Source organism: Pseudoruegeria sp. HB172150 (assembly GCF_013184805.1).
GTDB lineage: Bacteria > Pseudomonadota > Alphaproteobacteria > Rhodobacterales > Rhodobacteraceae > Psychromarinibacter.
This window is the reverse complement of record NZ_JAATNG010000001.1, coordinates 2,149,969-2,206,415: the sequence shown is the minus strand read 5'-3', so window position 1 is coordinate 2,206,415 and position 56,447 is coordinate 2,149,969. Positions and strand designations below refer to the sequence as shown.

General features: G+C 62.1%; 56 protein-coding genes (2 of these 56 only partly in view). 36 read left to right on the top strand and 20 right to left on the bottom strand.

The window, feature by feature from the left end; genetic code table 11:
- The 8 genes from HCO70_RS10555 to HCO70_RS10520 all read left to right on the top strand — a co-directional run.
- A protein-coding gene (locus HCO70_RS10555) for an ATP-binding protein (RefSeq protein ID WP_172295663.1) crosses the window boundary here: on the top strand, positions 1-1,746 show its 3' portion. The gene continues 9 nt to the left of window position 1, outside the view; 1,746 of the gene's 1,755 nt are visible here — the last part of the coding sequence; the start codon falls outside the window, past its left edge; its stop codon occupies positions 1,744-1,746.
- Positions 1,743-2,966 carry a sigma-54 dependent transcriptional regulator gene (locus HCO70_RS10550; RefSeq protein WP_172295662.1) on the top strand — a complete coding sequence of 408 codons (1,224 nt, stop codon included), beginning with the start codon at positions 1,743-1,745 and terminating at the stop codon, positions 2,964-2,966. The genes HCO70_RS10555 and HCO70_RS10550 overlap by 4 nt, the downstream gene beginning before the upstream one ends.
- Before the next feature lie 222 nt (positions 2,967-3,188).
- On the top strand, positions 3,189-3,347 hold the full coding sequence (locus HCO70_RS10545; protein WP_172295660.1) for a DUF1328 domain-containing protein: 159 nt from the start codon (positions 3,189-3,191) through the stop codon (positions 3,345-3,347).
- Positions 3,348-3,533: 186 nt separating this feature from the next.
- Complete coding sequence (locus tag HCO70_RS10540; protein ID WP_172295658.1) at positions 3,534-3,860, top strand: hypothetical protein; 327 nt, start codon at positions 3,534-3,536, stop codon at positions 3,858-3,860.
- Positions 3,861-4,106: 246 nt separating this feature from the next.
- Positions 4,107-5,009: a LysR substrate-binding domain-containing protein gene (locus HCO70_RS10535; protein ID WP_172295656.1), complete on the top strand. Its 903-nt coding sequence runs from the start codon at positions 4,107-4,109 to the stop codon at positions 5,007-5,009.
- A 261-nt stretch (positions 5,010-5,270) separates the two neighbouring features.
- Positions 5,271-6,278, top strand: coding sequence for a DctP family TRAP transporter solute-binding subunit (locus HCO70_RS10530; protein ID WP_172295654.1), 1,008 nt, complete (start codon positions 5,271-5,273; stop codon positions 6,276-6,278).
- A gap of 73 nt (positions 6,279-6,351) precedes the next feature.
- A complete protein-coding gene (locus HCO70_RS10525) occupies positions 6,352-7,041 on the top strand; it encodes a TRAP transporter small permease (RefSeq protein WP_172295652.1) in 690 nt (229 codons plus the stop codon).
- A 3-nt stretch (positions 7,042-7,044) separates the two neighbouring features.
- A complete protein-coding gene (locus HCO70_RS10520; protein WP_172295650.1) occupies positions 7,045-8,514 on the top strand; it encodes a TRAP transporter large permease in 1,470 nt (489 codons plus the stop codon).
- 42 nt (positions 8,515-8,556) lie between these two features.
- Here the strand turns inward: HCO70_RS10520 and HCO70_RS10515 are convergent, their stop codons facing one another.
- From HCO70_RS10515 to HCO70_RS10505, 3 genes are all read right to left on the bottom strand, one after another.
- The gene (locus tag HCO70_RS10515; RefSeq protein WP_172295648.1) at positions 8,557-8,757 is read right to left on the bottom strand and encodes a DUF2892 domain-containing protein; all 201 of its coding nucleotides are present in this window, start codon (positions 8,755-8,757) and stop codon (positions 8,557-8,559) included.
- A 66-nt stretch (positions 8,758-8,823) separates the two neighbouring features.
- On the bottom strand, positions 8,824-9,477 hold the full coding sequence (locus HCO70_RS10510; RefSeq protein WP_172295646.1) for a helix-turn-helix domain-containing protein: 654 nt from the start codon (positions 9,475-9,477) through the stop codon (positions 8,824-8,826).
- 16 nt (positions 9,478-9,493) lie between these two features.
- Positions 9,494-10,639 carry an acyl-CoA dehydrogenase family protein gene (locus HCO70_RS10505; RefSeq protein WP_172295644.1) on the bottom strand — a complete coding sequence of 382 codons (1,146 nt, stop codon included), beginning with the start codon at positions 10,637-10,639 and terminating at the stop codon, positions 9,494-9,496.
- 131 nt (positions 10,640-10,770) lie between these two features.
- Between HCO70_RS10505 and HCO70_RS10500 the strand changes: the two genes are divergently transcribed.
- Complete coding sequence (locus tag HCO70_RS10500) at positions 10,771-11,655, top strand: hypothetical protein (RefSeq protein ID WP_172295642.1); 885 nt, start codon at positions 10,771-10,773, stop codon at positions 11,653-11,655.
- 35 nt (positions 11,656-11,690) lie between these two features.
- On the opposite strand, the gene HCO70_RS10495 is transcribed toward HCO70_RS10500, so the two are convergent.
- Positions 11,691-12,818: a carboxylate-amine ligase gene (locus tag HCO70_RS10495; protein WP_172295640.1), complete on the bottom strand. Its 1,128-nt coding sequence runs from the start codon at positions 12,816-12,818 to the stop codon at positions 11,691-11,693.
- A 284-nt stretch (positions 12,819-13,102) separates the two neighbouring features.
- Here HCO70_RS10495 and HCO70_RS10490 point away from each other — a divergent pair, with 284 nt between their 5' ends.
- Positions 13,103-14,014: a hypothetical protein gene (locus HCO70_RS10490; protein ID WP_172295638.1), complete on the top strand. Its 912-nt coding sequence runs from the start codon at positions 13,103-13,105 to the stop codon at positions 14,012-14,014.
- A 2-nt stretch (positions 14,015-14,016) separates the two neighbouring features.
- On the opposite strand, the gene HCO70_RS10485 is transcribed toward HCO70_RS10490, so the two are convergent.
- Together HCO70_RS10485 and HCO70_RS10480 are read right to left on the bottom strand one after the other, a co-directional pair.
- Positions 14,017-14,433, bottom strand: coding sequence for a hypothetical protein (locus HCO70_RS10485; RefSeq protein WP_172295636.1), 417 nt, complete (start codon positions 14,431-14,433; stop codon positions 14,017-14,019).
- Positions 14,434-14,512: 79 nt separating this feature from the next.
- A complete protein-coding gene (locus tag HCO70_RS10480) occupies positions 14,513-16,012 on the bottom strand; it encodes a CoA-acylating methylmalonate-semialdehyde dehydrogenase (protein WP_172295634.1) in 1,500 nt (499 codons plus the stop codon).
- 127 nt (positions 16,013-16,139) lie between these two features.
- Here HCO70_RS10480 and HCO70_RS10475 point away from each other — a divergent pair, with 127 nt between their 5' ends.
- From HCO70_RS10475 to coaD, 3 genes are all read left to right on the top strand, one after another.
- Complete coding sequence (locus HCO70_RS10475; protein ID WP_172295632.1) at positions 16,140-17,039, top strand: LysR family transcriptional regulator; 900 nt, start codon at positions 16,140-16,142, stop codon at positions 17,037-17,039.
- Positions 17,040-17,107: 68 nt separating this feature from the next.
- Positions 17,108-17,542, top strand: coding sequence for a CBS domain-containing protein (locus HCO70_RS10470; RefSeq protein ID WP_172295630.1), 435 nt, complete (start codon positions 17,108-17,110; stop codon positions 17,540-17,542).
- A gap of 69 nt (positions 17,543-17,611) precedes the next feature.
- Positions 17,612-18,100, top strand: coding sequence for a pantetheine-phosphate adenylyltransferase (coaD, locus tag HCO70_RS10465; protein ID WP_172295628.1), 489 nt, complete (start codon positions 17,612-17,614; stop codon positions 18,098-18,100).
- Between the two features lie 102 nt (positions 18,101-18,202).
- Here the strand turns inward: coaD and HCO70_RS10460 are convergent, their stop codons facing one another.
- Entirely contained in the window at positions 18,203-18,634 is a 432-nt protein-coding gene (locus tag HCO70_RS10460; protein WP_172295626.1) for a VOC family protein, read from the bottom strand.
- A gap of 126 nt (positions 18,635-18,760) precedes the next feature.
- On the opposite strand from HCO70_RS10460, the gene HCO70_RS10455 reads away from it, so the two are divergent.
- A complete protein-coding gene (locus HCO70_RS10455; RefSeq protein ID WP_172295624.1) occupies positions 18,761-19,219 on the top strand; it encodes a MarR family winged helix-turn-helix transcriptional regulator in 459 nt (152 codons plus the stop codon).
- Positions 19,220-19,307: 88 nt separating this feature from the next.
- Here the strand turns inward: HCO70_RS10455 and HCO70_RS10450 are convergent, their stop codons facing one another.
- From HCO70_RS10450 to tkt, 4 genes are all read right to left on the bottom strand, one after another.
- Positions 19,308-19,466, bottom strand: a complete 159-nt coding sequence (locus HCO70_RS10450; protein WP_172295622.1) for a hypothetical protein — start codon at positions 19,464-19,466, stop codon at positions 19,308-19,310.
- Between the two features lie 212 nt (positions 19,467-19,678).
- Positions 19,679-20,680: a type I glyceraldehyde-3-phosphate dehydrogenase gene (gene gap / locus HCO70_RS10445; RefSeq protein WP_172295620.1), complete on the bottom strand. Its 1,002-nt coding sequence runs from the start codon at positions 20,678-20,680 to the stop codon at positions 19,679-19,681.
- Positions 20,681-20,759: 79 nt separating this feature from the next.
- A complete protein-coding gene (locus HCO70_RS10440) occupies positions 20,760-20,903 on the bottom strand; it encodes a hypothetical protein (protein ID WP_172295618.1) in 144 nt (47 codons plus the stop codon).
- Positions 20,904-21,041: 138 nt separating this feature from the next.
- Positions 21,042-23,057 (bottom strand): transketolase, encoded by a 2,016-nt coding sequence (gene tkt, locus HCO70_RS10435; RefSeq protein ID WP_172295616.1) that lies wholly within the window; start codon positions 23,055-23,057, stop codon positions 21,042-21,044.
- 221 nt (positions 23,058-23,278) lie between these two features.
- Between tkt and HCO70_RS10430 the strand changes: the two genes are divergently transcribed.
- Both HCO70_RS10430 and HCO70_RS10425 read left to right on the top strand, forming a co-directional pair.
- Positions 23,279-23,767: a hypothetical protein gene (locus HCO70_RS10430; RefSeq protein WP_172295614.1), complete on the top strand. Its 489-nt coding sequence runs from the start codon at positions 23,279-23,281 to the stop codon at positions 23,765-23,767.
- On the top strand, positions 23,760-24,188 hold the full coding sequence (locus HCO70_RS10425) for a cell division protein ZapA (protein ID WP_172295612.1): 429 nt from the start codon (positions 23,760-23,762) through the stop codon (positions 24,186-24,188). Before HCO70_RS10430 ends, HCO70_RS10425 begins: the two co-directional genes overlap by 8 nt.
- Positions 24,189-24,310: 122 nt before the next feature.
- Here the strand turns inward: HCO70_RS10425 and HCO70_RS10420 are convergent, their stop codons facing one another.
- The 8 genes from HCO70_RS10420 to HCO70_RS10385 all read right to left on the bottom strand — a co-directional run bounded on the left by HCO70_RS10420 (position 24,311) and on the right by HCO70_RS10385 (position 32,130).
- On the bottom strand, positions 24,311-25,963 hold the full coding sequence (locus tag HCO70_RS10420) for a calcium-binding protein (RefSeq protein ID WP_172295610.1): 1,653 nt from the start codon (positions 25,961-25,963) through the stop codon (positions 24,311-24,313).
- 269 nt (positions 25,964-26,232) lie between these two features.
- Positions 26,233-26,595 (bottom strand): Grx4 family monothiol glutaredoxin, encoded by a 363-nt coding sequence (grxD, locus tag HCO70_RS10415; protein WP_172296252.1) that lies wholly within the window; start codon positions 26,593-26,595, stop codon positions 26,233-26,235.
- 9 nt (positions 26,596-26,604) lie between these two features.
- Complete coding sequence (locus tag HCO70_RS10410; RefSeq protein ID WP_172295608.1) at positions 26,605-26,889, bottom strand: hypothetical protein; 285 nt, start codon at positions 26,887-26,889, stop codon at positions 26,605-26,607.
- A complete protein-coding gene (locus HCO70_RS10405; protein ID WP_172295606.1) occupies positions 26,886-27,128 on the bottom strand; it encodes a BolA/IbaG family iron-sulfur metabolism protein in 243 nt (80 codons plus the stop codon). Before HCO70_RS10405 ends, HCO70_RS10410 begins: the two co-directional genes overlap by 4 nt.
- Positions 27,129-27,188: 60 nt before the next feature.
- Positions 27,189-27,692 carry a hypothetical protein gene (locus tag HCO70_RS10400; protein ID WP_172295604.1) on the bottom strand — a complete coding sequence of 168 codons (504 nt, stop codon included), beginning with the start codon at positions 27,690-27,692 and terminating at the stop codon, positions 27,189-27,191.
- Positions 27,693-27,840: 148 nt separating this feature from the next.
- On the bottom strand, positions 27,841-30,000 hold the full coding sequence (purL, locus tag HCO70_RS10395) for a phosphoribosylformylglycinamidine synthase subunit PurL (RefSeq protein ID WP_172295602.1): 2,160 nt from the start codon (positions 29,998-30,000) through the stop codon (positions 27,841-27,843).
- A 195-nt stretch (positions 30,001-30,195) separates the two neighbouring features.
- The gene (locus tag HCO70_RS10390; protein ID WP_216665322.1) at positions 30,196-30,696 is read right to left on the bottom strand and encodes a hypothetical protein; all 501 of its coding nucleotides are present in this window, start codon (positions 30,694-30,696) and stop codon (positions 30,196-30,198) included.
- Between the two features lie 528 nt (positions 30,697-31,224).
- Complete coding sequence (locus tag HCO70_RS10385; RefSeq protein ID WP_172295598.1) at positions 31,225-32,130, bottom strand: LysR family transcriptional regulator; 906 nt, start codon at positions 32,128-32,130, stop codon at positions 31,225-31,227.
- Positions 32,131-32,291: 161 nt separating this feature from the next.
- Here HCO70_RS10385 and HCO70_RS10380 point away from each other — a divergent pair, with 161 nt between their 5' ends.
- The 12 genes from HCO70_RS10380 to HCO70_RS10325 all read left to right on the top strand — a co-directional run bounded on the left by HCO70_RS10380 (position 32,292) and on the right by HCO70_RS10325 (position 44,679).
- Entirely contained in the window at positions 32,292-35,708 is a 3,417-nt protein-coding gene (locus tag HCO70_RS10380) for an indolepyruvate ferredoxin oxidoreductase family protein (RefSeq protein ID WP_172295596.1), read from the top strand.
- A 102-nt stretch (positions 35,709-35,810) separates the two neighbouring features.
- Positions 35,811-36,689 carry a lysophospholipid acyltransferase family protein gene (locus tag HCO70_RS10375; protein WP_172295594.1) on the top strand — a complete coding sequence of 293 codons (879 nt, stop codon included), beginning with the start codon at positions 35,811-35,813 and terminating at the stop codon, positions 36,687-36,689.
- Positions 36,690-36,693: 4 nt separating this feature from the next.
- The gene (locus tag HCO70_RS10370; protein WP_172295592.1) at positions 36,694-37,506 is read left to right on the top strand and encodes a glutamate racemase; all 813 of its coding nucleotides are present in this window, start codon (positions 36,694-36,696) and stop codon (positions 37,504-37,506) included.
- Between the two features lie 119 nt (positions 37,507-37,625).
- The gene (locus tag HCO70_RS10365; RefSeq protein WP_172295590.1) at positions 37,626-38,228 is read left to right on the top strand and encodes a hypothetical protein; all 603 of its coding nucleotides are present in this window, start codon (positions 37,626-37,628) and stop codon (positions 38,226-38,228) included.
- 112 nt (positions 38,229-38,340) lie between these two features.
- Complete coding sequence (gene argC, locus HCO70_RS10360) at positions 38,341-39,369, top strand: N-acetyl-gamma-glutamyl-phosphate reductase (RefSeq protein ID WP_172295588.1); 1,029 nt, start codon at positions 38,341-38,343, stop codon at positions 39,367-39,369.
- Between the two features lie 68 nt (positions 39,370-39,437).
- Positions 39,438-39,890, top strand: coding sequence for a cytochrome c maturation protein CcmE (gene ccmE / locus HCO70_RS10355; RefSeq protein ID WP_172295586.1), 453 nt, complete (start codon positions 39,438-39,440; stop codon positions 39,888-39,890).
- A gap of 68 nt (positions 39,891-39,958) precedes the next feature.
- On the top strand, positions 39,959-40,570 hold the full coding sequence (locus HCO70_RS10350; RefSeq protein ID WP_172295584.1) for a holin-associated N-acetylmuramidase: 612 nt from the start codon (positions 39,959-39,961) through the stop codon (positions 40,568-40,570).
- A complete protein-coding gene (locus HCO70_RS10345; RefSeq protein WP_172295582.1) occupies positions 40,561-41,115 on the top strand; it encodes a holin family protein in 555 nt (184 codons plus the stop codon). Before HCO70_RS10350 ends, HCO70_RS10345 begins: the two co-directional genes overlap by 10 nt.
- Entirely contained in the window at positions 41,112-41,321 is a 210-nt protein-coding gene (locus HCO70_RS10340) for a hemolysin XhlA family protein (protein WP_172295580.1), read from the top strand. The genes HCO70_RS10345 and HCO70_RS10340 overlap by 4 nt, the downstream gene beginning before the upstream one ends.
- A 92-nt stretch (positions 41,322-41,413) precedes the next feature.
- A complete protein-coding gene (locus HCO70_RS10335) occupies positions 41,414-43,387 on the top strand; it encodes a heme lyase CcmF/NrfE family subunit (protein WP_172295578.1) in 1,974 nt (657 codons plus the stop codon).
- Positions 43,384-43,833 (top strand): cytochrome c-type biogenesis protein, encoded by a 450-nt coding sequence (locus HCO70_RS10330; RefSeq protein ID WP_172295576.1) that lies wholly within the window; start codon positions 43,384-43,386, stop codon positions 43,831-43,833. The genes HCO70_RS10335 and HCO70_RS10330 overlap by 4 nt, the downstream gene beginning before the upstream one ends.
- 69 nt (positions 43,834-43,902) lie before the next feature.
- Positions 43,903-44,679 (top strand): enoyl-CoA hydratase-related protein, encoded by a 777-nt coding sequence (locus HCO70_RS10325; protein WP_172295574.1) that lies wholly within the window; start codon positions 43,903-43,905, stop codon positions 44,677-44,679.
- Between the two features lie 3 nt (positions 44,680-44,682).
- On the opposite strand, the gene HCO70_RS10320 is transcribed toward HCO70_RS10325, so the two are convergent.
- The gene (locus HCO70_RS10320; protein WP_172295572.1) at positions 44,683-45,183 is read right to left on the bottom strand and encodes a flavin reductase family protein; all 501 of its coding nucleotides are present in this window, start codon (positions 45,181-45,183) and stop codon (positions 44,683-44,685) included.
- A gap of 612 nt (positions 45,184-45,795) precedes the next feature.
- Between HCO70_RS10320 and HCO70_RS10315 the strand changes: the two genes are divergently transcribed.
- The 8 genes from HCO70_RS10315 to glgC form a co-directional block, all read left to right on the top strand.
- Positions 45,796-46,956: an aromatic ring-hydroxylating dioxygenase subunit alpha gene (locus HCO70_RS10315; protein ID WP_172295570.1), complete on the top strand. Its 1,161-nt coding sequence runs from the start codon at positions 45,796-45,798 to the stop codon at positions 46,954-46,956.
- Positions 46,956-47,207, top strand: a complete 252-nt coding sequence (locus tag HCO70_RS10310; protein WP_371742180.1) for a hypothetical protein — start codon at positions 46,956-46,958, stop codon at positions 47,205-47,207. The genes HCO70_RS10315 and HCO70_RS10310 overlap by 1 nt, the downstream gene beginning before the upstream one ends.
- A 136-nt stretch (positions 47,208-47,343) precedes the next feature.
- A complete protein-coding gene (locus HCO70_RS10305; protein ID WP_172295568.1) occupies positions 47,344-48,111 on the top strand; it encodes an SDR family NAD(P)-dependent oxidoreductase in 768 nt (255 codons plus the stop codon).
- Positions 48,112-48,167: 56 nt separating this feature from the next.
- Positions 48,168-49,607: a xylulokinase gene (gene xylB / locus HCO70_RS10300; protein ID WP_172295566.1), complete on the top strand. Its 1,440-nt coding sequence runs from the start codon at positions 48,168-48,170 to the stop codon at positions 49,605-49,607.
- Positions 49,604-50,908, top strand: coding sequence for a xylose isomerase (gene xylA / locus HCO70_RS10295; RefSeq protein WP_172295564.1), 1,305 nt, complete (start codon positions 49,604-49,606; stop codon positions 50,906-50,908). Before xylB ends, xylA begins: the two co-directional genes overlap by 4 nt.
- 225 nt (positions 50,909-51,133) lie before the next feature.
- Entirely contained in the window at positions 51,134-53,509 is a 2,376-nt protein-coding gene (locus HCO70_RS10290; RefSeq protein ID WP_172295562.1) for a glycogen/starch/alpha-glucan phosphorylase, read from the top strand.
- Between the two features lie 20 nt (positions 53,510-53,529).
- The gene (gene glgB / locus HCO70_RS10285; RefSeq protein WP_172295560.1) at positions 53,530-55,719 is read left to right on the top strand and encodes a 1,4-alpha-glucan branching protein GlgB; all 2,190 of its coding nucleotides are present in this window, start codon (positions 53,530-53,532) and stop codon (positions 55,717-55,719) included.
- A 24-nt stretch (positions 55,720-55,743) separates the two neighbouring features.
- On the top strand, positions 55,744-56,447 hold the 5' portion of the coding sequence (gene glgC, locus HCO70_RS10280; RefSeq protein WP_172295558.1) for a glucose-1-phosphate adenylyltransferase. 565 nt of this gene lie beyond the right edge of the window; only the first 704 of its 1,269 coding nucleotides appear in the window; the start codon lies at positions 55,744-55,746; the stop codon falls past the right edge of the window.

Here is a 56,447-nt window from a genome sequence, read left to right as displayed (position 1 = left end):
ACCATCGGACGGCGCGGTTTCATTTTCGGAGGATTCCTGCTGGCGGTGACCGGGTTTGCCGCCGCGGTCTGGTGGCTGACCTTCAACGCCGCGCTCGACCAGCTGGAGGAACGCGGCCAGGCCGATCTGTCCCTTGCTGCCGACCGGCTGACCGGCCAGTTGCAGCGCGTGCGCGATCTGGCGGTGCTGCTCTCCGATCATCCCGGCTTGATGCCGCTGGCGCTGGCGCAGGGTGGCGATACGAATGGCGCGGACCAGCTGTTGCAGCATTATGCCGACCGCACCGGCGCGGAACGGCTCTGGTTCTCAGATGCACAGGGCAAGGTGATCGCCGCCTCCGATGGCGAGATAGGGCAGAACATCTCCGGCAGTCCCGCCTTCGAACGCGCGCTGGACGGCGCGCTTGGGTCCGATCACGGCATCGACCCGGTCAACGGCCTGCGCCTCTACCGCTTCGCCGCCCCGGTCTTCACACCCTACGGGCCCGTCGCCGGTGCCGTCGTGACCGTCGTTGCGATGGAAGCGCTGGAATGGAACTGGCCTTCCGACCCGTCGCCGGTCTTCTTTACGGATATGGGCGGCAATGTTTTCGTCACCAACCGGTCCGACCTGATTCTTACCCGCCTTGGCCCGCAGGGCGACTTTCCGGTCCGCGAGGCATGGCAGGTCGGCGGCCACGATCTCTGGGCAATGTCCGGCAGCCCCTACCTGCCGCGCCGCGCGCTGCATCTGACCAAGGAGCTTCCGGTCATCGGCCTCAATGCCGAGATCCTCGTCAATCTCACGCCGGCCCTGCGTCTTGCCACCCTGCAGGCCGTCGTCGCGGCGGCGCTCTGCCTCGCCTTCGGGGCCGTGCTTTTCTATTTCTCCGAACGCCGCCGTGCGCTGGCGGAACAGCTCGATGCCGAAGAACGCGTCAATGCCGAGCTTGAAGCGCGCGTCGAGGAGCGGACAGAGGAATTGTCGGCCCTCAATGAGGACCTCCGCCGCGAAATCGGCGAGCGCCTGGAGGCGGAAGCGGCGCTCAAACAGGCGCAGGCGGACCTTGTTCAGGCGGGCAAGCTCTCGGCCCTCGGTCAGATGTCCGCCGGTATCAGCCACGAACTGAACCAGCCGCTGATGGCGATCCGGTCTTTCGCGGAAAACGGCGCCATCCTGATCGAACGCGGGCAGGTCGAGAAGGCGGGCGAAAGCCTGTCCCGTATCTCCGAGATGGCGCAGCGCATGGGGCGCATCATTCGAAACCTCCGCGCCTTCGCCCGGCAGGAAAGCGAACCCGCCGGCCGCGTCGGCCTCGCCTCCGTGGTCGAAAACGCCATAGAGATGCTGGGCCCCCGCATCGCGCAGACCGGAACGCAGATCGACTGGATGCGGCCCGAGACCACCACCGTCGTCAAGGGCGGCGAGGTGCGGCTGGTGCAGGTCATCGTCAACCTGATGTCCAACGCCATGGATGCGATGGCCGGTTCCGAGGACAAGCGCATCACGCTGCGCGTCGACCGCGATCCTTCGCGCGGTGTCGTCAGCCTTTCGGTCCGCGACACCGGCCCCGGCATCGTCGAACCCGACCGCATCTTCGACCCGTTCTACACCACCAAGGAGGTCGGCGGCGAAGGCATGGGCCTTGGCCTCTCTATCTCCTACGGCCTCGTTCAGGGCTTCGGCGGAAAACTGACCGGCGCCAACGCGGATGACGGCGGCGCGGTCTTTACCCTCGAACTCGAAGAGGCGAGAGAGGTCGCATGACGAACCGCGTGCTCCTCGTCGATGATGATGCCGCCGTGCGCGAGGCGCTCGGCCAGACGCTGGAGCTTGCCGACCTGCGCCCTGTCACCGCCGGTTCCTTCGTCGCCGCCAAGGATCACATAACCGCCGAGTTCGACGGCGTCATCGTCTCCGACATCCGCATGCCGGGCCGCGACGGCTTTCACCTGCTCGACTACGCCCACCAGCAGGACCCGAACCTGCCGGTGATCCTGCTGACGGGCGAGGGCGACATCCCGATGGCCGTCAAGGGCATGACCTCCGGCGCCTTCGACTTCCTCGAAAAACCCTGCGCGCCCTCCGACCTGCTTGCCGTGGTCGAAAAGGCCCTGAAGACCCGCGCACTCGTCCTCGAAAACCGCCGCCTCAAGGCCCAGCTTACCACCGGCGACGCCGCCGCGCGCCTGCTTTACGGCCAGTCCCAGCAGGCCGAGGCGCTACGCAGCCGCGTCCGCGCCGTCGCCGGAACCTCCGCCGAGGTGCTGATCACCGGCGAGCCCGGCACCGGCACTTCCAAAGTGGCCGAGGTCATCCATCTGCTCTCCGGCGCCGCGCAGCGTCCCTTCCAGAAACTCGCCGCCGCCTCGCAGACCCCCGAAAACCTCGCCGGGGCCTTCGAAAAGGCCAAGGGCGGCACCCTGTTTCTCGACGAAGTCGCCGCCCTGCCGCCCGCCGCGCAATTCGCCGCCCTGCAACTGCTCGAGGATAACCCAGGCGCGCGCGTCATCGCGGGCACATACCGCGACCTCGAAGCCGAAACGCGCGAGGGCCGCTTCAACCCCGATCTCTACTACAAACTCGACGTCATGCGCGTCCGCATCCCCAGCCTGCGCGAGCGGACCGAGGACATCCCCGTCCTCTTCCGCCACTACGTCCAGATCGCCTGCGAACAGGCCGCGCTGCCGCAGCCGGAGATCACCCCGGACGTCATCGCCCGCCTGATGGCGCAGGACTGGCCCGGCAACGCCCGCGCCCTGATGAACGCCGCCATGCGCTTCGCCATGGGGCTGGGCGAGGCCGAACGGCAGGAGGAGCTTGGCCTCAACGAACAGCTCGCCCAGGTCGAGCGCTCCCTTCTGGTCGAGGCGCTGCGCCGCGCCGGCGGCAACGCCACCGAAGCCGCCCGCGCCCTCAAGCTCCCGCGCAAGACCTTTTACGACAAGCTCGCCCGCCACGGCCTGCGGGCCGAGGAATACCGCTGACCGGCATCGCCCGTCGCTGCACCCGACTGCAATTTCCCGTGGCATTTTTCGACCGTTGGCGGCAATATTCACCCGTTTGGTGAAGGGTTTGTGGAAACGCTGGAAGGCCGGCGCGTAACCAGTACCCCAAGGCCGTCCCGCAACAGCTGGGGAGCTGGGGACACCGCCGCGGGAACGGCTGCCGCAACAGGTCTGCCAGCCATTTGGTGAGGGATCTGTGCCATGCTCTACTGGGCCATCGTCTTCTTTGTCATCGCCGTCGTCGCCGGCATCTTCGGCTTCGGCCGTGTGTCCTCCGCATTCGGAGGCATCGCGCGCATTCTCTTTTTCATTTTCGTTGCGCTCTTCATTATCTCGCTTCTCTACAATCTCTTCGCCTGACGGCTGAGCGCGCCGGCCGCGCTTCGGGAACTGCCGTTCAGCGGGCGGGCATACTCCGCCCGCGGCGCCCTCCTGCGCGGGGCGCCACCATTCCTGAGCGGCCTTCAGATTATTTTAGAACCGCCATCTCCGGTCACCCGACCCATGGCCACGATTGCATCAAGTGATCATGTGACGGAGAAAAGCATGTTTAAGAAACTCATTTCCGCGGCCCTCGTCGCCGCAACCCTGATGCCGGCGCTTGCCGCCCCTTCGATGGCCGAACGCGGTATCGGCGGCCTGTCCGCCGACACTGGCGGCGGTGGCGGTGGCGGCCATGGCGGTGGCCACGGCGGTGGCAAAGACTACACCGAGAACGACGACCGCGACAGCAACGGCCTCGACCACGACAGCGACGCTCAGCTCGACGTCTGGGTTCAGCGCTGCAACGATGCGGGTGGTGGCATGTCGACGGGCTCGGACGGCAACTATGATTGCACCGGCGCCGACGGCCAGCCGATCGACGACTACTAGTCCTCGCAGACTCGCTTCGGGTCGAATGGCAGATCTGCCCTTTCGCGTTCCGACATCTTCAGGATGTCGGGATGCGACAGCGGATCGCGGAACCATCCGCGACAGCCGGTATTCTCGACCGCGTAACGCGGCGGCCGTCTCAGGAATGAAAAAATGTCTGTTATTGAGTTTTGCATGGCCTCCATCTAGGAGCGCCGGCGCCGGAACGGAATCGACATTCGAAGCACCGGTCTTTAGAAAATCTAAATGCAGAATCTCAACGCCATTCCCCTTTCAGCGCTTCGCGTGATAGAGGCCGTCGCCCGAACCGGCACGCTCGCCCGCGCGGCAGAGGAGCTTGGCGTCACTCCCGGCGCGGTCAGCCAGCGCCTCGCCAAGGCAGAGGCCGCGCTGGGCCAGCCGCTCTTCATCCGCAACTCCACCGGCCTCACCCCGACAGAAACCTGCGCTCGTATCGCGCCGCGCGTGACCCGCGCGATGACGGAACTTTCCGGCGCCGTCGCCGACATGCAGGCCGCGCAGAACACCATCCTGACCGTCTCCGTCGCCCCGATCTTCGCCAGCCGCTGGCTGATCTGGCGGATCCGCCGGTTCAACGAGGCGCATCCGGAGATCAGCGTTCGCCTGATACCGACGGTTGAAGTGGTGGATATGGATCACTCCGATGTCGATATCGGCATCCGCGTCGGCCGCGAAGAGTCCGTCGGACTGGGCGCTTGCAAGCTTCTCTATCAGCGGGTGTTCCCCGTCTGCTCGCCGGAAATCGCCGCGACGATCCAGAAACCGGCCGACTTGCTGAAGCACCCGGTGATCCGAGAAAACGACAGGCTCGTCGGCTGGGACGCGTGGCTCGCCCAGCACGGGATCGCAGTGCGCGAACTGCGCAACGGCCCCACCTATGCCGATGCATCGCTGTGTCTCGACGCCGCGATGACGGGGCAGGGCTTGTTTATGGCATGGGAAACGTTGGCCTGCGACGCACTCGAACGGCGGCAGGTCGCGGCGCCGTTCCGTCAGCGCACGGAAACCGGCCTTTCCTACTGGTTCGCCACCAGCCGGTTCTCGGAACGCCGCCCCTGCGTCCGCAAGTTCCGCACCTGGCTGGAGGCAGAGCTTGAATGCTCGATCCGGCACTGGGAAACCCTTTGACCGGAAGAGTTAAGAGCTGGGACTGTGCGATTTTCCGCACAGATGACTGGTTCTACTGTGTGGCGTTTCACTCAACTGCAATTGTCGTGGCGGACAATTTTGTAGTGCGCCCCGATCTAAATCGCTGTTAAGAAACGCAATTCATCCGGGATCACGAATCCGTCAAGTTTTGCTTGCCCGGCGATCCTCCGCCGATTTCACTCGCCGCGAGGCCCCGACACGGGCCCTCGGAGGAACAACATACCAATCGGGAGGATACCGATGAAATTCTTCACCCAGGCCGCAACCGCGGTCGCTCTTGTGCTGTCCGCGCAGGCTGCCCTGGCTCAGGATGCGTGCGGCGACGGCGAAATCGTCGTCAAGTTCGCCCACGTCACAAACGAAGCCACCCATCCCAAGGGCATCGCGGCGAACCTGCTTCGCGACCGCGTGAACGAAGAGATGGACGGCACGATGTGCATGGAGGTCTACCCGAACTCCACGCTCTACAACGATGACCAGGTGCTCGAGGCCATGCTGCAGGGCGACGTGCAGCTCGCCGCGCCGTCACTGTCCAAGTTCGAAGCCTTCACCAAGGTCTTCCGCATCTTCGACCTTCCGTTCATGTTCAAGAATATCGAAGCGGTCGATGTCTTCCAGGCGTCCGAGACCGGCCAGGCGATGAAGGAATCCATGGTTCGCCGCGGTCTGCTCGGCCTCGATTTCTGGCATAACGGTATGAAGCAGTTCTCGGCCAACAAGCCGCTGCTCGCACCCGAGGATGCCGCCGGGCTGAAATTCCGCGTGCAGCCCTCCGACGTGCTGGTCGCCCAGATGGAAGCTCTCGATGCATCGCCGCAGCCGATGGCCTTCTCCGAAGTTTACGGCGCACTGCAGACCGGCGTTGTCGATGGTCAGGAAAACACCTGGTCCAACATCTACGGCCAGAAATTCTTCGAAGTGCAGGACGGCTCCACCGAGACCAACCACGGTGTTCTCGACTACCTCGTCGTGACCTCGGTCGACTGGCTCGACAGCCTCGACGCGGACGTCCGCGACCAGTTCCTGACCATCCTTCACGAAGTCACGGCCGAGCGGAACGCTGCCGTGGGAGAGGTCGATGCAGAAGCACGCCAGGCGATCCTGGATGCGGGCGGCGAGATCCGCGAACTGTCGCCGGAACAGCGTCAGGCCTGGGTCGACGCGATGAAGCCGGTCTGGACTCAGTTCGAAGGCGATGTCGGCACCGACAACATCGAAGCGGCGCAGAACATCAACGCCTCGATGTGATATAACGACAGCGGGCGGACCCGGACTGGGAGGCCGGGTCCGTTCGTGATTTGCACAGGGGAGGGGGCACGCCATGAGCGGCCATTCCGGGTATCACGCCAGAACGGCGTTTGGACGTGTCATCAATACAATCGAAGAAACCCTGATCGCGGTCCTGCTCGGGCTGATGACGCTGGTCACCTTCGTCAACGTGGTTCTGCGCTACGGCTTCAACACTTCGCTGATCTGGGGGCTCGAGGTCACGCTGATCCTCTTCGCCTGGCTCGTGCTCTTCGGCATAAGCTACGGCTTCAAGGTCACCGCTCACCTCGGCGTCGATGCCCTGACCAATGTTTTTCCGCCGGCGGGCCGCAGGGTGCTCGCGCTGATCGCCGCCGCATGCTGCATTGTCTACGCGCTGTTGCTCCTTAAGGGCGCATGGGACTACTGGGCTCCGTTCGCCGCCTTGCAGCCGACCGAGGGACGCTGGTTTCCCACGGGGTTCACCGAAGGGGTTCGCGACCGCGCCTTCTACGTCACCGACCAGGTGCCGATGCTGGGCATGTTCCGCTGGCTGGAGGATGCCATCAACTATGGCGAAGAGTATGAAAAGCTCCCCCGCGTAATACCCTACACGATCCTGCCCGTTGGCGCCGCACTGATCCTGTTCCGCATTATTGAGGCAACGGTGGACCTGTTCCTCGGACGCAGGGATTCGCTGATCGCCAGTCACGAAGCCGAAGACGCGGTCGAAGAAGCCGCAGCCCGGGCAAAGGAGGCCTGATCCATGGACGTCGTCCTTCTCTTCGTCATGGTCATCGGCTTCCTGCTGATCGGCGTGCCGATCGCAGTGTCGTTGGGCCTCAGCTCGATGATCTTCCTGCTGGTCTTCTCCGATACCTCGCTCGCCTCGATCGCGCAGTCGATGTACCAGGCGATGGCCGGTCACTACACGCTGCTCGCCATCCCGTTCTTCGTGCTGGCCTCGTCCTTCATGTCGACGGGCGGCGTGGCGCAGCGGATCATCCGCTTCTCCATCGCCTGCGTCGGCCACCTCCGCGGCGGCCTCGCCATCGCCGGCGTCTTCGCCTGCATGCTCTTCGCCGCGCTTTCCGGCTCGTCTCCCGCCACCGTGGTCGCTATCGGCTCCATCGTCATCGCCGCGATGAAACAGGCCGGCTACTCCAAGGAATTCGCCGCCGGCGTCATCTGTAACGCCGGCACCCTCGGCATCCTGATCCCGCCCTCCATCGTGATGGTCGTCTACGCCTCCGCCACCGACGTTTCCGTCGGCCGCATGTTCCTCGCGGGCGTGATCCCCGGCATCCTCGCCGGCGTCATGCTGATGGTCGCCATCTACATCATGGCCATCGTCCGCAACATGCCCAAAGGCGAATGGCTGGGCTGGAGCGAAGTCGGAAGCTCCTTCCGCGACGCCTTCTGGGGCCTGATGCTCATCGCCATCATCATGATCGGCATCTACGGCATCCCCGGCATCACCGGCGCGATCTTCACCCCGACCGAAGCCGCCGCCGTCGCCTCCGTCTACGCCTTCATCATCGCCATGTTCGTCTACCGCGACATCGGCCCGCTGGCGGCAAAGCACCACACGATGGCCACCTCCGACTACATCGAGGTCGGCAGCCACTCGCTGAACGCCGCCGCCACGCCCGAAATGGCCATCCCGCGCAAGTCCAACCTGCTGCAGAAGCCCTGGGCGCTGATCACGGCCTTCTTCCACAAGGACACCAGGGACACCCTGTTCGAGGCCGGCAAGCTGACCATCATGCTGATGTTCATCATCGCCAACGCGCTGATCCTCAAGCACGTCCTGACCGACGAGCAGATCCCGCAGCAGATCGCGGGCGCCATGCTCGACGCCGGCTTCGGCCCGGTCATGTTCCTGATCGTGGTCAACGTGATCCTGCTCATCGGCGGCCAGTTCATGGAGCCGTCGGGCCTTATCGTCATCGTCGCGCCGCTGGTCTTCCCGATCGCCATCCAGCTCGGCATCGACCCGATTCACCTCGGCATCATCATGGTGGTGAACATGGAAATCGGCATGATCACCCCGCCGGTCGGTCTGAACCTCTTCGTGACCTCCGGCGTCGCGGGAATGCCGATGATGCGGGTGGTGAAGGCGGCGCTGCCGTTCCTCGGCATCCTCTTCATCTTCCTGATCATGGTGACCTACATCCCGTGGCTCTCCACCTGGCTGCCGACCAGCCTGATGGGGCCGGAGATCATCACTAACTGACGCGTCCGTGCCCGCGCATATCGATGCGCGGGTACGTCCGGCCTATTTCATCGGGCAGGTGCTGAGCCCGAAGATTGAGTACAGCGGGCAGGTGGAAAACAGCCCTGTCGCCAGCGGTATGATCCCGATCAGGAACGCCCAGCGATAGCCTGCGTCCGGGAAAATGAAATAGCAGGCAAGCAGGACGATCCCCACCGCGATCCGCAGCCCGCGGTCGACGGCGCCGACGTTTTTCTTGAGCATGGCTTGTTCCTTCCGTGTCTCTCGGACAGAAGGTATCGCGGCTGCACAAGCCGGTCTGTGACTTGGTCACATCCCTTCGGACAGGCGCCGCAGCCCCGCCGGATCGGTCACCTCGATCCGTCCGCGCTCGTTCCGGATCAGCCCCTGCCGCGCCATCGCGTCCAGCCGGCGAGAAATCACCTCGCGCGCCGAACCGATCCCGCGCGCCAGCTCCGCCTGAGTCGCGGCGACCGCGCCGGACCCGTCGGCGTGATCCAGCAGATACCGCGCCAGCCGTGCCTCGATCTTCAGGAAGGCGACGTTCTCGAGGATATGCATAACGTTCTGCAGCCGCTGCGCCAGCGCGCCAAAGACGATACGCCGGAACCCCGGCGCGCTGTCGATCAGCTCAAGGAACAGCACGCGCGGCAGCAGGACCACCCGCGCATCCGCCTCGACCACCGCCTCGGCGCTGTATTTCTCCTCGCCCAGCAGGCCCAGCGTCGACTGGATGCAGCTTTCGCCCGGGGCCACGTCGTATAGCAGGATCTCCCGCCCGGTCGGCCCGACGAGGTAGACGCCGACGCGCCCCTCCAGAACCACGACATAGCCTTTCACGGCGTCGCCCGGACGGAACAGCACCGCGCCCTTGGAGGCCTGCGCAGGCGTCAGGCGGTCCAGCCGGCGCAGAGTGTCCGGGTCCAGCCCGCGCAGGGCAGGGGCTTCGGCGGTCCAGCTCACCGGTGCCGCCCTGCCGTCATCCGCGCTCCGCCAGCAGCGCCCGTGCCACGATCAGCCGCATGATCTCGTTTGTCCCTTCAAGGATCTGATGCACCCGCAGGTCGCGCACGATCTTCTCGATCCCGTAATCCGCCAGATAGCCATAGCCACCATGCAGCTGCAGGCACTGATCCGCCACGCGGCTTCCTGCCTCGGTCACGAATTTCTTCGCCATCGCGCAGAACTTGGTGGCGTCAGGCGATCCCTGATCCAGCTTCCACGCCGCCTGCCGCAGGAACACCCGCGCCGCCTGCAACTCGATTTCCATCTCCGCCAGCCGGAACTGCAGCGCCTGGAACTGGTCGATGCTCTTTCCGAACGCCTTGCGCTCGGCCATGTAATCCAGCGTCGCCTCCAGCGCCGCCTGCGCCGCTCCCAGTGAGCATGCAGAGATATTCAGCCGCCCGCCATCCAGCCCCGCCATCGCATAGGAAAACCCCTTGCCCTCTTCGCCCAGCAGGGCGTCGGCGCCAATGTCGCAACCGTCGAACTGGACCTGCGCGGTGGGCTGAGACCGCCAGCCCATCTTCTCTTCCAGCGCGCCAAAGCTCAGCCCGGCCGCGCCCGCCTCGACGATCACCGCCGATATTCCCTTCGCCCCGTCCTCGCCGGTCCGAACCATGCAGAGATAGGCATCGGAATAGCCGCCGCCCGAGATGAAGGCCTTGGTCCCGCTCAGCCGCCAGCCCTCGTTCGTCCGCTCCGCCCGCGTCCGCAGCGCCGCCGGGTCCGAACCGGAACCGGGCTCTGTCAGGCAATAGGAAAACACCGTCTCCAGCGCGACCGCGCCGGGCAGGTAACGCGCCTTCAGCGCGTCGGAGCCGAACTTGTCCAGCATGCCGAGGCACATGTTGTGGATCGACAGAAAGGCCGCGACCGAGGCGCAGGAGCGGCTCAGAGCTTCGAAGACCAGCGTGGAATCCAGCCGGGTCAGCCCGGTGCCGCCGCTCTCCTCGGACACATAGATCCCGCCGAACCCCAACTCGCCCAGCTTGGGCCAAAGCTCCTTCGGTATGGTCCCGTCGCGTTCCCAGTCACGGGCGAAGGGCACGATATGCTCTTCGCCAAAGCCGCACGCCATGTCGAAGATGGCGGTTTGCTCTTCGCTCAGCGCGAAATCCATACGCTCCTCCCAAAGCCGTTTGCCCAGCATTCCGACAGGCCCTGCCGGTTTGCAAGGGCAGGGCGCATCCGGGGCTTCCGCTCCCCCGACAGGGTTGTTTATGGTGCGCCCGCAACCACAGGGGCAGGGCGGTGACGCGGAAACTCGCAATCGCGGTCGTTCACGGCATGGGCCGGCAGCGCAAGCAGCACCCGGACGAAACCGGCCAGCTGACCTATTCCGCACGCCTGCACGAGCGGCTGCGGGCCGCAGTCGGTACCCACCGCTTCGATGCCGAGATCGCTTGGAGAGAGGTGTTCTGGGCCGACATCGTGCAGAAGCGGCAGGACGAATTCGAACAGGCGATGCGCAAGGTTTCCAGCTTCGGCATGCTGCGCAGCTACGCGATGCACCGGCTGGCCGATGCCGCGAACTACTTTCCGCCGCGGGAAAAGCGGCGCTCGGCCTACGAGGCGGTGCATCAGCGCATCGACCTGACGCTTGCCGACCTCGACCGGGACGTGCCCGAAGGAACACCGCTTCTGATCCTGGCGCATTCGCTCGGCTGCCACATGATGTCGAACTACATCTGGGACGTGACCCACGGCTACCGGGAGCGGCCGACGCCGTTCCAGCGGTTCGAGACGCTGTCGGGCATGCTGACCTTCGGCTGCAATATCCCGATCTTCACCTTCTCTCTGGAAGAGGTGCAGCCAATCGCCTTTCCCGGCAACCCGGCGCGTCGGTCCGATCCGTGGTGGCGGAACTACTACGACCGACACGATCCGCTCGGCTTCCCGCTGGCACCGCTCAGCGGCGGTTATGAAGAGCTGTGCTCACGGGGCGAACTGGCCGACTATCAGGTCAATGTCGGCTGGCGGCTGCTGCAAAGCTGGAATCCGTGGTGTCACAACGGCTATTGGCACGACCGGGGCTTCGCGCAAAAGGCGGCCTGGTTCGTCGAGGAACTTCTGGATCTACCGATTGCCGAAGCCATGGAGCGTCCCCAGTCGGACGTTAGCGCAAACATGCCTTGAATCAATAACTTAGATGGCGTCCCCATGGGGACGCTCTACAGATCGGCCGTAAACTCGGCCATCATCGCCTCCAGAACGGCCCGCATCGCCTCCTCATCTGACCCGGTTTCGGCCAGCGCCCGCGCCCAGACAGCCCGCTGCCTGTCGGCCCCGTTCCCCCCGTCCACGATGTCCCTCGCGCCCGCCACTTCATCCAGACACTCGAGCGCCTCGGCATCCTCCGCCACCAGCCCGATCCACTCCTCCAGCAGCTCCGGATAGGGCACCACCTCGCCACGCCCGAAATCGATCAGCCCCTCGCTCATCCCATATCTCTGCGCCCGCCACCGGTTCTCTCCCACCAGGAAGGCATCATAAGTCCGCCACCGCTGGTTCCGCAGCCGCAGCCGCCAAAGCATCCGCATCGTCGCCTGCGTCAGCGCTGCGATCGTCAGCGCATGCTCCATCCTCGGAGAGTTGTCGCAAATCCGGCTCTCCAACGTCGGGAACCGGCACGACGGCCGCATGTCCCACCAGACCTTCGTCGCGTCCTCGATCGCCCCCGTCGCCACGATCGCCTTCACCGACCGGTCATACTCGCCATAGCTCGCCATCTGCGGCGGCAGCCCGGTTCGTGGCAGGTTGTCGAAGATCGTCAGCCGATAGCTCGACAGCCCGGTGTCCTGCCCCTGCCAGTAAGGCGACGAACAGCTCAAAGCCAGCAGATGCGGCAGGAAGTAGGAGAACTGGTTCATCAGGTCGATCCGCAGATCGTCCTCCTCGATCCCGACATGCACATGCATCCCAGAGATCAGCATCCGTCGCGACACCCCGGCCAGATCATGCGCCAGCACATTGTAGCGCTCCTTGTCGGTGTGATGCTGGTTCTTCCAATCCGCCGTCGGGTGGCAGGAGATCGCCAGCGGTGCCAGCCCATGCCGCTCCGCCACCTCGGCCACGGTGCCGCGCAGATGCCTGAGGTCCTCGCGCGCCTCACCAATCGTACGGCAGACGGAGGTGCCGATTTCCACCTGGCACCGCAGGAACTCCGGCGAGACCTTTCCCCCCAGAGCCTCGGTGCATTCGTCCATCAGCGCCTGCGGCGCGTCTGCCAGTTCCAGCGTCTTTCGGTCGATGAGGAGATACTCCTCTTCGATCCCTATGGTGAAGCTCGGTTCCGTCAACTCTCTCCCCTTCGCTTCGCTCGAACAAAGCAGAGCGATGACGTCACAGCAAGAATTGGGTGATGAAGGCCCCTCCGGATTCGCCAGAATACTAGCCAGGCAGAAATCCGCATTCGGATTCCGAGATATGTTAGCGGTAGCATGGGTCGCTTAATCTGGGCAGAATTATGACGACCGAACGCGCTTTCGGCTGGAAATGAAATGCTGGATCTGCAACGAATCACTTCATTTGAAACAAGTGACGCTTGCGGCCTTTGGCGACTGGCATCAGGTATGCGGCCCAAATGAAATCAGATACTTGCATCCATATTACCTTACGTCAGCGTGAGATTGAGATTGCATACAATCATGTACCCGCAAACGCTTCGAATAGGGTCATTCAGAAGTTAACAATTTTTTTACAAACCGAAGAATCGCGCTATTCCCGACGCAATCTGGTCATGATTCGCTGTGAAAAGTGCCGCTACGTAAAGACGGGACAACGGAACAAGGTCATGCAGCAAGAAATCAAAGCGGGGCGGCAAGCCTCCATCCACTGGCGGAGCCTGAAAATCGAACCGGCTAAGGCCGGATACCGCGTCAGCGAGGATGCTCGCATATGCAAAGGTAGGAGCTGTGCCGAATGTGCGGCGCGCTTCCTGGCGATGGCGATGCTGTTCGCCGGCTGGTTCGTATGGTTTATCTTCCCTTCGCTCGGCGAGCTGAGCCCTATCTGGTCCAGCCTTATGCTTTCGACCGCTTTCGCGGGCACCGGTTTCGGTCTCCTCGTGTTCTCGGGACGAGGCTTCCGCAAGGCTGTCGAACTGGACCGGAAAAAGCGGGAACTGCAACTCATGACGCTGAATTCAGGTGACAAGCAGACGGTCAAAGGGCGGATCCCAATGCGGAACATAGAAAGCATCTACGTCAGGCGTGTGGAAGGGAAGGACAGCGGTGCCTCGCTCTACATTCGGATCCAGGGACAGGACGATGCGCCCTGCGCCATCCGGGGAAGCGCACGCGAACTGGAAGAGTTGCACAGCCGGTTTTCGCGAGACATTTCCGAAGCGCTCGGCCGTCGCGTTACTCCGTCTCGCCCGATCCTGCCGCCGAAGTCGATCGCCTGGGCGAACGGCCAACCGGTGAAGATGCGTCCGCCGCGTCCGGCCAATCTGATACGCCCGGCCCGACGCCAGGCGGCGAACCGCAGGGCATAAGATCAGACGGGGCGCTTCGTCAGTTCTTCGATGCTTGTCTCGGACAACCCGACGACTGCAAGCGCCTCGGCTTCGTTATCTATCACGCGGGCTATGACCGATGCCGTCTCGTCCCATGCCCGTGCGGCGAGGCGGGCGATGGTGTTGGATGTCTCTGTCGGGGCGTAATACACGATTAGGCATTGCAGTCCCTTCAGGAACGCATCCGCCTTCTTTGCCTGAAGCGCAAAGAGCTTGGCATAGTCGTTTTCGTAACCGGTGGCCGCGGACAAATCGACAAACTGCTTCTGCCCCGGACGGTAGTCGGGATCCTGGATGTACCGGCCCACTGCGTCAGAAGTGGCGTCGAACTCGACGAACCCTTCATAGCGGACATAGACAAGGCCAAGCTCGCGATAGATGCGATAGGTGACAGACATCGGAAACGGTCGTGTGCTGGAATTCGGGAACGCCCGGCCGGCAGACCGCGCGTCCCGTTAGCTAGCACTTAACCGGCCGTTAATCCATGGCTTTGAAGTTGAATTCGCCGCCTTCCTTAATGCCGGAGAACCAGCGCGCGGTGACCGTTTTCGTTTTGGTGTAGAAGCGGAAGGCATCAGGACCGTATTGGTTGAGGTCCCCGAAGGCCGACTTTTTCCAGCCGCCGAAGGTGTGATAGCTCAGCGGTACCGGAATCGGGAAGTTGATACCCACCATCCCGACATTCACCCGGTTGGCGAAGTCGCGCGCCGTGTCGCCGTCGGCCGTATAGATAGCGGTGCCGTTGCCATAGGGGTTGTCCATTGTCAGCTTCAGCGCCTCCTCGTAACTGTCGGTGCGCACCTGGCTGAGGACGGGGCCGAAGATCTCTTCCTTGTAGATGTCCATTTCCGGCGTGACCTTGTCAAACAGCGATGGGCCGACGAAGTAACCGTCTTCGTAGCCCTGCAGGGCAAAGCCGCGGCCATCGATCACAAGATCGGCGCCCTGATCGACGCCGCTGTCGATCAGCCCGAGGATACGGTTCTTTGCCTGCGCCGTAATGACAGGACCGTAGTCCACGTCCTCGCCGGCCGTGTACGGACCTACCTTCAGTTTCTCGATTCGCGGCACCAGCTTTTCGATCAGCGTATCGGCGGTCTTCTGACCGACCGGCACTGCGACGGAGATTGCCATGCAGCGCTCGCCAGCGGCGCCGAAACCGGCGCCTACAAGCGCATCCGCCGCTTTGTCCATGTCGGCGTCAGGCATGATGATCATGTGGTTCTTGGCACCGCCGAAGCACTGCGCGCGCTTGCCGTTTGTCGCGGCGCGGCCATAGATGTACTGCGCGATCGGGGTGGAGCCGACAAAGCCGACCGCCTGGATCGTCTCATTGTCGAGGATCGCGTCGACCACTTCCTTGTCGCCGTTCACCACCTGCAGCACGCCGTCCGGCAGCCCGGCTTCCTTCAGCAGCTCCGCAAGGCGCAGAGACGTCGACGGGCAGCGCTCGGACGGCTTCAGGATCATCGCGTTGCCGCAGGACAGGGCAGGGGCCATCTTCCACAGCGGGATCATCGCCGGGAAGTTGAACGGGGTGATGCCCGCAACCACGCCCAAGGGCTGACGCATCGAGTAAAGATCGATGCCAGGCCCTCCGGAATCGGTGAATTCGCCCTTCAGCAGCGAAGGGGCGCCCATGCAAACCTCGACCACTTCAAGCCCGCGCTGCACGTCACCGCGGCCGTCGGGCAGGGTCTTGCCGTGCTCGCGGCTGACCAGCTCGGCCAGCTCGTCCATGTGCTCGTTGATCAGCGCGCCGAATTTCATCATCACCCGCGCGCGGCGCTGCGGGTTGGTTGCGCCCCAGCCCCTCTGCGCCTCGGCTGCCTTGGCGACCGCCTCGTTCAGCTCCTCGACGGTGGCAAGCGGCACCTTGGCCTGCACTTCGCCGGTTGCGGGATTGTAGACGTCGGCAAAGCGGCCCGACGTACCCTTGACGTGCTCGCCGTTGATGTAGTGGCTGAGTTCTTCCATTGGGGCTCCTCCTGCTTACCCGGTGCCGGCCGTGGGGCCCGGCGCTTGCGCGTGACCATAGGCTTGCAAATATCCCGGAAAAAGAGCGAGTTTCTCAAAAGGGTTTTGCAGAAATGTGGGTACACAGATGGAAGTCAACTGGGATGACCTGAAAGTTTTCCTTTCCGTGGCCAGGTCGGAGAGCCTCTCCGGGGCCGGTCGGCAGTTGCGGCTCGACCCGGCAACTGTTGGACGGAGGATGCAGCGGCTGGAGGAAGCGATGGGCGCGCCGCTATTCGCCAAGTCGCCGCAGGGATACGCGCTGACCGTGGACGGCCAGCGTCTGTTGGATCACGCCGAACGCGCCGAACAGGCCGTTACTGGCGCTGCGGAAGAAATCGGCGGGCAGGCGGGCCGTCTGACCGGTCAGGTACGCATCGGTGCGCCCGACGGCTGCGCCAACTACCTACTGCCTCAGATCTGCGCCCGCATCTCTGCCGACAACCCGGAACTGGAGATCCAGATCGTTTCGCTTCCCCGCGTCGTCAATTTGTCCAAGCGCGAGGCCGATATGGCGATCACCGTAAGCGCGCCGGCCACGGGCCGGTTGACCGTGCAGAAGGTGACCGACTACCACCTGCACCTTGCCGCACATAACAGCTACCTCCGCCGGGCCGCCCCGATTGAGAGCCTGGCCGACCTTCGGCATCACCCGGTGATCGGGTACATCCCCGACATGATCTATGACAAGGAACTCGACTATCTGGCCGAGGCTGGCATCGACCGTGTCGCTCTCGCCTCCAACTCGGTCATGGTACAGGTCCACCTCATGCGTCAGGGCGCTGGCATTGGCATCCTGCACGACTTCGCGCTGCCGTTCTCGCCTCGAATCCGGCGGATCCTGCCCAAGGCTTTCTCACTTAAACGCAGTTTCTATCTGATACGGCATCCGGATGACCGCAGGGTCGAACGGCTGAGTCGCGTGGCCGAAGCATTGGCTGCAGGGCTGAAAGGCGAAGTCTCGCAGCTTGAGCAATCGCTGGCTTGACAGGTCGCACCGCAGGCGTGACGCTGCGATAAGGTAACGAGCAGGAATTGTGGCGGGAGGAAAGATTAATGCTTGTCCATCAGATACTACAGTCGAAACCCAGTGGTGATGTCATCACCATTCCACCAGGTATGCTGGTATCCGCCGCCGCTGAAATGATGTCCCAGAAAAAGATCGGCGCCGTGGTCGTTTCCACTGATGGAAAGGTTCCGCTCGGCATCCTGTCCGAGCGCGACATTGTCCGCGAGCTAGGCCGGCGCGGTTCCGGTTGTCTGGCCGATACGGTCGAAGACCTGATGACAAGGGATCTCGTCACCTGCACGGCGGACGAGACCGGCGAAAGCGTCCTGACCAAGATGACCGAGGGTCGGTTTCGGCACATGCCAGTAATGGCGGGCACGGAAATGACCGGCCTGATCTCCATAGGAGACGTGGTCAAGGCCCGCTTGTCCGAACTGTCGATGGAGAAGGAAGCCCTCGAAGGGATGATCATGGGGCACTGACGCCCCTAATCGACTTGCAATTCTCCGCGCAATATTGTTGCGTGCGCCCACCAAAGGGGGGGATGGAACATGCGCGTCGGACTTTATGCAGGCACATTCGACCCGCTGACGCTTGGACATATCGACATCATCCAGCGCGCATCCAAACTGGTCGACCGGCTGGTCATTGGTGTCGCAATCAACCGCGACAAGGGTCCGCTGTTCACGCTCGACGAACGGGTGGAGATGATCCAGCCGGAAGTCGAGGCAGTGCGTTTCAACGGGGCCGAGATCGTCGTGCACCCGTTCGAGAACCTCCTGATCGACTGCGCCCGCGATGTTGGCGCCTCGGTCATCATCCGCGGCCTGCGCGCGGTGTCGGATTTCGAATACGAATATCAGATGGTCGGCATGAACCGCGCGCTGGACGACGGGATCGAGACCATGTTCCTGATGGCGGAGGCCAAGTATCAGGCCATCGCATCCAAACTCGTGAAGGAAATCGCTCGCCTGGGCGGCGATGTCTCGAAATTTGTCACACCTGCCGTCTGCGAGCGGCTTAACGCGAAATTCGCGTGATTTCGTCGGAAAGCTGCAGTTCAACCGGGCGAGACCGAGACCAAGATTTTTTCCTAACCGCAGGTTTACTCAAGCCGCGAAACGCCAGGCGGGTCTGACTCGTCACTCCGCGGCTTGTGCCCTGTGCTCCTCCCCGGGCTCCAGTATGGCCCATTCCAATCCGAACGGATCCCGTATCCGCCCGTAATAGTCGCCCCAGAATTCCAGCTTGTACTCCTGGGAAACCTCGCAGCCGGCTTCCAGCGCCCGGTTCCACCAGGCAGTGCCGTCATCGACAACGAGTTGCAGGGTCATGCTTCGGTCGCCTTTTGCCGACGCAATGCCATACGCTTCGTTGTTGTCCATCAGCATTATGGTGCCATCGTTGATCGCGAGACTGGCATTCATAATCTTGCCCTGCTCGTCCGCGTATGGTTCGCCGATCATTTCGGCGCCGAAGGCCACCTTGTAGAAACTGATGGCATCTGCGGCATCCTTGATCGCAAGATAGGGCAGAACGCCCCGCATCAGTTCCGACTTGCTCAGGCTAGCCATTATTCTCAACTCCCTGTTTGTTTCGGGCGGCGCCCTGTGGCAAATGCGCCCGAAGCCCCGTGAAACACCATTTTCGGGGAGAGGCTGCTTGATAGTAAGGTTGATGTCAACGTATATATGGCAAACATGAGAGAAGACCTGCCAATCGAGGTGACGCATGATGTGCGCGACCGCTGCCTGTGCCTGCATGTACAGCGCGCGGCACGTGCGTTGGCGCGTCGTTTCGATGAAGCGCTGCGTCCCTTCGGCCTGACGAATGGGCAATTCTCACTTCTCACTTCGCTGAATCGACCGGATCCGCCCCGTATCTCCGACCTAGTTTCGATTCTGGCAATGGACCGCACGACCCTAACCGCGGCCCTGAAGCCGCTGACGCGGCGTGGGCTGGTCCAGACAAATGTGGACGAATCCGATGCGCGCAGCAGAAGGCTGACGTTGACGGATGCGGGCAGGGATCTGCTCGTTCAGGCGATGCCAGTATGGCGCGCGGAACATGACGCGCTGGACGAACAGCTGGGAGATCTTGAACGGCCGGAGCGTCTGCGCAGCGACCTGCGAGTTCTCAATGGATTGGCGGACGACTAGGAATCGAAAAGGCCGGACGCGGGTCCGGCCTTTCAGCGGCTGTTTCTGCTCTTGTTCTGACTTCGATGCTCCCCCCGCGTCATAAACCTTAGCCGTAAACGGCTTCGCGGGCGATGCGGCGGGCGTCTTCCGGAAAGATGCCGAGGTCGAGGGCAACGTCGCGCGGCAGGGATTCGATTTCAGCGACGGTGCGGTTGTAGAGCTTGCGCTTCTCGCGCGTGGCGCGAACTTTTTCAAAGAAGGTCATTTCAGTTCTCTCTCTGTGGGCGTGTTGAATTTCACCACCCACATCTGGACCCGATGTTAGCGTCGAACAAGCCGAGTTTCTGCAGTGCCGTCATGCAGTTTCTGCAATGCAGCGAAAAAACCGGTAAGTAACTGTGACTTATGCGCAGCCAACGAAAATGGGCGCCGCTTTCGCAGGCGCCCGGATAGCTGTTTTTAATGGAGTAATTGCCTTCAGAGCAGCTTACCCATTGCCACGGCCGTATCGCTCATCCGGTTGGAGAAGCCCCATTCGTTGTCATACCAGGTCAGGATGCGGCAGAAATTGCCGTCCATGACCTTTGTCTCCGGCATGGCGAAGGTCGACGAATGCGGATCGTGATTGAAGTCCATCGATACCAGTTTGTCGTCGGTATAACCCAGAATACCCTTCAGCTCTCCATCACCCGCGGCGCGGATGGCGTCGTTGATTTCCTCGACAGTGGTGTCACGGTTGGATTCGAAGGTCAGGTCCACGACAGAAACGTTCGGCGTCGGCACCCGGATCGAAACGCCGTCGAGCTTGCCGTTCAATTCCGGCAGCACCAGGCCAACGGCCTTGGCGGCACCGGTAGACGTGGGTATCTGGTTCATTGCCGCGGCGCGCGCGCGATACAAGTCCTTGTGCAGCGTATCCAGCGTCGGTTGGTCGCCGGTATAGGAGTGGATTGTCGTCATGAAGCCGCGCTTGATGCCGATGGCGTTGTTCAGGACATAGGCAACCGGGGCGAGGCAGTTAGTGGTGCAGGATGCATTCGACACGACTATATCGTCGCTGGTCAGAACGTCATGGTTGACGCCGTAGACGATGGTCTTGTCGGCACCCGCGCCGGGGGCGGAGATCAGCACACGCTTGGAACCGTTTTCCAAGTGTGGCGCGCATTTTTCTTTCGATGTGAAAATGCCGGTGCATTCCATCACGATGTCGACGTCGCTCCACGGCAGGTCGGCAGGGTTGCGGATCGCAGTGACCCGCATCGGGCCGCGACCGGCGTCGATGGTGTCTTCGGTGGTGGTTACGGTGCCGGGAAAACGGCCGTGCACGCTGTCATAGCGCAGGAGGTGTGCATTGGTCTCGACTGGGCCGAGGTCGTTGATGGCGACGACCTCTATATCGGTGCGGCCCGACTCGATGACGGCACGCAGTACGTTGCGTCCAATTCGACCAAACCCGTTGATTGCGACTTTCACGGCCATGAAGACCTCCTCTCGGTTGCAATGCGTTGAGATGGTTGAATGGCTTTTTCCGGCAAAGGTCAACCGGGGCGAGGAACCGTTAGCGCCAGAAGGCCAGGTATTCGATGAAATCCATTCCCTTGCGCCCCAGATAGAGGCTCATCTCCCAGTCCCTCATCGTCGCGTCGTAGACCAGGAAGGCAATGATACAGAGGCCGAGGCCGATGGCGACGCGATTGGACATGACAGGTTCTGATCTCTTCGAGCTGATGACGAGATAGGCGATTGCGGCAACCGGGAGCAAGCCGGTAACCTAAAGGGCCGGACCACTTGCGTGACCCGGCCCTTTTATCTGGTCTTTCTGAGCGCGCAGGTGCGGCCGTCAGAGAAGCGCCTTGACCTTTTCGACGGTCGCTTCGGGCGTGATGCCGAAATGCTCGAACAGCTCGCCCGCAGGTGCTGACGCGCCGAAGCTGGACATGCCCACGAAATCTGCCTTGGCTTCACGGCCGCGCTCGCCCAGCAGCCAGCGGTCCCATCCCTGGCGGACCCCTGCCTCTATGCCGACGCGGACCGCTCCGCCGGGCAGGATGCGCCGACGGTAGGCGTCGTCCTGTTCAGCGAACAACTCGAAGCTGGGCATTGACACGATGCGGGTGCCGATCCCTTCAGCCTGAAGCGTGTCGCGGGCTTTCAGCGCGACAGAAATCTCGGATCCGGTCGCGAGCAGGATCACCTGACGTTTGCCCTCCGCCTCCGCCAGCACATAGGCCCCCTGCGAGACCAAGTTCTTTGTCTTGTGCTGGGTGCGTACGGTCGGCAGGCCCTGTCGGGTCAGTACCAGTACCGTCGGGCGATTCTTCTGCATCATCGCGATTTCCCAGGCCTCGGCTGTCTCGATGATATCGGCAGGACGGATCACCAGCGTGTTGGGCGTTGCGCGCACGATGGCAAGATGCTCGACGGGCTGGTGGGTCGGGCCGTCCTCGCCCAGGCCGATGGAGTCATGGGTCATCACGTAAGTGACGCCGATATGCGACAATGCCGAAAGCCGCATCGACGGCCGCGCATAGTCGGTGAAGCAGAAGAACGTGCCGCCGTACGGCTTCACCCCGCCATGCAGCGCCATGCCATTCATGGCTGCGGCCATGCCGTGTTCACGTACGCCGTAGTGGATGTAGCGGCCCTTGCGATTATCTGGTCCGAAGACGCCGAGATCCGGTGTGTCGGTGTTGTTCGATCCGGTCAGGTCGGCCGAGCCGCCGATGGTTTCCTGCAGGATCGGGTTGATGACTTCCAGCGCCTTCTGGGAAGCGGCGCGGGTCGCCAGTTTAGGCGCTTCTTCCGACATCTCCTTCTTGAATTTGCGCAGGGCAGAAGACAGCTTGGGCGGCACGACGCCGGACAATTCACGCTCGAATTGCGCCTGTTTTCCGGTGGAGAGTGTTCCAAAGCGTTCAATCCAGGCTTTCCGCTCGGATGCGCCACGCGCGCCGAATTCTTCCCAGGCGGATTTGATGTCGGCAGGTACGTCGAACGGGCCGTAATCCCAGCCATAGGCGGATTTCGTGTCCGCAATCAACTTTGCATCCGTCAACGCGCCGTGCCCCTTCGCGGTGTCCTGCGCAGAAGACCCCAGCGCGATATGGGTTTTGCAGGCAATCATCGACGGTTTCGGCGATTTTTTCGCCTCAATCAGCGCCGTGTCGATTGCGTCAGGATCATGCCCGTCAATTGCTTGTACATGCCATCCGGCTGCTTCGAACCGCTTCACCTGGTCGGTGGTGTCGGCAAGATCGACGTTGCCGTCGATGGTGATCGAGTTGTCATCGAAGCAGACGATCAGCCTGCCTAGCTGGTTGCGCCCGGCCAGAGCGATTGCTTCGTGACTTATGCCTTCCATTAGGCAGCCGTCGCCAGCGAATACATAGGTATAGTGATCGACCACCTTTTTGCCATAGCGCGCGCGCTGCACTTCCTCGGCGATGGCGAAACCAACCGAATTGGAGATGCCCTGGCCAAGCGGGCCAGTTGTCACCTCGATGCCCTGGGCAAGGAAGTTCTCCGGATGGCCGGCGGTTTTGGCGCCGAGTTGGCGGAAGTTCTTGATCTCTTCCAGCGTGATCTCGGGGTTCCCGGTCAGGTAGAGAAGGGCGTAAAGCAGCATCGAGCCGTGGCCGTTCGACACGATGAACCGGTCGCGATCTGGCCATTCGGGGTTCGCGGCGTCGAATTTCAGGTGCTTGCCGAACAGGACCGTCGCAATGTCTGCCATGCCCATTGGCATGCCGGAATGGCCGGAATTGGCGGCGGCAACGGCATCCATGGCCAGGGCACGGATGGCGCAGGCCATTTTCCAGTGATCGGGGTGCTGTTCCTTGAGCGCGGCGATGTCCATCTGCGGAGGGTCCTTTCCGTCTCGGCGTGGTTTCGGCGGGTCATAGCAGCGTTGCGGCGGAGTTCAAGCACGCCCCGTAAAGCATTGGCTGGAAATGAGGGGCAGCAATTCGGGATACGCTTGGCTAGAATTGCCGGAAAACGCGCTGGCGCGCGATTCGCCGGGCCGAATTTTGGTCTTGGCGGAATGCGTTACAAGGCGAAGCGAAAGCGGGAGATTAAATGACGGAAATCGCGGAACTGCAGCGTCGGCTGCGTGAAGCGCTGGAGCGGATCGCCGGCGGTGTCGAGGAACTGGAGGCCCCTTCGAGCGGCGCCCAGATAGACCCCGAGGAATTCGCGCGGCTTCAGGAAGGACTGCAGGCCGAACGCGAGGCGAGCGCACAACTGGAAGAGCGGTTGAAGTCGCAGCGCGAGAAACTGGAAAAGATCGAACGTCAGAGCAAGCTTGAAATCGACCAGCTGAAACGCGAGCTGGGCGACGCGGAAATCCAGGCGCAAAGAATGCGGCGCACGAATACCCAGCTGCGTCAGTCGATCCAGGCGCTGCGTGAGGCGGCAGAAGCCGGCGTCACTGAGCCCCACCTCATCAATCAGGCGATGATGTCCGAGTTGGAAGGTTTGCGGGTTGCACGAGACGGCGACCGGGCAGAGATGGACACGATCCTCGGCCAACTGAAGCCGATGCTGGAGGAGGCCCGCGATGCCTGAGGTCAAGATCACGATCGGCGGGCGCGATTACGCGGTTGCCTGCCAGGAAGGCGAAGAGCAGTACCTGCACTCTGCTGCAGGTCTCTTGGATACAGAGGCGGCAGCGTTGTCAGGCCAGGTCTCGCGACTGCCGGAGAGCCGGATGCTCCTAATGGCGGGGCTGATGCTGGCAGACAAGACGGCCGGAATGGAAGAACAGCTGCGCGAAGCCGAGGCCAGGGTGGCGGCCCTGTCCGCGGAACTCGAACGCGCTCGGAATGGGGCAGAGGCCGCGCCGGCGGCGGTTCCGGAGCCCGAGCGGATCGAGGTCGAAGTGCTTCCCGATGGTCTGGAAGATGCCCTTGCGCAACTCGCTGCCCGCGCCGAGCGCATCGCCTCGCGCGTCGACGAGAAAAAAGTCGGAGCCGTCGTCGGGCAGTAAAGACGCTGGGCAACCGCAGTGTACAGAACGCCCGCGATTGACACTCTGAGAGCCTAATACCCGGCGCAACCGAGGCGGCACAGGGCCGCCCCGTGCCTGTGTCGGCGATTACTGGCTAGCTCTCAGGTCATCATCAGCGGATCGCTCGCACCCAACAATTGAGCCATGGGATCGTCGACAAGATCCGCAAAGCTGTCGACAGTTCCGGTTCCCAGCCCGACAAAGGTCAGTACGGTTCCAGAGTTGAGCGTCACTTCGACATTGCCGCCCGGTCCACTGTCTGCGAAACTCGCAATAAGATCGAGGTCATCGACAAGCCCCTGCATCCCGAAATCGTCGACGTCCAGAAAACGCAGCCGATCCTGGGTCCTGTTGAAGTCCTGCAGTGTCTCGATACCCTGATCCTCGGCGGCCGTGAAAACAAAAGTGTCGGCATCGGCACCGCCGCAGTATTCGTCGTCGCCCAGTCCGCCCTCGAGCGCGTCTTCGCCTTTCCCACCGATCAGCAAGTCCTGGTAGTCGCCACCGGTAACTGTGTCGTCGCCCACCCCGCCGTCCAGGATATTTCCGTCCCCGCCCACGACGCTCAGGCTGTCATTGCCGTTCCCGCCATATAGCTCGCTTCTGCCATTGGAGCCGGGGGCAATCGTCGCCTCGAGCGTGTCATTGTCACGCCCCCCCTCCAAAAGGTTCAGCGCAAAGGCCGTACTCGATGTGCCAAAGGAATTCAGTGCCGAAGCCCAGGCGGTCAGGACGTCATTGCCCTTGCCGCCGCTGAGCGTGTTCGTTGCCTCGGCGGTACCATCTGCGACGGCCTCGATCCAGGCCGCCATCACGTCGTCGGCATGCCCTCCGTAAAGCTTGTTGGCTGCGAAGGCATCTTCCTCGGCGAGTGCCAGGATGTATGCCGTGACTTCGTCGCCTCCGGTTCCGCCGTAAACTTCATTGGTCACGTCGGTGATGAAGTTCTCTCCATCAGTCGAATGCTCGGCATGGATGATGTCATTGCCGCTTCCACCGTTGATCCAGTTCAATCCGATCGGCGTGGCGCCGTTTGAGTCGGTATGAACGAAGGCGCTGATCCGATCGTTGCCTCCCTGCCCGAAGAGGTAGTTGGCTGCCAGGTTGGGAGAATTTGACTCGACGATCGCAGTTGCGTCGATCACGTCATCTCCGAAACCGCCCCAGACCTTGTTGATCGCTGTGCTGTCGGAGCCGTCGAAGTCGCCATCGGCGATGACGGTAATCGTATCGTTCCCGTGTCCGCCATTCACCTCGTTGTAGAGAAAGCTCGACCCGGGTGGGCCGTCGCTTAGGGCGAGGACATCGATGATATCATTCCCAAATCCGCCGCATATCTTGTTGATGATGCTGACCTCGTCACCGTAGCTATCCACGATACTAGACGCGTTGATGACATCGTCGCCGGGGCCGCCGTCCTGCACAATCCAGGTCGAAACGCTCTCATCGGCTGTAACGTCCAGATATGCCGACAGGCTGTCGCGGCCCCATCCGCCACTTTGAACGGCGACGACTTCCAGCGGTTCGACGCCAAAATCGTCGATGGTCAGCTCCGTGGTCAGGCTGTCGTTTCCCTTATCGCCCAATAGGAATGTACGGTTGAAAAAGCTGGTCAGGGTGTCGTCGCCGCCGAGGCCGAGAACGCGGTAATCCGGTCCGGGTGCGGCAAGAACATCAGCGAAGCGCGTCCCCCGATATGTAGAAAGGTTATACAGAAACAGTGGGTTGAGATTTGTTTTTGACACAACGCTCATGGTGATTCTCCTAGCGTCTGATCCAAATAGGGGTACCCGAAATAGTTGATTCTTAACTCAATAACATTCGCTAGAATAGCACAGCTGAGCGCCAAGCGCGGCACAATTACCGGGGAACGACCGATAGGCTGGAGTTCTGATTTTTGTGGTTCCGCCGTGGCCGTGTAAGAGCGTTGCACAGGTATCGTTTGTTTGAAAAGCGAGCCAACACATACAAAAAACACGGCGCGCTTAACGCACCGTGCCGGGATGTCTGGACCGGAAGTGTCCTAGCCGTTCGCTTCGCGGATCTTTTCCGCGGCCGCCTTATCGTAGCTTACAGCCTTGTCGTCGAATAGCTGATCAAGTTCGCCGGACAAGGTCATCTCGGTAACGATATCGCAGCCGCCGACAAACTCGCCTTTGACGTAAAGCTGTGGAATTGTCGGCCAGTCGGAATAATCCTTTATGCCTTGGCGAACATCGTCATCGGCCAGCACGTTCACGTCCGCATAGTCGACGCCCATGAAGTTCAGCACGCCAGCGACACGGCTGGAAAAGCCGCATTGCGGCATTGTCTTTGTGCCCTTCATGAACAGGACGACATCGTTCGTTTTCACGATTTCGTCGATCTGGTTCTTGGTGTCGGTCATGGTCATTCGTCAGTCCTTTCGCGCCTTGCTGGGCATCAACTCTATCGCCTGAACCTGCGGGTCTTTCGACACCATGTAGGTGCGGCCATCGTTCATTTCATGGTCTTTGCGGACCCATGTTCCACCGGTGACTGAGACCGGACTGCGGTCGCTCGCCGGATCATCCCAGCGCCGCTGGTTCACGGCATAGGTCGAAAGCGGGCGATACCGGCCGCGCTTCATGCTGTATTCGATCAGAATCGCAAGCGCTACAAGCACACCGATGACGGCCAGGATCCAGAATGCGAGAGTCATCCGGGTGCCTTCGTAGTCAGTGCCAGAGCGTGCAACTCACCCTGTGCCCCGTCCATCTTTCCCTTCAGAGCGGCATAAACTGCGCGCTGCTGCTGAACCCGGTTCTGGCCGCGGAAACTCTCGTCGATTACCTCGGCCGCGTAGTGGTTCCCATCGCCGGCCAGGTCGGTGATCGTGATCGCCGCGTTCGGAAACGCCGCGCGGATCAGTTCTTCGATTTCCTGTGCCTGCATTGCCATGTGGGTTGCTCCGATCCTTGTATTATAGATGTATGTGGCGTTCAGGAAAGCCGCAAGATTTCACACGTGATGGGCGAGCGAACGAAGGAAATCGCGTGCCTCCGCGAGAATTGTCCCCGAAGCGATTTCGGCGGCGACGTCTGGCGTCATCTCGTCAGGGCAGAGGCTTTCCATCAGGTGTTCCCAGCGGTCTTCCTCTTCTTCCTCCAGCGGCAGTCGGCGTGCGGTATCGAGCAGCGTAAGCAGGCTGTGAATGGTGCGCAGGTGCCTAAAGGTCTCCAGCATCGGCGCCAGCAGTTCCAGGTCGTCTCGCCAGCTTTCGCCGCCATGAAGGGTAATAGCACGCTGGCCGGCCCCCTCGCACTCGTAGCGTACACAACCGGGAAAGCCTTCCTCCTCGAGATACTCGTAGATCGTACAGTCGTGCCGGGTGCCCAGATGCGGACAGGGTAGGCCGGCGGGCTTATCGATCGCGAAATCATCCCCTTCGTCGAAGGCTAGGCCGACGCAGCACAGCGCGGCGCAGGCGTTACAGTCAGATGCGAGGTCAGGAAGCGTTGTCATGGTTCAGATCGTCCATGCAAACCGTACAGCCGGAGTGTGGGGCACCCATCATCAGGGTTCGCTTTTCTGCGCTTACAGAAGCGGCCAGCCCGGGGATTTCCAAACACGACAATTGCTCTCGGTTCGCTCGGGCTGAACATTTTGGCCTTTAGCCCAGGGCGGCTTCGAACGCGGAACGATAGAGAGCCGACAATTCTTCGAGCGGCGCAGAGGATGACCCGAAAGTGACGTCCGTACCGGTGAATCGCCCGACGGAAACGATAGGAACACCAACCTGCCCGGCGGCGACCATCAGAGCCTCCGCCATGTCGAAGTTGCAGGCGACGAGATAACGTGCCTGATCCTCGCCGAATAGCTCTGCCGTGTCGCCACTGTCCAGATGGACGCCGACGCCGGTGGCATCTGCAAGTTCAAAGGCGGCGAGCGCCAGGCCGCCGTCTGAAAGGTCGGTGCAGGCGGTAATCCACTCGCGGTTATCCCGGATAAATTCGCCGTTTCGCTTTTCTGCGTCGAGGTCGACATGCGGCGCGTCGCCGTCTTCGCGGTTGAAGACTTCTGCCAGGATGGCGGACTGGCCAAGATGGCCGTGGCTTTCGCCGATCAGAAGAGCGACATGGCCTTCACGCACCTGGTCGGCGATCAGGTGGCTCTCGTCAGGGATTAAGCCCACCGCGCCGATGGTGGGTGTCGGCAGGATCGCGGCGCCGTCGGTCTCGTTATAGAGCGAGACATTGCCGGACACGATCGGCATACCGAGCGCGGCGCAGGCGGCGCCGATGCCTTTAATCGCGCCGACGAACTGGCCCATGATCTCGGGCTTTTCGGGGTTACCGAAATTGAGGTTGTCGGTCGTGGCCAGTGGTACGGCGCCCACAGCCGTAAGGTTTCTATAGGCCTCGGCCACGGCCTGCTTGCCGCCTTCCTCCGGATTGGCCTTCACGTAGCGGGGTGTAACGTCTGAGGTGAAGGCCAGCATCTTGGGCGTTCCGTGGACGCGCGTGATGCCGGCGCCAAGTCCCGGGCGGCGAACGGTGTCAGCCATGACCTGGCTGTCATATTGCTCGTAGATCCACTGTTTCGCGGCATAGTTGGGGCTGGAGATCAGTGCCTTCAATCCGTCGATAGGGTCGATCCCGGGCACGTCGGCCAGCGGCACCGCAGTACCTGTCGCTTCCCAAGGCCGGTCGTATTCCGGCGCTGTCGAGGACAGTTTCGACAATGGCAGGTCCGCCTTCGTCTCATTGCCGTGCAGAATCAGGAAGCGATCCTCGGCGATAGTCTCGCCGACAATGGCAAAGTCGAGGTCCCACTTGTCGAAGATCGCCTTGGCTTCGTCTTCCTTCTCCGGCTTCAGTACCATGAGCATGCGCTCCTGGCTTTCCGACAGCATCATCTCGTAGGCGGTCATTTGCTCTTCGCGCACCGGCACCCGGTCAAGGTCCAGGCGAACACCAAGCCCCCCCTTGTCGCCCATCTCAACTGCGGAACAGGTGAGGCCCGCGGCGCCCATGTCCTGGATCGAGATGACGGCGCCGGTCTGCATCAATTCGAGGCAGGCTTCCAGCAGCCGCTTTTCTGTAAACGGGTCGCCGACTTGGACGGTGGGGCGCTTCTCCTCGATCGTCTCGTCGAACTCGGCCGAGGCCATTGTGGCGCCGCCAACGCCATCGCGCCCGGTCTTGGCACCCAGATAGACGACCGGCATGCCGACGCCAGACGCGGCAGAGTAAAAGATACTGTCCGTATCGGCCAATCCGGCGGCAAATGCATTGACCAGGCAGTTGCCGTTGTAAGCGGGGTGGAAGCGTACCTCGCCGCCGATTGTCGGCACACCAAAGGCGTTACCGTAGCCTCCGATCCCTTCGACCACACCATGAACAAGCTGCCGAGTCTTCGGGTGCCGCGGCTCACCGAAGGACAGCGAGTTCATCGCCGCGATGGGACGCGCGCCCATAGTGAACACGTCCCGCAGGATGCCGCCGACGCCAGTGGCGGCTCCTTGGTATGGCTCGATATACGACGGGTGGTTGTGGCTCTCCATCTTGAAGACCACAGCCTGACCGTCGCCGATATCAACCACGCCCGCGTTTTCGCCAGGCCCGCAGATTACCTGCGGCCCGTCTGTTGGCAGTGTCCGCAGCCATTTTTTTGAGGACTTGTAGGAGCAATGCTCGTTCCACATTGCTGAGAAGATACCAAGCTCGGTAAAGGTCGGCTCGCGGTTCAGGAGCTGCAGGATCTGCGCGTATTCGTCCGGTTTCAGCCCGTGGGCAGCGACCAGATCCTCGGTGATTTCCGGCTCCTGCATCATATTCCCCTGCATGCGTGGTTGAGCGCGCTTTTAGGGCAGGGCGAAGCGAGATGAAAGGCGGCGACGGCGGTAAGCCGCGCCATCGAGGGAAATATTACAGCGCAAGATCGTTCCGGCAGCAAAACGCCCCGCCCGAAGGGATGGGCGGGGCGCCGCGATGGCAGGCAGCGCCTGTGCTGCCCGTGAGTGGCGTCAGTTAGACTGGACGTTCCCCATCGCTTTGAGCTGGGCGTTGACCGCCGCAACGAATTCGTCGCGTGACATCGCCAGCTCGTATTCGCCGTTCGCGTCCGTTTCGGCGCCGACTTTAACGTGCTGAACCGGCAACTCGAGGCTGTCATCAACAGCGACGATCACCTGGGTGCTGCCCTCAGTCGTGGTCTCGACGGATTGGACGGTCCCGATGGTCTGGTCATCCGAAGAAAGCACTACCGTGCCCTCTGCGCCGGCTTGGTCGGCTTCGCCGGCATTGGCGACCACGTCGCCCGTGTCCTGAACTGCCTCTCCAGCGGTTTCGCCGCTGTCAGTGACTGCATCGCCCATCGTGTCGCCTGTCTGAGCGATGGTGCTGCCGATTGCGCCGGTCGTGCCTTCGACGGCTTCACCGGCATTGTCTGTCAGCGATGCGGCGACCGCGGTACCCGCAATCAGTGCCGAAAGTGCCACGCCCGTGAGAATGTTCTTACCGGTCATCATATGTGCCTCCTTGGAGTGTTTCGCCAGACCCTTCTCGGGCCGGCTGCGTGGCAAAGGAGGTGGAGCTTGCGAGCGAAGTCACAAGTATTCCGATGGAACCCGGCAGAATGCCGCTGGAGACCCCAGTGAGAGATGCGCAGGAATTCGCAAAGCAAGTTCACGATCCACAATTTAGGTGGAACTCCGCCAGCGTGACCCAAGGAGATCTCGCAAAAACTTGCCACCGCGCCGGATTTTGCGGGACCTCAGCCTAAACGGCCCGATCAGATGGTTTGGCTGATCCCCGAAAAGGACAGAATGAAAGACGGTTCTTACGGTCTGGGCGTGCCCCGGGCAGTCAAACGACAAAAAAAGGCCGGGCGCGAAGCCCGGCCAAGTCCAACAGGGAGGTAAAAACGCGAAGGCGGTATGATCAAGCCTCGCGTCTTCAATGGGCAGATATGCTTCGAGTGCCTGCGGATCAAGCAGAAATAGTACGGTGCGTCGCATGGCCGCTATGCTGCAGGTGCATAACTGCCACAGGTGTTAGGCTGCCGACTCCTCGGTTTTGCGTTTTCGGTAAGCAAAAATCTCTTCCGTGACGAAGTCGCGGAAAGCGCCAATGCGCTTGGAATTGCGCAATTCTTCCGGGTAGGCGAGGAACACGGGTACCTCGTTCGATTCCACGTCAGGAAGCACGCGGACCATCTCCGGGAAATCGTCCAGCAGATAGTCGGGTAGGACGCCGATGCCGAGGTTGTTGACCACTCCCTGCAACACGCCAAAATAGTTGTTCACGGTCAGCAGCGAGCGGACGTCGTTGGCGATCAGTTCCTGAACCAAGCTTGCACCCGCGGCGACCTGGAAGGCACTGGGGCTCTGACAGATAAGACGGTGCTTCGAGATATCCGCCAGGGTCGTTGGCATTCCAGCAGATTCCAAGTAGTCGCGGGTTGCATAAAGCCGCATGCGTACGCTCATCAGCTTGCGGCGTATCAGGTCAGCCTGGCTCGGTTCCTTCATACGGATCGCCACGTCCGCCTCGCGCATCGGCAGATCCAGTACCCGCTCTTCCAGCATCAGGTCGATCTTTAGATCCGGATAGCGGTCGTAAAGCTTAGGCAGCCGTGGTGCCAGCCACAGGCACCCGAAGCCGATGGCGGTGGTCACGCGCAGTTCTCCAAATACTTCCTCCTTGGAATCGCGGATCCGGGCCTCTGCGGTGTCGAGGCGGCGCACCATGGCAGACGTGGCGTCGAACAGAAGCTCTCCCTGTTCGGTGAGAATCAGTCCGCGGGCGTGTCGATGAAACAGGGTTGCATTCAGGCTCTCTTCCAGCGCGCGGATCTGACGCGAAACCGCCGACTGGCTCAGATGCAGCGTGTCTCCCGCATGCGTGAGGCTGCCCGCGTCGGCTACCGCGTGAAATATTCTTAGCTTATCCCAATCCATGGCGTATCCAAATGCCTCGATGCCTGTGTGTTTAGTTGCGCTCTATTACCGGCAGGTAAGCTTAACATGCAAACCCGCCCATACCGGTAAATTGATTTTGTAGGTCAGTTTGATTGACCTATAATCATGTTATAAAGTCCCGGTAAGGGAGGCGCACAAAAATGCGGCAGGATGTATCGCTACGCGACCGGTTCGATTTGGAAAAATCCCCGGTCTTGCTCAACGGAACGCAGGCACTTGTCCGGCTTATGCTGATGCAGAAGGCACGGGACCGGGCGGCGGGGCTGAACACGGCAGGCTATGTCAGCGGCTACCGCGGCTCGCCGCTGGGCGCGGTCGACCAGTGGATGACGCGTGCTCGCGACTTGCTGGAAGCGTCGGATATCCGGTTTCAACCGGGCCTGAACGAAGATCTGGCCGCAACCGCGCTGTGGGGCACGCAGCAGGCGGAACTGCGCGGGGAAGGGCGCTTCGACGGTGTCTTCGGGCTCTGGTACGGTAAGGGCCCCGGTGTTGACCGATCCGGCGACGCAATGCGGCATGCCAACATGGCGGGCAGCTCGGCGCATGGCGGCGTGCTGATGGCGATGGGCGATGACCACACCGGCGAAAGCTCCACCGTCTGCCATCAGTCCGATTGGGCGATGGTGGACGCCTACATGCCGGTGCTGTCACCTGCGGGCGTGCAGGAAATCCTTGATTACGGGCTATACGGTTATGCTCTCAGTCGCTTCGCGGGCGTCTGGGCCGGCCTGAAACTGATGAAAGACACGGTGGAGGCGACAGCGGTGGTCGACGGACGTTCCGGCCGCATGTCATTTGTCCAACCGGATTTTGCGATGCCCGAGGACGGACTGAATATCCGCCTTGCCGATCACTGGATCCCGCAGGAAGAGCGGATGATTGACTACAAACGCTTCGCGGCAGAGGCGTTCTCTCGAGCGAATGGCATCGACAGGCGCGTCTGGGGCAAGCCTGGCGCGAAAGTCGGGTTCGTCGCTGCGGGCAAAAACTGGCTGGACCTGGTACATGCGCTGCAACTGCTGGGCGTGGACGAGGCGGCAGCAGAACGGCTGGGCATCACCACATACAAGGTCGGTCAAACCTGGCCGATGGACATGAAGGGCTTCCACGACTGGGCGGAGGGCCTGGAACTGATCGTGGTCGTCGAGGAAAAGCGGAAGCTGATCGAGGTTCAGATCAAGGAAGCGATTTTCGACGACCGGCGCGGCCGCCGCGTTTATGGCTGGTACAAGGGCGGCGCCGGCGGAATGCACCGCGACGAACTCTTCCCGACGCGCTACGCGCTGGACCCGGTGATGATCGCGGAGAAGATCGGTGGCATCCTCATCGAAGAGGGGCGCGGCACCGATCGAATGAAGTCTGCGCTGCAAGGCATTGAGGAAGCGAAGAAAGCCGACAATGCGGAGGAAATCGCGGCGCGCCTTCCCTATTTCTGCTCCGGTTGCCCGCACAACACATCAACTAAGCTGCCGCAGGGCAGCCGCGCCTATGCCGGGATCGGCTGCCATTTTATGGTTCAGTGGATGGAGCGAGAGACGGTCGGCTTTACCCATATGGGTGCCGAGGGCGCAAATTGGATCGGCGAAGCTCCGTTCTCGACCCGCGAGCATGTATTCCAGAACCTCGGCGACGGCACCTACAACCATTCCGGTGTGCAGGCGATCCGCTTCGCTCTGATGGCCGGCACCAACATTACCTACAAGATTCTTTACAACGACGCGGTAGCGATGACAGGCGGACAACCCAATGACGGCGGGCTGACGGCGGATCAGATCGCGCGCGAACTGCGGGCGATGGGCGTTCGCAATGTCGCATTGGTCTATGACAAGAAGGAAGAAGTGGATCTTAGCCTCTTCCCAAACGATGTGCCGCGATACGAACGTGAGGAGATGCAGGAGGTTCAGGAAAAGTTCAGCTATTACAAAGGCGTGTCCGCCATAATTTACATGCAGACCTGCGCAGCGGAGAAGCGACGCAGGCGCAAGCGTGGTTCCTTCCCCGATCCCGACAAGCGCGTCTTCATCAACACAGACGTATGCGAAGGCTGCGGTGATTGCGGTGTACAGTCGAATTGCGTGTCAATCGTTCCGGTCGAAACCGAACTCGGCCGCAAGCGCGCTATCGATCAATCCTCTTGCAACAAGGATTTCAGCTGTCTCAACGGCTTCTGCCCGTCCTTTGTTACCGTGACGGGTGCCAAGCTAAAGAAGTCCGCCACAGTGGATCTGGACATTGGCGAATTGCCGGATCCCGTTCTACCACAGATACACGGCACATATAACGTCGTGATCACCGGCGTCGGCGGCACCGGTGTCGTGACTATCGGCGCTGTGATGGCCATGGCCGCTTTCTTGGATGGCAAGGGCGCCGGCATGATGGAGATGGCCGGACTGGCGCAAAAGGGCGGTGCAGTTCATATCCATTGCCGCCTGGCGGAGCGGCCCGAGGATATCTCGGCGATCCGCGTGGCAACGGGCGAATGTGATGCACTGATTGGCGGGGACCTGGTGGTGTCGGCCGGGGCAAAGACGCTCGGTTTGACTCAGACGGGGCGCACCGGCGCTGTGGTCAACAGCCACGAGATCATCACTGGTCAGTTCACTCGCGACACCGAATTCCGTATTCCTTCGGATAGGTTGGAGTTGTCACTTGAAGCGAAATTGCGGGATGGCTTGGTCTTGTTCGACGCCAGCGATCTAGCCGGCGCGGTTCTTGGCGATACGATCTATTCCAACATGATCGTCTTCGGTGCGGCATGGCAGCGGGGACTGGTGCCGATCTCGCATGAAGCGATCCTGCGGGCGGTCGAGATGAATGGTGCAGCTCCGGAAAGGAACAAGCGCGCTTTCGAAGTCGGGCGCTGGGCGGTGCTGTATCCTGTCGAAGCAGAGCGTCTGGCAAAGCCGAGTGTCGTGGAGCTGCCAAAATCTCTGGAAGAAAAGATTTCCTACCGTGCCGGTAACCTAGAAGTTTACCAATCGAGGGCTCTGGCTCAACGGTATAAGGCTTTTCTGGAACGGTTCGAAACACCTCGCCTGAAAGAGGCCGTCGCGAAGGGCTATTACAAGCTGTTGGCCTACAAGGACGAGTACGAGGTCGCTCGACTGCTGCTCGACAGCGAGGAAAGAGCACGTGAGGCATTCGGCGGTGACCTGCGGCTGACCTACCACATGTCACCGCCAATCATGGCGCGCAAAGGGCCGGACGGACGGCCCAGGAAACGCGAATTCGGCCCGGGCATGCGGCGGGTTCTCGCCGGTCTCGCCCGGTTGAAATTTCTCCGCGGCACGCCATTGGACCCATTCGGATACAGCGCCGAGCGCCGCATGGAACGCTCCCTGATCCGGCAGTTCGAGGCGGATATGGACGCGCTCTTGAAAGAGGGGCCCGAAATTCCCCTTGACGCCGCGGTCGCTCTGGCAGAACTGCCGCTGCAGATCAGGGGCTTCGGTCCTGTAAAGGCGGCGAATGAAGAGAAGGCGGCAAAACGCAGGGAAGAGCTTTGGGCGGCGATCCGCCATGGCGATGCCTCGCTGCGCAGCGCGGCAGAATAGCTGGTATTCGTCACATTTCCTTAGTGTTTCCGTTACACAATGGACATCACGGGATGAGAGTCGTGGTAAACTTTGAGCAGTGTTTCTAAAGGGGAAATGCGGATGGCTACGAAGCGCCATATCGCAAGGGATATAAGCTACGCCAGTTCAGCACAGTCCAAAAGCGGGCGCGCGGTGATCCGGCTGCTGGAAAACGCGACAGGACGACTGAAACTGATCAAGCGCGCCGACGGTTACGAGATGGAGGTCTCCGGTGGGCGCGACTTTTGGGAAGTCATGGTTGAGCGCTACGGTCTTAGCCTTGATGTCGTTTCAGGCAGCCTCAGCAACATACCGCATGACGGGCCGCTGATCCTGATCGCCAACCATCCCTACGGTATTCTGGACGGGCTGATGATGGGCCACATTCTTAGCCTCGTGCGCGGCGATTTCCGCATCCTGGCACACCGAATTTTCCGCAAGGCAGAAGAGCTGAACCGGATCATCCTGCCGATTTCCTTCGACGAGACGAAGGAAGCGATCCGCCAGAATGTCGAGACACGCAAGACAGCACTCGACTACCTGGCCAACGGCGGCGCTATCGGGGTCTTCCCGGGTGGAACCGTAGCCACCGCACCAAAGCCCTTCGCCCAGCCGATGGATCCGCTTTGGCGCAGCTTTACCGCACGGATGATTGCGAAATCAAACGCTACGGTAGTGCCGGTCTATTTCGATGGCCACAACTCCCGACTGTTCCAGATCGCCAGCCACCTGCACTATACGCTTCGCATGGCGCTGCTGATCAACGAGTTCCGGATGCGCGTGGATGAACCGGTGAAGATCGCAGTCGGTGAACCGATCCCGCGCGAAGAATTGGCGCTTCACCGCGACAACCCGAAATCGATGATGGATTTTCTGCGCGCGCAGACGTATGCCCTGTCTCCACGACCGCTCAAATCCGTGGGTTACGGGTTCGAGTTCGAGGAGAAATACAGGGCATAATCCAATGGCCGTCGGCATTTTCGATAGCGGTCTGGGCGGGCTGACCGTTCTGGACGCCGTGACGCGGGCCATGCCCGATGTGGGCTTCGTATATTACGGGGACAATGTGAACACGCCGTACGGCGTACGAGATCCCGATGACATCTATGAATTGACGACAAAGGGCTGCGCGCGGCTGTTCGAGACAGGCTGCAACCTCGTGATTCTGGCCTGCAACACTGCATCGGCGGCGGCACTGCGCCGGATGCAGGAATCCTGGGTGCCGTCAGACAAGCGGGTGCTGGGAGTCTTCGTCCCGCTGATCGAGGCGCTGACTGAGCGGCAGTGGGGCGATAATTCCCCGCCGCGCGAGGTGAAGGTCAAGCATGTGGCGTTGTTCGCGACTCCAGCGACCGTGCGCAGCCGCGCCTTCCAACGCGAACTGGCCTTTCGCGCGATCGGCGTAGACGTTGAGGCGCAAAGCTGCGGCGGCGTGGTCGACGCCATCGAGGAAGGCGACATGATCCTCGCCGAGGCACTGGTGCGCAGCCATGTGGATGCACTGCTGCGGAAGATGCCCGATCCCGACGCGGCGGTGCTGGGTTGCACCCATTACCCGCTGGTCGAAGAAGTGTTCCGCGAAGCACTGGGCCCGCAGGTGGATGTCTATTCGCAGCCCGCACTGGTGGCCGCAAGCCTTGCCGACTACCTCAAACGACGACCGGAAATGGTGGGCGAGGGTGGCGAGTCGCTCTTCCTGACCACCGGCGATCCGGCACGGGTCTCAAACCAGGCGACCCGGTTCCTGCGCCGCAAGATTGGGTTTGTTCCAGCCTGATCGCGCAACGCGTGAATTGACGTTACGTTTACGTAAATTTGCCCTCTATACGCGATGAGGCGGCTCACATATATCCGCCGTGCAGATGCCTGCCCCGGTCGATACGCCGGAGTTCTTTAATGGAAATTGACAAGATGAGCCGCTTCGGTCTCCTTCCTACGCTTTCTTTTGTCGCCGCCCTATTCGCGGGTGCTGGCGCCCATGCTGTCACCGTTTCCGAGTCGGATCTCGGCGAATTTTCCGGCGAGTGGTCCTCGCCAACCGAACTGGGCGCCGGCATCGACGGTGTGTCCGGCACGGGTGCTCAGAATCAATTCGACATTCTGGTCCTCACCGGCCTGACTGCTGGCGCACAGACGCTCACCTTTACCTTCACTGGTCCAGCTGATGCTGGCGATTCATACGCTGCCGGTGGCACACTGATGTACTCGTTCGACGCGTTCCAGTATGGCTGGGATGGCGACTATGCCGGCAGTTTCGGCAGCTTCAAGTCGGCGCTGACCGATACGCTGACCCTTGTTTTGGGCGACGATTTCAGCGGCGTTCTCTATCTGGCGCTGTACTTCACTTACGGCGATCAGCTGTCCTACAGCATCGCGTCAAGCGTCCCTGCCACGAGCGGCTCCACGCCAAGCCCTGTACCGCTTCCGGCTACCGGTCTCCTTCTGGGTGGCGCGCTGGTCGGCGCGGGCCTCTTGGCCAAACGACGCCTCCGATCCTGATCCGGCGGCGGGGCAATGCCCCGGCTGCCGACCCGCATTGCGGCGAGGCAGTTTCCAGTTCAATGCTTCCGGTCCCTCGCCCATCTAGACCCGACTGTTGAGCGAGGGAACCATGCCCCACAAGATTGCAATACTTGGCGCTTCCGGATACACTGGTGCCGAACTCGTCCGCATCATCGCGACGCACCCGTCGATGGAGATCTCCGCGCTGTCAGGCGACCGTAAGGCCGGGATGCGGATGGACGAGGTCTATCATCACCTGCGTCATCTCGACCTGCCAGCGCTTGTGAAGATCGAAGAAGTCGATTTCTCCACCATCGACCTGTGCTTTTGCGCGCTGCCTCATGCAACGTCGCAAGCCGTTGTAAAGGATTTGCCTTCCGACCTTAAGGTGGTCGACCTGTCTGCGGATTTCCGGCTCAGCGATCCGGATGCTTACGAGAAATGGTATGGCAAGCCGCATGGTGCGGTCGAGCTGCAGAAAATTGCGGTTTACGGCCTGACCGAATTCTACCGCGAGGACATCAAATCTGCACGACTGGTGGCCGGCACCGGATGCAACGCCGCGACGGGTCAGTTCGCGCTGCGCCCCCTTATCTCCGCCGGCGTAGTCGACATCGACGATATCATCATCGACCTTAAGGCGGCGGCCTCCGGTTCCGGGCGTTCGCTGAAGGAGCACCTGCTGTTCTCGGAGCTTTACGAGAACGCGGTCGGCTACGCGATGGGCAGCCGCCATAGGCACCTTGGCGAATTCGATCAGGAGTTCTCGAAGGTCGCAGGGCGGCCGGTAGAAATCCAGTTCACACCACACCTTGTCCCGGCGACGCGGGGTATCCTGCTGACAGCCTATCTCAAGGGCGATCCGGAGGTGGTACATGCCACTCTGGACAGGGCTTACGCGGAAGAAGTCTTCGTCGAGGTTCTGCCGTTCGGCAAGGTCCCGTCGATGAAGGACGTGCGTGGCTCGAACTTCTGTCATATCGGCGTCGTCGGAGACCGCAAACCGGGCCGGGCCACCGTCGTCGCCACACTCGACAACCTCACCAAGGGCTCGTCAGGGCAGGCGATCCAGAACGCCAACCTCATGCTGGGCGAGGTAGAAACGGCAGGGCTGATGCTGGCGCCTCTCTTCCCGTAGATTTGAGGTGAATCAAGGCGGTCTGTGCGCTATTGCGTGAAACTCTGCCCCGCGCCCGGAGGACGCCTATGGCTGGACTGAAGAACCTCAAGAAACGGCGCCGCATCCAGGTGATCTTGGTCGCGGCGGTCGCACTTGCTTTGTCGACGGCTATGGTGGGTTACGCGATGCGTGACGGTATCAATTTCTTCCGCGCTCCGACCCAGGTCGCAGAAGAACCGCCGGCGCCGAATGAGGTGTTCCGTCTGGGTGGGCTGGTTGAGGAGGGTACCCTCGTGCGCGGACAGGGCGAAACTGTAACCTTCAGCGTCACCGATGGCGGCGCATCAATCCCTGTCGCCTACACCGGCGTCCTGCCGGACCTGTTCGAAGAGGGACAGGGTATGATCGGCACCGGTCGTTACATAAACGGCATCTTCGAAGCCTCGGAAATTCTTGCCAAACATGACGAAACATACATGCCGAAGGAAGTCATGGACGCGCTGAAGGACCAGGGCGTTTACCAGGATCCGAACGGTTAGGTTCCGTCATCTTAACCTGATAGCAGCCAACCTTGCCGCCGCATTTACCACTTGCGGGGACTTAAGGTATGAAATCGGTCGAGGCGATTGCCGACGAGATTATCGGCCGCGAAGGCGGCTATGTGAACGATCCGGACGATCCGGGTGGGGCAACGAAATACGGCGTGACCATCGGCACGCTCTGCCGCCTCGGGATCGACAATGACGGCGACGGCGACACCGATGTCGAAGATGTGAAGCAGCTCACGCCGGCGCAAGCACGGACGATCTTCGTCGACCACTACTTCCGTCGACCAAATATCGGTGATCTGCCGGAGGTGCTGCAGGCCAGCGTCTTCGACATGTACGTCAATGCGGGCGCAAACGCAGTGAAAATACTGCAGCGTCTACTCATCGACATGGGGCACCGAGTGACGGTGGATGGCGCAATCGGTCCGCAAACCGTCGCCGCGGCAGAGGCTGCCCGTTACGCCGCACCTCGTCATCTGGCCGATGCTTACGGAATCGCCCGCCGCAATTTCTATTATTCACTGGGAGACGACCGCCCGGCGAGTCGGAAATACGCCTGTCGCTCTAACGGAGGAAAGGGAGGTTGGATCCTACGGGCAGAAGAATTCATCTCCCCCCGTTACCATCTGAGCGAGGCGGAACACCGCCAGAGGGTGGCGGAATGGGGATGATCGAAGGTGTTCTGAACCTCGTCTTCGGTGGTGGCCGCAACGCCGTGACGGAAACGGTCGAAGTGTTCCGCGAAAACGCCGAAGCCGCGGGACAGCGCGACGTGGATTTGCGCAACGCCACACTGAGCCAGTTCGCCACGGAGTTCCTGCAACCGCGCAAGGGCTTGTTTGACCGTCTGATGGACGGCATGAACCGGGTGCCGCGCCCGGCACTGGCACTGGCACTGGGAACACTGGGCCTGTTCGTGGCGGCCATGGTCGATCCGATCTGGTTCGCCAGCCGCATGCAGGGCATCGCGCTGGTGCCAGAACCGCTCTGGTGGCTCTTGGGCGTGATCGTGTCCTTCTATTTCGGCGCACGCCACCAGACGAAGAGCATGGAATACAACCGCTCCATCGCAGAGACGCTCGCGCGCGCACCGGAAGTTCAGCGCAACATCGGCGCGCTGTCGGTTCTGCATGCGGGGGCAGGGCAGGCGGAGCCGAAAGACGCGCCCGCGATTTCGCCGAACCCCGCGCTTGAGGACTGGAGACGCGCGGAATGACCGAGGAGTGGCGGCGGAGCATCGAGAAGCGGCTTCAAAGCCTGGAACTGCGTGATGCCGTGGATGAGGTGCACCGGATGAATGTCGAGGAACGACTGGGCGGCATCGAGGAATCGCTGAAATGGCTACTAAGGTTGGTCCTGGGAGCGCTAGTCACCGGAGCGATGGCCTACCTCATCGCCGGCGGGCTCGCGTTACCAGAGTAAACCGGCGCTCGCCGCGCGCGCAGCGATAAATCCTTTGCGACATCGGCGCGCAGGGAATTGGCGGCGCGGCAGGTCCTCCGTATAACCGGAGCATGATCGTCGAACTTGGCCATTTCACCCTAATCCTTGCCTTCGCCGTTGCCATCGTACAGGCGGTAATCCCGCTTATCGGCGCGCAGAAGGGTTGGCGAGGCTGGATGGCCGTCGCCGAACCGGCGGCGACCGCGCAGTTCCTGCTGACGGCGCTTTCCTTCCTCGCGCTCACTTACGCCTTCGTGACCTCCGATTTCTCGCTGCGCCTCGTGGTGCTGAACTCCCATACCGACAAGCCGATGCTCTACAAGATCAGCGGCGTCTGGGGGAACCATGAGGGCTCGATGCTCCTCTGGGTGCTGATCCTGACGCTGTTCGGCGCCTGCGCCGCCTGGTTCGGGCAGAACCTGCCGCCCGCGCTGCGCGCCCGCGTCCTGGCTGTGCAATCTGCCATAGCCGTGGCCTTTTTCGCCTTCATCCTGTTCACCTCGAACCCGTTTCTGCGGCTGGAGATTCCACCGATGAACGGCGAGGATCTGAACCCATTGTTGCAGGACCCTGGCCTCGCGTTCCACCCGCCGTTCCTCTACCTCGGCTATGTTGGCCTCAGCATGGCCTTCTCTTTCGCCGTCGCCGCGCTGATCGAGGGCCGGGTCGATGCTGCATGGGCGCGCTGGGTCCGGCCCTGGACGCTGGCCGCGTGGGTGTTCCTGACCATCGGCATCGCTCTGGGTTCGTGGTGGGCCTATTACGAGCTTGGCTGGGGCGGCTTCTGGTTCTGGGACCCGGTCGAGAACGCCTCTTTCATGCCGTGGCTGATCGCGGCTGCGCTCCTGCATTCCGCCATCGTTGTTGAAAAACGCGAGGCGCTGAAAGCGTGGACCATCCTTCTCGCAATTCTCGCTTTCGGCTTCTCGCTGATCGGCACCTTCATTGTGCGGTCGGGCGTGCTGACATCGGTTCATGCTTTTGCCAACGACCCCGAACGCGGTGTCTTTATCCTGATCATCCTTGCCGTCTTTGTCGGCGGTGCGCTCACGCTCTATGCTGCCCGTGCCGGCGCAATGGAGGCGAAGGGTGTCTTTGCGTTGGTCTCGCGCGAAACAGCGCTTGTGCTGAACAACATTCTTCTCGCTGTCTCGGCCCTTGTCGTCTTTGCTGGCACGATCTGGCCGCTGGTGGCCGAGCTTGCCTTCGACCGCAAGCTGTCGGTCGGCGCGCCGTTTTTCGAGGTGGCCTTCACCCCGTTCTTCGTCGCCCTTGCGGCGATCCTGCCGATCGGCGCCATCCTGCCATGGAAACGCGCCAGCCTGTCCCGAGCTATGCAACAGCTTTGGGGCGTGCTGGTTTTCGCCATCGCCTGCGGCGCGCTGGTATGGTCAATTCAAACCGGCCGCTCGGTGCTGGCACCGGTCGGCATGGTGCTTGTGGTCTGGCTGATCGGTGGTGCTGTGGCGGACCTCTACACACGAACGGGCCGCGGCAAATGGAGTTCCAAGTTGCGCCGCCTCCGGAACCTGCCGCGCGCTGACTGGGGCAAGTCTGTCGCACATGCCGGTCTCGGCGTCACCATTTTCGGGATCTCTGCGATGCTCGCTTGGCAGATCGAGGATATCCGCGTGGCCAAAGTCGGGGAAAGCTTCGAGGTCGGCGGATACGAAATCACGCTTGCCGACGTGTCGCGCCAGCAGGGCCCGAACTACAACACGACTGTGGCCGAAATGCGCGTCGCGCGGAACGGGCGCGACGTCGCCGTGCTTCATCCTGAAAAGCGCGTCTATCCGGTGGCGCAGATGCCGACGACCGAAGCTGCCATCGACAACGGAATCTTCCGCGACATCTACGTTGTGATCGGCGACCCGCAGGCCGACGGCGGCTGGGCGGTGCGTACCTACATAAAACCCTTCGCCAATTGGATCTGGGCCGGTGCAATTATCATGGCGCTCGGCGGAGTGCTGTCGCTCTCCGACCGGCGCTATCGCGTGGCGGCGGGCGCAAGGAAGGCGGCGGCTGGCGCGGTGCCGGCGGAATGAAGCGATTGATCCTGATTCTCAGCATGCTGGCCACGCCGATTTTTGCTGTGCAGCCAGACGAAATCCTGGACGATCCGGGGCTGGAGGAACGCGCACGGGAGATCTCCAAGGAACTTCGATGCTTGGTCTGCCGCAACGAATCCATCGACGAATCGAATGCCGATCTCGCGCGCGACCTGCGCCTTCTGGTGCGGGAGCGGCTGGTGGAGGGCGACAGCGACGCCGAGGTCATAGCATTCGTCACGGACCGCTACGGCGAATACGTCTTACTGAAACCCACTGCTCGCGGCGCCAACCTGGTGCTGTGGGTTACGGGGCCGGCCACGCTGGTACTGGCGCTGGTCATCGCGGGACTCTACCTGCGACGCCGTAACCGAGCGCCGGAAGCTGCAGCCGCGCTCTCGCCCGAGGAAGAAGCGCGGCTCAAACGCATTCTAGACGAGTAACCCAGCGTTACTCTTTCCCTCCTGCCGCGCGCGGATATGCTCGCCAGCGATCTGCCGAGGGAGGCCCAGATGCAATACGATACCATCCGGCTTGAGCTGGCCGACGACGTGGCGGTGATCACGCTGAATCGCCCTGACAAGATGAACGCACTGAACACGCAGATGCGTGCCGAACTGCTTCACGCGATCAAGGACATGGAAAGACAGGCACGGGTCATCGTGCTGACAGGCGAGGGAAAATCCTTCTGCTCCGGCCAGGACCTCGCCGACAGCGGCACCGCCGCCAATATCGATTTGGAACGGACGCTTCGCGACGAATACGAACCGATGCTGCGCGCGATCTTTGACTGCCCGGTGCCGACCGTCGCGGCGGTGAACGGTGCCGCAGCCGGTGCAGGGGCGAACCTCGCACTGGCATGCGACGTGGTCATTGCGACGGAATCGGCGATGTTCCTGCAGGCATTCACCCGGATCGGCCTCGTCCCCGATGCCGGCGGTACCTACTGGCTGCCGAGGCAGGTGGGTTTCGCCAAGGCCATGGGTGCCGCACTCTTCGCCGAGCCGATTTCGGCGAAGACGGCCGAGGACTGGGGCATGATCTGGGAAGCGATATCTGATGCTGACTTCGCCGCGCACTGGCAAGCCCGTGTCTCCAAGCTCGCCAAGGGCCCGACCGTCGCCTACGGGAACGTCAAACGCGCGATCCGCGACAGCTTCGACAACGGGTTGACGGCGCAGCTTGCGCTCGAGGCGCAGCTGCAGGGCGCCTGCGGCAAGACCCGTGATTTCCAGGAAGGTGTGCTGGCTTTCCTCGAAAAGCGTCCGCCGCACTACGAGGGCCGATAACAGCTACTCCGGCAACCGGGGCGTGAAATCCCCCACACGCCCCTGCGAGAACACCAGAGGCTCGCCGTCGCGCCACTGCGCCCGGCTGACGCGTGCTACTACGATGCGGTGATCGCCGCCGTCATGGGTTGCGAGCGTGTCACACTCGAACCGGGCCAGGCAATCTTCGATCAGCGGCACCTTGTGGTCGTTCGGCTGCCAGTCGCAGCCCTGAAAAGCGGTTCCGTTTTGCGAAAAGCGGTCGGCGATCTCCGATTGCTCGGCGCCCATCACGTGAACTGCAAAATGCATCGCCTCTGCAAAAGCGGCGAACCGGCGGGAATGTTTTGCGGGCGACCAGAGGATCAGCGGCGGATCGAGCGAGACGCTGGCAAAGCTGTTGGCTGTAATTCCAAGCGGGCCGATTTCGGAATGCGTGGTGATAACAGTGATCCCCGTTGCGAATCGGCCAAGCGCATCGCGCAGCTCGCGCTGTGTATCCGACCCGGGAGTGATCTGATGCATTGTGTATGTCTATCCGCCAGCCGCACGGGACCGTCGCAATCCCTTTCCAAGATGTAAACTGCAATCGCCCGGGATGCACGTGGGGCGATGATCCTGGTGCCAGGTGCGACGCCGTGCGTCATCGCCACAAAGGCTCGATAGCTTTCCGAAACTCCGGCATTTTGTTCGATCAGTCGCCGTGTTTGAAATGTCATGGTGGTGTTAACGCAAGCAGTCAGTGCGGGCGGGGCTGCAATTGCCCGGTTCCGGTATGGTTGGTCGGGGTTCGAAAAGTGCTATTATGCCGAAGTCGCACCCGCAGATAGCCTAGGCGCGGGTAGAAAATGTGAATTAAATTCAACGCGTTAACGAAAATTTAAGGTTTCCGGCGCGGAGTTGCGTGTCTTATGGGTTGCCGGCGGTTTCACGAAACCTGCAACCGCACCCGCTCGAATGGTGGAAAAATGATGCTGTGCGCATCCGACCTTCCAACCCATTAATAAATATTAACAAAATCATAACCGCCAATCAACGTGTCGGGAACGGTCCGGCCGGTGTCGCCGATGGTGCGGACGGGCGGGCGTAGCTGTGCTTGGATCTGCGTCAAATCTATTTGCAGTTTGTTGGAATGCCATGGCCGACACAGCCTCGCTCAACCATGTCCTCGGGCCGATCGACAGCGCCAGGGGCCTGCCGAACGAGCATTACGTTTGTGAACAGACCTTCAAGGAGGAGGCAGCGGCGCTCCTGTTCTCCACCTGGGCGGCGCTGGCCTTTGCGAAGGACTTGCTCCCCGGCGAAGCGATGCCGCTGGATTTTGCGGGGCAGCCGCTGGTCGCGGTACGCACGCGCGAGGGCGCGCTAAAGGTGTTCCAGAACGTCTGCCGGCACCGGGGTATGATCCTTGTTGAGGAAAAGAAGATGGTCGGCGGCGTGCTGCGCTGTCCGTATCACTCGTGGTGCTACGCGCTGACCGGCGAGTTGGTCGCCACACCGCATGTCGGCGGGCCCGGCTACAACGCCCATGACGCGATCCGACGGCCGGAGCTGGGGCTGGTCGAGGTGCGGTCGCGTGTCTGGCATGACGTGATCTTCGTGAATGTCGAAGGCCAGGCGCCGGATTTCGAGGTGCATGCCGCGGATGCCATCGCACGCTGGCAGGAATTCGAGCCGCACCCGTTCCTCGCCGGCGCCGACAGTTCATTTGCCTTCGATGTTGCCTGCAACTGGAAGCTTGCGGTCGAGAATTACTGCGAAAGCTACCATTTGCCCTGGGTGCATCCCGGCCTGAACAGCTATTCGCGGCTGGAGGATCACTATCACATCGAAGCGCCGGGGTGTTTTTCCGGCCAGGGAACGCGGGTTTATCGCCCGATGATCAGCGAGGACGGCCGACGGTTCCCGGATTTCTCCGGCCTGTCGGCGCAATGGGACCAGGGCGCGGAATACATCGCGCTCTACCCGAACCTGCTGCTGGGTGTGCATCGCGACCATGCCTTCGCGATCATCCTGGAGCCGCGCGGACCGGCGCGCACCATCGAGCATGTGGCGCTGTATTACACCAGCCAGGACGCGGCAGAAGGGGGCGACTGGCAGGAGATGCGGGCGCGCAATACCGAGATGTGGCATGCCGTGTTCGAAGAGGACCTGTTCGTCGTCGAGGGCATGCAGAAGGGCCGTCATGCCAGCGGTTTTGACGGCGGACGGTTCAGCCCGGCGATGGATGGGCCGACCCATTGCTTCCACCAATGGGTTGCCGGCCGGATGCTGCGCCCGGCGCTGGCGGCGGAGTAGTGCTGCAGAGCGTAAAACCGGATCCTGCGCTGGAAGACCGCATACTTGCAGCCCATGCGGCGAATGACTTGCGGGCGCTGGTGGACTGTTACGAACGGGCCGCCGGTGGGCTGGAAGCTAGCGGAAAGTCGGACGAATCCTGCTTTTTCCTGACCCATGCCTATGTTTTTGCGCTCGACGCCGGCGATCCACGCGCTGCCGAATTGCGGGCGCGGCTGGTGGCTCAGGGGCGTGAAACGCCGGACCCGTAAATCCCGAAACCGGCGCGGCCCGAAACTGCGTAAAACTGGTAGCGGACAGACCGCTCGCCTGTGCGACCGCAAAACCGCTTGAGGCGGCGGCAGGGCGGCGCTAGCACGGGAGCGACCGAGAACGGGAGGCAGAGGGATGCAGATTTCGGACAAGACGTCGGCGGTGGTGACCGGCGGCGCGTCGGGCCTTGGCGCCGCGACAGCAGAGGCACTGGCAAAGGCCGGCGCGCATGTGACCATCTTCGACATGAACGAAGAAGCGGGCCCGGCAAAGGCCAGGGAGCTTGGCGGCACGTTCTGCAAGGTCGATGTTTCAGATCCCGACAGCGTCGCGGCCGGCATAGCCGAGGTCGCGGCCGCGGGACGCGGGCTTCATGTGCTGGTCAACTGCGCTGGTATCGGGCCGGCGGCCAAGACGGTGTCGCGCGGCGCTGCGCATGATCCGGGCCTGTTCAGCAAGACCATCAGCGTCAACCTGATCGGCAGTTTCAACTGCGCCAGCCAGGGCGCGCTGCTGATGTCCCAGAACGAGCCGGTGACCGACGACGGCGAGCGCGGCGTGATCATTTCTACCGCGTCAGTCGCGGCCTATGACGGCCAGATCGGGCAGGTGGCCTATTCCGCGTCAAAGGGCGGTATCGTGGGCATGACCCTGCCAATGGCGCGGGACCTCTCGCAGCATGGCATCCGGGTCATGACGATTGCGCCGGGCATCTTCCTGACGCCATTGCTGGCCGGTCTGTCGGAGGATGTTCAGGAGTCTCTGGGCAAGCAGGTTCCCTTTCCGTCACGGTTGGGTGATGTTTCCGAATACGCCAGGCTGGCGGTGCATATCGTGGAGAACGGGATGCTGAACGGCGAGGTGATCCGCATCGACGGCGCGATCCGGATGGCGCCGCGCTAGGTGCAAAAGACCGCAAAAGCTGCGTGAAATTGCGGCGCAAAAGGGAGGTGGCGCCAATGTTCATCGGTCTCGATCTCGGCACGTCCGGGCTGAAAGGCGTGCTGATCGGCGAGGATCAGTCCATCGTCGCCGAGGCGACGCTGCCGCTGACCGTGCAGCGGCCTTATGACGGCTGGACGGAACAGGTTCCCGAAAGCTGGATCGGCGCGGCAGAGGCCGTGTTCGACGGGCTGGCGGCAGAACATTCGCTGAGCGAAGTGGCCGGGATCGGCCTGTCCGGGCAGATGCACGGTGCCACGCTGCTGGACGCAAGCGACCAGGTTTTGCGCCCTTGTATCCTGTGGAACGACACCCGCAGCCATGTCGAAGCGGCGGAAATGGATGCGGAGCCGATCTGGCGCGAGGTGACGGGCAACATCGTCTTCCCCGGCTTTACCGCGCCGAAACTCGAATGGGTGCGGCGGCACGAGCCAGAGATGTTCGGGCAGGTCGCCAAGGTCTTGCTGCCGAAGGATTACCTGCGGCTTTGGCTGACCGGCGACCATGTCGGCGAGATGTCGGACGCGGCGGGGACATCATGGCTCGACACCGGCGCACGCGACTGGTCGGACGAATTGCTGGAACGCTCGCAGCTTGGTCGCGATCACATGCCGCGGCTGATTGAGGGTTCCGAGGTGTCCGGCAACCTGCGTGGTGAACTCGCCCGGCGCTGGGGCATGGGCGAGGATGTCGTGGTCGCCGGCGGGGGCGGCGACAATGCCGCCTCGGCGATAGGCGTGGGCGTGGTGCATGCGGGGCAGGCGTTTGTCTCGCTGGGTACCTCTGGCGTGCTTTTTGCCGCTAATGACGGCTACCGGCCCGATCCGGAAACCGCGGTTCACACGTTTTGTCACGCGCTGCCGAGCACATGGCACCAGATGGGCGTGATCCTCGCGGCGACGGACGCGCTGAACTGGTTCGCGAAACTGGTGGGCGAGGACGCGGCGGCGCTGACTGAAAATCTGGGTGACCTTCGCGCGCCGGGCAAGACCCTGTTCCTGCCCTATCTCGGCGGCGAACGCACGCCGCTGAATGATGCGGCGGTCCGCGGTGCCTTCATCGGGCTGGAACATGCAACCGACCGCGCCGCGGCGACACGTGCGGTGCTGGAGGGCGTGACTTTCGCGATCCGTGACTGTCGCGACGCGCTCGCCGCGACCGGGACAGCGATCGAGAGCCTGCTGGCGGTAGGCGGCGGCTCGCGCTCCGAATACTGGCTGCAGGCGGTGGCGACGGCGCTCGGCACGCCGGTGGATCTACCGGTCGCAGGCGACTACGGCGGGGCATTCGGCGCGGCGCGGCTGGCGATGATGGCGGCGACCGGCGGCGGTGCGGAACTCGCGCCGGCACCGAAGATCGCGCGGCGGGTCGACCCCGATCCGCGCCTGATGGAAGCATTCGACGCGGCGCACCAGCGGTATCGCGCGGCGCAAACCAGCATCAGGGGACTGACATGACCGACTTCTTCAAGGGCATCCCGCAGATCAAGTACGAAGGCACGCAGAGCGACAACGAATTCGCCTTCCGCCACTACAACCCGGACGAGATGGTCATGGGCAAGCGGATGGAGGATGTGCTGCGGTTCGCGGTCGCGTACTGGCATTCCTTTGCCTGGGAGGGTAGCGATCCCTTTGGCGGGCGGACATTCGACCGGCCGTGGTTCGGCGGCGACATGGATCATGCGAAGTTGAAGGCGGACGTGGCCTTCGAGATGTTCGCGATCCTCGGCCAGCCCTATTTCTGCTTTCACGATCTGGACATGCGGCCGGAAGGGGCGAGTTTTGCCGAGAGCGTGCGGAATCTTGAGGAGATCGTCGATTACTTCGCCGGCAAGATGGAGGCGACGGGGACGAAGCTTCTGTGGGGTACCGCCAACCTGTTTACGCATCGGCGGTTCATGTCGGGGGCGGCGACCAATCCGGACCCAGATGTCTTCGCCTATGCGGGGGCGACGCTGAAATCCTGTATCGATGCCACGAAGAAGCTGGGTGGCGAGAACTATGTGATGTGGGGCGGGCGTGAGGGGTATGAGACCCTGCTGAATACCGACCTCGGCAAGGAGGCCGACCAGTTCGCGGCGATGCTGGGGATGGTGATCGACTACAAGCACAAGATCGGGTTCGAGGGGACGCTGCTGATCGAGCCGAAGCCGCAGGAGCCGACGAAGCATCAGTACGACTACGATGTGGCGACGGTTTATGGGTTCCTGAAGCGGTACGGGTTCGAGAACGAGGTGAAGGTCAATATCGAGCAGGGGCATGCGATCCTTGCGGGGCATTCCTTCGAGCATGAGCTGGCGCTGGCGGCGTCGCTGGGGATCCTGGGGTCGATCGACATGAACCGGAACGACTATCAGTCGGGGTGGGATACGGACCAGTTCCCGAACAATGTGCCGGAGATGACGCTGGCTTTCTATGAGATCCTTAAGGCGGGCGGGTTCACGACCGGGGGGACCAACTTCGATGCGAAGCTGAGGCGGCAGTCGCTGGATCCGGAGGATCTGATCCTGGCCCATGTGGGGGCGATGGATACCTGTGCAAGGGGCGTGAAGGCGGCGGCGGCGCTGCTGGAGGACGGGTCGCTGGAGAAGGCCAGGGCCGAGCGGTATGCGGGCTGGGAGGGCGAGACCCAGCAGGGCTGGCTGAAGGGCGAGGGGTCGCTGGAGGACCTCGATGCCTATATTCGCGGCGGTGTGGAACCGGAGCCGCGGTCGGGCCGGCAGGAGCGGCTGGAGAACCTCGTCAATCGCTTCGTCTGAGAGCGTCCCCATGGGGACGGGGGGTCAACCCCTTGATTTCAGGCGTGTTAGCGCTAACCTACACCTGAGGACATGGCTGGAGAGTCGGCCGATGAGCCGCCGTGCGGGCAGGTATGTCTGCATCACAGGCGGCGTGCCGGACGGGCGGATTCTCATGCGGTCTTTTCATCTGCCGCATCTCTTGCGCAATCTGGCGTGGGGAGGCCCTTGGAGCGAGGATTCGTCATGGCCCTGGATGGCGTCACGCCGCAGGAATTGCGTGAAGCGGTGCTCTGGCACCTCACCTACACGATCGGAAAGGACCCGGATCATTCCAGCCTTTACGACTGGCGCGTCGCGATGTGCTTTGCCCTGCGCGACAAGATCGTCGAACCGTGGTTCGCCTCTACCGCCAAGACCTACGATACCGGCGCCAAGCGGGTTTATTACCTGTCGCTGGAGTTCCTGATCGGGCGCCTGCTGGAAGACGCGGCGATCAACCTCGGTCTGCGCGAGACGGCGGACAAGGCACTGGAAGGCATCGGCCCCGATTTCGGCGCGCTTGTCGAGGACGAACCGGAAGCGGCGCTGGGCAATGGCGGCCTCGGGCGTCTCGCGGCCTGCTTCATGGATTCGCTGGCCACACTGGGCGTCCCGTCGCATGGCTATGGTATCCGCTACGAACTCGGCCTGTTCCGCCAGCGTTTCGAGAGCGGCCAGCAGGTGGAAACGCCCGAGGACTGGCTGAACCAGCAGCACCCATGGGAGTTTGAACGTCCGGAGGTGGCGTACGAAATCGGCTTCAAGGGCGAGGTCAACGGCGACCACTGGGAGCCGGGAGAATCCGTTCTCGCCACCGCCTATGACATGGCCATCGTCGGCTGGCAGGGCAAATGGGCCAACACGCTGCGTCTGTGGTCGGCGCGCCCCACCGAACTTTTCGATCTCAAGCGGTTCAATTCCGGTGACTTTACTGCCGCCGCCGAGCCTGAGGCGCTGGCGCGGACGATTTCGCGCGTGCTGTATCCCGACGACACGACCTATGCCGGCAAGGAACTGCGGCTGAAGCAGGAATACTTCATGACCTCGGCGGCGCTGCAGGACATCCTGCGCCGTTTCCTGTCGACCCAGGTCGATCCGCGCGACCTGCCGAAATACGTGGCGATCCAGCTGAATGACACCCACCCGGCCATCGCCGGGCCGGAACTGGTGCGCCTGCTGATGGTGCGGGGTGTGGATTTCGAGACATCGGCCAGCATCGCAGAGCGGGTCCTGAACTACACCAACCACACGCTGATGCCCGAAGCTCTGGAACGCTGGTCCACCTGGCTGATGGGCAACGTGCTGCCGCAGCACATGACACTGATCGAGCGGCTGGACGAGCGCCACAAGAAGGCATTCCCGAACCGGCCCAAAAGCGTGAGCATGATCCAGAACAACGAAGTCCAGATGGGTACGCTGGCCTTTATCATGGCGAACCGGGTCAACGGCGTCTCGGCGCTGCACACGGAACTGGTGAAGGAAACCGTCTTTGCCGACCTGCACCAGCTGCATCCCGAGAAGATCGTGAACGAGACCAACGGTATCACCCCGCGCCGCTGGCTGAAGCTTGCGAACCCGCGCCTGTCGCGGCTGATCACCGACACCATCGGCGAGGGGTGGGAAGCCGATCTGGACCGTCTGCAGGACCTGGAGCCGCATATCGACGATAACGGCTTCACCGAAGCCTTCGGCGCGGCAAAGCGTGCCAACAAGGTGGATCTGTCGAACTGGATCATGGAAGCGACCGGGGTAGAGACCGATCCCGACGCGATCTTCGATATCCAGATCAAGCGGATCCACGAGTACAAGCGCCAGCTTCTGAACGTGCTGGAGACCGTCGCGCTGTGGCACCGTATCCGCGAGAACCCGGACGGCGACTGGGTGCCGCGGGTGAAGATCTTCGGCGGCAAGTCGGCGCCCGGATACATGGTCGCCAAGGAGATCGTGCATTTCATCAACGACGTGGCGCGCGTGATCAATGCCGACCGCTCGATCAAGGGGCTGCTCAAGGTCGTCTATCCGGCGAATTACAACGTCTCGATGGCACAGCGGCTGATCCCGGCGGCAGACCTTTCGGAACAGATCTCGACCGCGGGCAAGGAAGCCTCCGGCACCGGCAACATGAAATTCGCGCTGAACGGCGCGCTGACCATCGGAACACTGGATGGCGCCAACGTGGAAATCCGCGACCTGGTGGGGGCGGAGAACTTCTTTCTCTTCGGGATGACCGCCGAAGAGGTCGTCGCCCGCCGCCGTATCCCCGACCATGCGAAGCTGGCCATCGAGGCGAGCGAGAACCTTCCCGATGTGCTGCAGATGATAGCCGAAGCCCGGTTTTGCCCGGACGATCCTTCGCGCTATCTTGGCATCGTGGACCGGTGCTGGCACCACGACTACTTCCTCGTGGCCTCGGACTTCGACGCCTACTGGGCGAAGCAGCGAGAGGTCGACAAGGCGTGGCATGACCGCACCGCCTGGATGCGGATGGCGGCGCGCAATACCGCGCGGGTCGGTTTCTTTTCGTCCGATCGGACGATCCGGGGTTACATGAAGGATATCTGGGACGTCACACCGGCATAGAGAACCGGGAGAGGAGTGACATGGCAGAGGAAGACAGCACGGCGCTGATCGACCCGGGCGATGCCCGCGCCATCGTCGAGGGCCGGCATGAAAATCCTTTCGGCGTGCTCGGCGTTCAGAGCGTGGGCGGAATGCCGGTGTTGAGGGTCTACATGCCCGGCGCCGCCCGTGTCTCGGCGATCCGCCCGGATGGAACCGAGACGGAGCTGGCGCCGCGCGGCGACGGGCTGTTCCTGGCGCGTTACGGCGGTGGCAACGGTTACCGGCTGCGCTGCGCCAATGCCGATGCCGAATGGGAGATCGAGGACCCGTACAGGTTCGGCCCGGTCCTGGGGGAGATCGACGAGTACCTGCTGGGCGAGGGTACGCATAAGCGGATCTGGCACGCGCTGGGCGCGCACGTGATGACCCATGAGGGCGTCGACGGCGTGCATTTCGCCGTCTGGGCGCCGAACGCGCAGCGCGTCTCTGTCGTTGGCGGCTTCAATTTCTGGGATGCGCGGCGGCATCCGATGCGGCGGCGCGGGGCGACCGGCGTCTGGGAGATATTCCTGCCCGGCGTGGTCGAAGGCGCCGCCTACAAGTACGATATCCTTGGCCCCGACGGGCGGCCTGTGCCGCTGAAGGCGGATCCGGTTGGCTTTGGGTCAGAACATCCGCCGGCCAATGCGTCGGTCGTGCGGCGTCTCGACCGGCTGAACTGGACCGACGACGACTGGATGGCGGGGCGCAAGGCGCGGCAGGATATCGACGCGCCGATCTCGGTCTACGAGGTGCATCTGCCGAGCTGGCGGCGGGCCGAGGGCGGGCGTCCGCTGAGCTATCTGGAGTTGGCGGAGGAACTGGTCGGCTATGCTGAATGGATGGGGTTCACGCATCTGGAATTCCTGCCGGTGTCCGAACATCCGTTCGACGGGTCGTGGGGGTATCAGCCCATCGGGCTTTACGCGCCGACGATCCGGCACGGCACGCCCGACGAGTTCCGCGCGCTGGTCGATGCGGCGCACCGGCGGGGGATGGGGATCATCCTCGACTGGGTGCCGGGGCATTTCCCGACCGACAAGCACGGGCTTGGGCGGTTCGACGGCACTGCGCTTTACGAGCATTCCGACCCCAAGGAGGGCTTCCACCAGGACTGGAACACGCTGATCTACAATTATGGACGGCGCGAGGTGGCGAATTACCTGATCTCCAATGCGCTGTACTGGCTGGAGGAATACCATGTCGACGGGCTGCGGGTGGATGCCGTGGCCTCGATGCTCTACCGCGACTATTCGCGGAAGGAGGGGGAGTGGATCCCCAACGTCCACGGCGGGCGCGAGAACCTTGAGGCCATCGCGCTGTTACGCAACATGAATACAACGAGCTATGGCGAGGTGCCGGGGATCGTGACCGTGGCCGAGGAATCGACGGCGTTCGACGGGGTGTCGCGGCCGGTAGACAAGGGCGGGCTCGGGTTCGGGTTCAAGTGGAACATGGGCTGGATGAACGACACGCTGGAATACATGTCGAAGGCGCCCATCTACCGGCAGCACCATCATCACCAGATGACGTTCGGGCTGCATTATGCCTTTACCGAGAACTTCATCCTGCCGATCAGCCATGACGAGGTGGTGCACGGCAAGGGCAGCATGATCGGCAAGATGCCGGGGAGCGACTGGGAGAAGTTCGCGAACCTGCGGGCCTATTACGGGTTCATGTGGACGCATCCGGGCAAGAAGCTGCTGTTCATGGGCTGCGAGTTCGCGCAGTGGCGGGAGTGGAACCACGACGGGGCGCTGGACTGGCACCTGACGGATGACGGCGGCGCGCATCGCGGTGTGCAGATGCTGGTGCGGGACCTGAACCACCTGCTGCGCGAGACGCCGGCGCTTTACGTCAACGACACGCGGCCCGAGGGGTTCGAGTGGATCGACGGCGGCGACGCGCAGCATTCGGTCTTCGCCTATGCCCGGACGGGGCGCGAGGGCGACAAGGCGGCGGTGGTCGTACTGAACATGACACCGGTCGAGCGGACGGGGTTCCGCATCGGTTTCCCGGCATCCGGCCACTGGGACGAGGCGCTGAACACCGATTCCGCAGCCTACGGAGGCGGCAACAGCGGCAATTTCGGCGGCATCGAGACCGAAGCGGTCCCGTGGCACGGGCAGGCGCAATCCGCAATGCTGACCCTGCCGCCGCTATCGGCAATCATATTCCTGCAAGGCTAGATCACAGGGAGAGGGAGAGAGATCATGCCCACGTCGCAAACGAGGCTTGCAAACCGAGCGATGGCCTTCGTGCTCGCAGGGGGGCGCGGGTCTCGGCTCAAGGAACTGACGGACAGGCGGGCGAAACCCGCAGTCTATTTCGGCGGCAAGGTGCGGATCATCGATTTCGCGCTGTCCAATGCGCTGAACTCCGGCATCCGCAAGATGGCCATAGCCACCCAGTACAAGGCGCATTCGTTGATCCGGCACTGTCAGCGCGGCTGGAACTTCTTCCGCGCCGAGCGGAACGAATACCTGGATATCCTGCCTGCCTCGCAGCGGGTGGACGAATCCATGTGGTACCTGGGGACGGCCGATGCGGTGCGGCAGAACATCGACATCGTGGACAGCTATGACGTCGACTACATCATCGTTCTGGCCGGCGACCACATCTACAAGATGGACTACGAGAAGATGATCGCGCAGCACGCCGAAAGCGGCGCGGACGTGACCATCGGCTGCCTGACCGTCCCTCGCATGGAAGCGACAGCCTTCGGCGTGATGCATGTGGACAAGGACATGCGCATCACCGATTTCCTTGAAAAACCCAAGGACCCGCCTGCGATCCCAGGCGATCCGGAACATGCGCTGGCCTCGATGGGGATTTACGTCTTCGACTGGAAATTCCTGCGCGAATTGCTACTCGAGGATGCGGCGAACAAGAGCTCCAGCCACGATTTCGGCCACGA

Coding starts and splice junctions, on each gene's coding strand:
- HCO70_RS10550 (WP_172295662.1), top strand. CDS start 1,743: ATGACGAACCGCGTGCTCCTCGTCGATGATGATGCCGCCGTGCGCGAG.
- HCO70_RS10545 (WP_172295660.1), top strand. CDS start 3,189: ATGCTCTACTGGGCCATCGTCTTCTTTGTCATCGCCGTCGTCGCCGGC.
- HCO70_RS10540 (WP_172295658.1), top strand. CDS start 3,534: ATGTTTAAGAAACTCATTTCCGCGGCCCTCGTCGCCGCAACCCTGATG.
- HCO70_RS10535 (WP_172295656.1), top strand. CDS start 4,107: ATGCAGAATCTCAACGCCATTCCCCTTTCAGCGCTTCGCGTGATAGAG.
- HCO70_RS10530 (WP_172295654.1), top strand. CDS start 5,271: ATGAAATTCTTCACCCAGGCCGCAACCGCGGTCGCTCTTGTGCTGTCC.
- HCO70_RS10525 (WP_172295652.1), top strand. CDS start 6,352: ATGAGCGGCCATTCCGGGTATCACGCCAGAACGGCGTTTGGACGTGTC.
- HCO70_RS10520 (WP_172295650.1), top strand. CDS start 7,045: ATGGACGTCGTCCTTCTCTTCGTCATGGTCATCGGCTTCCTGCTGATC.
- HCO70_RS10515 (WP_172295648.1), bottom strand. CDS start 8,757: ATGCTCAAGAAAAACGTCGGCGCCGTCGACCGCGGGCTGCGGATCGCG.
- HCO70_RS10505 (WP_172295644.1), bottom strand. CDS start 10,639: ATGGATTTCGCGCTGAGCGAAGAGCAAACCGCCATCTTCGACATGGCG.
- HCO70_RS10490 (WP_172295638.1), top strand. CDS start 13,103: ATGAAATCAGATACTTGCATCCATATTACCTTACGTCAGCGTGAGATT.
- HCO70_RS10485 (WP_172295636.1), bottom strand. CDS start 14,433: ATGTCTGTCACCTATCGCATCTATCGCGAGCTTGGCCTTGTCTATGTC.
- HCO70_RS10480 (WP_172295634.1), bottom strand. CDS start 16,012: ATGGAAGAACTCAGCCACTACATCAACGGCGAGCACGTCAAGGGTACG.
- HCO70_RS10475 (WP_172295632.1), top strand. CDS start 16,140: ATGGAAGTCAACTGGGATGACCTGAAAGTTTTCCTTTCCGTGGCCAGG.
- HCO70_RS10470 (WP_172295630.1), top strand. CDS start 17,108: ATGCTTGTCCATCAGATACTACAGTCGAAACCCAGTGGTGATGTCATC.
- coaD (WP_172295628.1), top strand. CDS start 17,612: ATGCGCGTCGGACTTTATGCAGGCACATTCGACCCGCTGACGCTTGGA.
- HCO70_RS10460 (WP_172295626.1), bottom strand. CDS start 18,634: ATGGCTAGCCTGAGCAAGTCGGAACTGATGCGGGGCGTTCTGCCCTAT.
- HCO70_RS10455 (WP_172295624.1), top strand. CDS start 18,761: ATGAGAGAAGACCTGCCAATCGAGGTGACGCATGATGTGCGCGACCGC.
- HCO70_RS10450 (WP_172295622.1), bottom strand. CDS start 19,466: ATGACCTTCTTTGAAAAAGTTCGCGCCACGCGCGAGAAGCGCAAGCTC.
- gap (WP_172295620.1), bottom strand. CDS start 20,680: ATGGCCGTGAAAGTCGCAATCAACGGGTTTGGTCGAATTGGACGCAAC.
- HCO70_RS10440 (WP_172295618.1), bottom strand. CDS start 20,903: ATGTCCAATCGCGTCGCCATCGGCCTCGGCCTCTGTATCATTGCCTTC.
- tkt (WP_172295616.1), bottom strand. CDS start 23,057: ATGGACATCGCCGCGCTCAAGGAACAGCACCCCGATCACTGGAAAATG.
- HCO70_RS10430 (WP_172295614.1), top strand. CDS start 23,279: ATGACGGAAATCGCGGAACTGCAGCGTCGGCTGCGTGAAGCGCTGGAG.
- HCO70_RS10425 (WP_172295612.1), top strand. CDS start 23,760: ATGCCTGAGGTCAAGATCACGATCGGCGGGCGCGATTACGCGGTTGCC.
- HCO70_RS10420 (WP_172295610.1), bottom strand. CDS start 25,963: ATGAGCGTTGTGTCAAAAACAAATCTCAACCCACTGTTTCTGTATAAC.
- grxD (WP_172296252.1), bottom strand. CDS start 26,595: ATGACCGACACCAAGAACCAGATCGACGAAATCGTGAAAACGAACGAT.
- HCO70_RS10410 (WP_172295608.1), bottom strand. CDS start 26,889: ATGACTCTCGCATTCTGGATCCTGGCCGTCATCGGTGTGCTTGTAGCG.
- HCO70_RS10405 (WP_172295606.1), bottom strand. CDS start 27,128: ATGGCAATGCAGGCACAGGAAATCGAAGAACTGATCCGCGCGGCGTTT.
- HCO70_RS10400 (WP_172295604.1), bottom strand. CDS start 27,692: ATGACAACGCTTCCTGACCTCGCATCTGACTGTAACGCCTGCGCCGCG.
- purL (WP_172295602.1), bottom strand. CDS start 30,000: ATGCAGGAGCCGGAAATCACCGAGGATCTGGTCGCTGCCCACGGGCTG.
- HCO70_RS10390 (WP_216665322.1), bottom strand. CDS start 30,696: ATGACCGGTAAGAACATTCTCACGGGCGTGGCACTTTCGGCACTGATT.
- HCO70_RS10385 (WP_172295598.1), bottom strand. CDS start 32,130: ATGGATTGGGATAAGCTAAGAATATTTCACGCGGTAGCCGACGCGGGC.
- HCO70_RS10380 (WP_172295596.1), top strand. CDS start 32,292: ATGCGGCAGGATGTATCGCTACGCGACCGGTTCGATTTGGAAAAATCC.
- HCO70_RS10375 (WP_172295594.1), top strand. CDS start 35,811: ATGGCTACGAAGCGCCATATCGCAAGGGATATAAGCTACGCCAGTTCA.
- HCO70_RS10370 (WP_172295592.1), top strand. CDS start 36,694: ATGGCCGTCGGCATTTTCGATAGCGGTCTGGGCGGGCTGACCGTTCTG.
- HCO70_RS10365 (WP_172295590.1), top strand. CDS start 37,626: ATGGAAATTGACAAGATGAGCCGCTTCGGTCTCCTTCCTACGCTTTCT.
- argC (WP_172295588.1), top strand. CDS start 38,341: ATGCCCCACAAGATTGCAATACTTGGCGCTTCCGGATACACTGGTGCC.
- ccmE (WP_172295586.1), top strand. CDS start 39,438: ATGGCTGGACTGAAGAACCTCAAGAAACGGCGCCGCATCCAGGTGATC.
- HCO70_RS10350 (WP_172295584.1), top strand. CDS start 39,959: ATGAAATCGGTCGAGGCGATTGCCGACGAGATTATCGGCCGCGAAGGC.
- HCO70_RS10345 (WP_172295582.1), top strand. CDS start 40,561: ATGGGGATGATCGAAGGTGTTCTGAACCTCGTCTTCGGTGGTGGCCGC.
- HCO70_RS10340 (WP_172295580.1), top strand. CDS start 41,112: ATGACCGAGGAGTGGCGGCGGAGCATCGAGAAGCGGCTTCAAAGCCTG.
- HCO70_RS10335 (WP_172295578.1), top strand. CDS start 41,414: ATGATCGTCGAACTTGGCCATTTCACCCTAATCCTTGCCTTCGCCGTT.
- HCO70_RS10330 (WP_172295576.1), top strand. CDS start 43,384: ATGAAGCGATTGATCCTGATTCTCAGCATGCTGGCCACGCCGATTTTT.
- HCO70_RS10325 (WP_172295574.1), top strand. CDS start 43,903: ATGCAATACGATACCATCCGGCTTGAGCTGGCCGACGACGTGGCGGTG.
- HCO70_RS10320 (WP_172295572.1), bottom strand. CDS start 45,183: ATGCATCAGATCACTCCCGGGTCGGATACACAGCGCGAGCTGCGCGAT.
- HCO70_RS10315 (WP_172295570.1), top strand. CDS start 45,796: ATGGCCGACACAGCCTCGCTCAACCATGTCCTCGGGCCGATCGACAGC.
- HCO70_RS10305 (WP_172295568.1), top strand. CDS start 47,344: ATGCAGATTTCGGACAAGACGTCGGCGGTGGTGACCGGCGGCGCGTCG.
- xylB (WP_172295566.1), top strand. CDS start 48,168: ATGTTCATCGGTCTCGATCTCGGCACGTCCGGGCTGAAAGGCGTGCTG.
- xylA (WP_172295564.1), top strand. CDS start 49,604: ATGACCGACTTCTTCAAGGGCATCCCGCAGATCAAGTACGAAGGCACG.
- HCO70_RS10290 (WP_172295562.1), top strand. CDS start 51,134: ATGGCCCTGGATGGCGTCACGCCGCAGGAATTGCGTGAAGCGGTGCTC.
- glgB (WP_172295560.1), top strand. CDS start 53,530: ATGGCAGAGGAAGACAGCACGGCGCTGATCGACCCGGGCGATGCCCGC.